Annotated in this window: 52 protein-coding genes, 1 pseudogene and 1 riboswitch (1 of these 54 running past the window's edge); of the genes and pseudogenes, 27 read left to right on the plus strand and 26 right to left on the minus strand. The window is 42.3% G+C overall.

Annotation, left to right across the window (positions count from 1 at the left end; genetic code table 11):
* Positions 1 to 145 precede the first annotated feature (145 nt).
* The 9 genes from R8N49_RS16940 to R8N49_RS16980 all read left to right on the plus strand — a co-directional run bounded on the left by R8N49_RS16940 (position 146) and on the right by R8N49_RS16980 (position 8,673).
* Positions 146 to 859, plus strand: coding sequence for a response regulator (locus R8N49_RS16940; RefSeq protein ID WP_005373673.1), 714 nt, complete (start codon positions 146 to 148; stop codon positions 857 to 859).
* Positions 859 to 2,157 (plus strand): ATP-binding protein, encoded by a 1,299-nt coding sequence (locus R8N49_RS16945; RefSeq protein ID WP_017819858.1) that lies wholly within the window; start codon positions 859 to 861, stop codon positions 2,155 to 2,157. Before R8N49_RS16940 ends, R8N49_RS16945 begins: the two co-directional genes overlap by 1 nt.
* Positions 2,158 to 2,276: 119 nt before the next feature.
* Positions 2,277 to 2,669: a hypothetical protein gene (locus tag R8N49_RS16950; protein WP_033906355.1), complete on the plus strand. Its 393-nt coding sequence runs from the start codon at positions 2,277 to 2,279 to the stop codon at positions 2,667 to 2,669.
* A 127-nt stretch (positions 2,670 to 2,796) separates the two neighbouring features.
* Complete coding sequence (locus R8N49_RS16955; RefSeq protein WP_017635149.1) at positions 2,797 to 3,153, plus strand: diacylglycerol kinase; 357 nt, start codon at positions 2,797 to 2,799, stop codon at positions 3,151 to 3,153.
* A 21-nt stretch (positions 3,154 to 3,174) separates the two neighbouring features.
* Positions 3,175 to 4,830 (plus strand): phosphoethanolamine transferase, encoded by a 1,656-nt coding sequence (locus R8N49_RS16960; protein ID WP_025767952.1) that lies wholly within the window; start codon positions 3,175 to 3,177, stop codon positions 4,828 to 4,830.
* Between the two features lie 123 nt (positions 4,831 to 4,953).
* Entirely contained in the window at positions 4,954 to 5,886 is a 933-nt protein-coding gene (locus tag R8N49_RS16965; RefSeq protein ID WP_186585464.1) for a Gfo/Idh/MocA family protein, read from the plus strand.
* A gap of 218 nt (positions 5,887 to 6,104) precedes the next feature.
* Positions 6,105 to 6,536 (plus strand): YccF domain-containing protein, encoded by a 432-nt coding sequence (locus R8N49_RS16970; protein WP_005373685.1) that lies wholly within the window; start codon positions 6,105 to 6,107, stop codon positions 6,534 to 6,536.
* Positions 6,537 to 7,228: 692 nt separating this feature from the next.
* Positions 7,229 to 7,567, plus strand: coding sequence for a hypothetical protein (locus tag R8N49_RS16975; RefSeq protein WP_017635147.1), 339 nt, complete (start codon positions 7,229 to 7,231; stop codon positions 7,565 to 7,567).
* A gap of 257 nt (positions 7,568 to 7,824) precedes the next feature.
* The gene (locus R8N49_RS16980; protein WP_005373688.1) at positions 7,825 to 8,673 is read left to right on the plus strand and encodes a patatin family protein; all 849 of its coding nucleotides are present in this window, start codon (positions 7,825 to 7,827) and stop codon (positions 8,671 to 8,673) included.
* Positions 8,674 to 8,815: 142 nt separating this feature from the next.
* Here the strand turns inward: R8N49_RS16980 and R8N49_RS16985 are convergent, their stop codons facing one another.
* A complete protein-coding gene (locus R8N49_RS16985; RefSeq protein ID WP_017635146.1) occupies positions 8,816 to 9,664 on the minus strand; it encodes a pirin family protein in 849 nt (282 codons plus the stop codon).
* 401 nt (positions 9,665 to 10,065) lie between these two features.
* Here R8N49_RS16985 and R8N49_RS16990 point away from each other — a divergent pair, with 401 nt between their 5' ends.
* The 5 genes from R8N49_RS16990 (at position 10,066) to R8N49_RS17010 (ending at position 12,959) form a co-directional block, all read left to right on the plus strand.
* The gene (locus tag R8N49_RS16990) at positions 10,066 to 10,275 is read left to right on the plus strand and encodes a cold-shock protein (protein WP_005373691.1); all 210 of its coding nucleotides are present in this window, start codon (positions 10,066 to 10,068) and stop codon (positions 10,273 to 10,275) included.
* 240 nt (positions 10,276 to 10,515) lie between these two features.
* Entirely contained in the window at positions 10,516 to 10,725 is a 210-nt protein-coding gene (locus R8N49_RS16995; protein ID WP_005373692.1) for a hypothetical protein, read from the plus strand.
* Positions 10,726 to 10,775: 50 nt separating this feature from the next.
* The gene (locus tag R8N49_RS17000) at positions 10,776 to 10,916 is read left to right on the plus strand and encodes a PA3496 family putative envelope integrity protein (protein ID WP_017633782.1); all 141 of its coding nucleotides are present in this window, start codon (positions 10,776 to 10,778) and stop codon (positions 10,914 to 10,916) included.
* 237 nt (positions 10,917 to 11,153) lie between these two features.
* A riboswitch (purine riboswitch) is annotated at positions 11,154 to 11,253 on the plus strand.
* A gap of 89 nt (positions 11,254 to 11,342) precedes the next feature.
* Positions 11,343 to 12,359 (plus strand): adenosine deaminase, encoded by a 1,017-nt coding sequence (locus R8N49_RS17005; protein WP_017819853.1) that lies wholly within the window; start codon positions 11,343 to 11,345, stop codon positions 12,357 to 12,359.
* 126 nt (positions 12,360 to 12,485) lie between these two features.
* A complete protein-coding gene (locus R8N49_RS17010) occupies positions 12,486 to 12,959 on the plus strand; it encodes a peroxiredoxin (protein ID WP_005373699.1) in 474 nt (157 codons plus the stop codon).
* A gap of 50 nt (positions 12,960 to 13,009) precedes the next feature.
* Here R8N49_RS17010 and R8N49_RS17015 read toward each other — a convergent pair whose 3' ends face one another.
* The 4 genes from R8N49_RS17015 to R8N49_RS17030 form a co-directional block, all read right to left on the minus strand.
* A complete protein-coding gene (locus R8N49_RS17015) occupies positions 13,010 to 13,417 on the minus strand; it encodes an SPOR domain-containing protein (RefSeq protein ID WP_005373701.1) in 408 nt (135 codons plus the stop codon).
* A 212-nt stretch (positions 13,418 to 13,629) separates the two neighbouring features.
* Positions 13,630 to 14,799, minus strand: a complete 1,170-nt coding sequence (locus R8N49_RS17020) for a D-alanyl-D-alanine carboxypeptidase family protein (RefSeq protein WP_017819852.1) — start codon at positions 14,797 to 14,799, stop codon at positions 13,630 to 13,632.
* Positions 14,800 to 15,982: 1,183 nt separating this feature from the next.
* Entirely contained in the window at positions 15,983 to 16,840 is an 858-nt protein-coding gene (yghU, locus tag R8N49_RS17025) for a glutathione-dependent disulfide-bond oxidoreductase (protein WP_005373705.1), read from the minus strand.
* 216 nt (positions 16,841 to 17,056) lie between these two features.
* Complete coding sequence (locus R8N49_RS17030) at positions 17,057 to 17,623, minus strand: TetR/AcrR family transcriptional regulator (protein ID WP_054576133.1); 567 nt, start codon at positions 17,621 to 17,623, stop codon at positions 17,057 to 17,059.
* Positions 17,624 to 17,722: 99 nt separating this feature from the next.
* Between R8N49_RS17030 and R8N49_RS17035 the strand changes: the two genes are divergently transcribed.
* Positions 17,723 to 18,265, plus strand: a complete 543-nt coding sequence (locus R8N49_RS17035) for a dihydrofolate reductase family protein (RefSeq protein WP_054576134.1) — start codon at positions 17,723 to 17,725, stop codon at positions 18,263 to 18,265.
* Between the two features lie 64 nt (positions 18,266 to 18,329).
* On the opposite strand, the gene R8N49_RS17040 is transcribed toward R8N49_RS17035, so the two are convergent.
* The 3 genes from R8N49_RS17040 to R8N49_RS17050 all read right to left on the minus strand — a co-directional run bounded on the left by R8N49_RS17040 (position 18,330) and on the right by R8N49_RS17050 (position 22,344).
* Positions 18,330 to 19,784, minus strand: a complete 1,455-nt coding sequence (locus R8N49_RS17040; protein ID WP_186585467.1) for a sucrose-6-phosphate hydrolase — start codon at positions 19,782 to 19,784, stop codon at positions 18,330 to 18,332.
* A gap of 31 nt (positions 19,785 to 19,815) precedes the next feature.
* A complete protein-coding gene (locus tag R8N49_RS17045; protein ID WP_017819849.1) occupies positions 19,816 to 20,739 on the minus strand; it encodes an aminoimidazole riboside kinase in 924 nt (307 codons plus the stop codon).
* A gap of 165 nt (positions 20,740 to 20,904) precedes the next feature.
* A complete protein-coding gene (locus R8N49_RS17050) occupies positions 20,905 to 22,344 on the minus strand; it encodes a sucrose-specific PTS transporter subunit IIBC (protein ID WP_025767958.1) in 1,440 nt (479 codons plus the stop codon).
* 235 nt (positions 22,345 to 22,579) lie between these two features.
* On the opposite strand from R8N49_RS17050, the gene R8N49_RS17055 reads away from it, so the two are divergent.
* A complete protein-coding gene (locus tag R8N49_RS17055; RefSeq protein WP_005373712.1) occupies positions 22,580 to 23,566 on the plus strand; it encodes a LacI family DNA-binding transcriptional regulator in 987 nt (328 codons plus the stop codon).
* 63 nt (positions 23,567 to 23,629) lie between these two features.
* Here the strand turns inward: R8N49_RS17055 and R8N49_RS17060 are convergent, their stop codons facing one another.
* From R8N49_RS17060 to R8N49_RS17105, 10 genes are all read right to left on the minus strand, one after another.
* Positions 23,630 to 25,003: a carbohydrate porin gene (locus R8N49_RS17060; RefSeq protein WP_186585612.1), complete on the minus strand. Its 1,374-nt coding sequence runs from the start codon at positions 25,001 to 25,003 to the stop codon at positions 23,630 to 23,632.
* Between the two features lie 696 nt (positions 25,004 to 25,699).
* Positions 25,700 to 28,927, minus strand: coding sequence for a type I restriction endonuclease subunit R (locus R8N49_RS17065; protein WP_237309913.1), 3,228 nt, complete (start codon positions 28,925 to 28,927; stop codon positions 25,700 to 25,702).
* Positions 28,924 to 30,105 (minus strand): PD-(D/E)XK nuclease family protein, encoded by a 1,182-nt coding sequence (locus tag R8N49_RS17070; RefSeq protein WP_237309911.1) that lies wholly within the window; start codon positions 30,103 to 30,105, stop codon positions 28,924 to 28,926. Before R8N49_RS17070 ends, R8N49_RS17065 begins: the two co-directional genes overlap by 4 nt.
* Before the next feature lie 295 nt (positions 30,106 to 30,400).
* Entirely contained in the window at positions 30,401 to 30,982 is a 582-nt protein-coding gene (locus tag R8N49_RS17075; RefSeq protein ID WP_237309909.1) for a cytochrome P450, read from the minus strand.
* Positions 30,979 to 32,205, minus strand: a complete 1,227-nt coding sequence (locus R8N49_RS17080) for an ankyrin repeat domain-containing protein (RefSeq protein ID WP_237309906.1) — start codon at positions 32,203 to 32,205, stop codon at positions 30,979 to 30,981. Before R8N49_RS17080 ends, R8N49_RS17075 begins: the two co-directional genes overlap by 4 nt.
* Positions 32,206 to 32,252: 47 nt before the next feature.
* Complete coding sequence (locus tag R8N49_RS17085; protein WP_318072097.1) at positions 32,253 to 33,677, minus strand: tetratricopeptide repeat protein; 1,425 nt, start codon at positions 33,675 to 33,677, stop codon at positions 32,253 to 32,255.
* Complete coding sequence (locus tag R8N49_RS17090; RefSeq protein WP_318190021.1) at positions 33,674 to 36,613, minus strand: AAA family ATPase; 2,940 nt, start codon at positions 36,611 to 36,613, stop codon at positions 33,674 to 33,676. The genes R8N49_RS17085 and R8N49_RS17090 overlap by 4 nt, the downstream gene beginning before the upstream one ends.
* Before the next feature lie 67 nt (positions 36,614 to 36,680).
* Positions 36,681 to 37,154, minus strand: a complete 474-nt coding sequence (locus tag R8N49_RS17095) for a hypothetical protein (RefSeq protein ID WP_318190022.1) — start codon at positions 37,152 to 37,154, stop codon at positions 36,681 to 36,683.
* The gene (locus R8N49_RS17100) at positions 37,147 to 38,421 is read right to left on the minus strand and encodes a restriction endonuclease subunit S (protein WP_318190023.1); all 1,275 of its coding nucleotides are present in this window, start codon (positions 38,419 to 38,421) and stop codon (positions 37,147 to 37,149) included. The genes R8N49_RS17095 and R8N49_RS17100 overlap by 8 nt, the downstream gene beginning before the upstream one ends.
* Positions 38,411 to 40,114, minus strand: coding sequence for a type I restriction-modification system subunit M (locus tag R8N49_RS17105; RefSeq protein ID WP_228084585.1), 1,704 nt, complete (start codon positions 40,112 to 40,114; stop codon positions 38,411 to 38,413). The genes R8N49_RS17100 and R8N49_RS17105 overlap by 11 nt, the downstream gene beginning before the upstream one ends.
* A 109-nt stretch (positions 40,115 to 40,223) precedes the next feature.
* On the opposite strand from R8N49_RS17105, the gene R8N49_RS17110 reads away from it, so the two are divergent.
* The 3 genes from R8N49_RS17110 to R8N49_RS31025 are packed head-to-tail and all read left to right on the plus strand — an operon-like array spanning position 40,224 to position 42,277.
* Positions 40,224 to 40,820, plus strand: a complete 597-nt coding sequence (locus tag R8N49_RS17110) for a tyrosine-type recombinase/integrase (protein ID WP_228084586.1) — start codon at positions 40,224 to 40,226, stop codon at positions 40,818 to 40,820.
* A 43-nt stretch (positions 40,821 to 40,863) separates the two neighbouring features.
* Positions 40,864 to 41,937 carry a type II toxin-antitoxin system RnlA family toxin gene (locus R8N49_RS17115; RefSeq protein WP_228084587.1) on the plus strand — a complete coding sequence of 358 codons (1,074 nt, stop codon included), beginning with the start codon at positions 40,864 to 40,866 and terminating at the stop codon, positions 41,935 to 41,937.
* 1 nt (position 41,938) lies between these two features.
* Complete coding sequence (locus R8N49_RS31025; RefSeq protein WP_409373628.1) at positions 41,939 to 42,277, plus strand: type II toxin-antitoxin system RnlB family antitoxin; 339 nt, start codon at positions 41,939 to 41,941, stop codon at positions 42,275 to 42,277.
* A gap of 152 nt (positions 42,278 to 42,429) precedes the next feature.
* Here R8N49_RS31025 and R8N49_RS17120 read toward each other — a convergent pair whose 3' ends face one another.
* Positions 42,430 to 42,840 carry a hypothetical protein gene (locus R8N49_RS17120; RefSeq protein ID WP_140316754.1) on the minus strand — a complete coding sequence of 137 codons (411 nt, stop codon included), beginning with the start codon at positions 42,838 to 42,840 and terminating at the stop codon, positions 42,430 to 42,432.
* Between the two features lie 310 nt (positions 42,841 to 43,150).
* Between R8N49_RS17120 and R8N49_RS17125 the strand changes: the two genes are divergently transcribed.
* Together R8N49_RS17125 and R8N49_RS17130 are read left to right on the plus strand one after the other, a co-directional pair.
* On the plus strand, positions 43,151 to 44,350 hold the full coding sequence (locus R8N49_RS17125) for a hypothetical protein (RefSeq protein ID WP_048626765.1): 1,200 nt from the start codon (positions 43,151 to 43,153) through the stop codon (positions 44,348 to 44,350).
* Between the two features lies 1 nt (position 44,351).
* Positions 44,352 to 44,726 carry a hypothetical protein gene (locus R8N49_RS17130; protein ID WP_048626766.1) on the plus strand — a complete coding sequence of 125 codons (375 nt, stop codon included), beginning with the start codon at positions 44,352 to 44,354 and terminating at the stop codon, positions 44,724 to 44,726.
* Between the two features lie 1,653 nt (positions 44,727 to 46,379).
* On the opposite strand, the gene R8N49_RS17135 is transcribed toward R8N49_RS17130, so the two are convergent.
* Positions 46,380 to 46,817 carry a hypothetical protein gene (locus tag R8N49_RS17135; RefSeq protein WP_048626767.1) on the minus strand — a complete coding sequence of 146 codons (438 nt, stop codon included), beginning with the start codon at positions 46,815 to 46,817 and terminating at the stop codon, positions 46,380 to 46,382.
* 277 nt (positions 46,818 to 47,094) lie between these two features.
* On the opposite strand from R8N49_RS17135, the gene R8N49_RS17140 reads away from it, so the two are divergent.
* From R8N49_RS17140 to R8N49_RS17150, 3 genes are all read left to right on the plus strand, one after another.
* Entirely contained in the window at positions 47,095 to 47,535 is a 441-nt protein-coding gene (locus R8N49_RS17140) for a hypothetical protein (protein ID WP_048626768.1), read from the plus strand.
* 200 nt (positions 47,536 to 47,735) lie between these two features.
* Positions 47,736 to 48,386: a hypothetical protein gene (locus R8N49_RS17145; protein WP_048626769.1), complete on the plus strand. Its 651-nt coding sequence runs from the start codon at positions 47,736 to 47,738 to the stop codon at positions 48,384 to 48,386.
* The gene (locus R8N49_RS17150; RefSeq protein WP_048626770.1) at positions 48,379 to 49,131 is read left to right on the plus strand and encodes a DUF3307 domain-containing protein; all 753 of its coding nucleotides are present in this window, start codon (positions 48,379 to 48,381) and stop codon (positions 49,129 to 49,131) included. Before R8N49_RS17145 ends, R8N49_RS17150 begins: the two co-directional genes overlap by 8 nt.
* 259 nt (positions 49,132 to 49,390) lie before the next feature.
* On the opposite strand, the gene R8N49_RS17155 is transcribed toward R8N49_RS17150, so the two are convergent.
* Positions 49,391 to 49,900: a hypothetical protein gene (locus tag R8N49_RS17155; RefSeq protein WP_140316750.1), complete on the minus strand. Its 510-nt coding sequence runs from the start codon at positions 49,898 to 49,900 to the stop codon at positions 49,391 to 49,393.
* 414 nt (positions 49,901 to 50,314) lie between these two features.
* Here R8N49_RS17155 and R8N49_RS17160 point away from each other — a divergent pair, with 414 nt between their 5' ends.
* Both R8N49_RS17160 and R8N49_RS17165 read left to right on the plus strand, forming a co-directional pair.
* A complete protein-coding gene (locus tag R8N49_RS17160; RefSeq protein WP_140316751.1) occupies positions 50,315 to 50,899 on the plus strand; it encodes a hypothetical protein in 585 nt (194 codons plus the stop codon).
* Positions 50,900 to 50,985: 86 nt separating this feature from the next.
* Positions 50,986 to 51,252: a hypothetical protein gene (locus R8N49_RS17165; RefSeq protein WP_315874179.1), complete on the plus strand. Its 267-nt coding sequence runs from the start codon at positions 50,986 to 50,988 to the stop codon at positions 51,250 to 51,252.
* Positions 51,253 to 51,326: 74 nt separating this feature from the next.
* On the opposite strand, the gene R8N49_RS17170 is transcribed toward R8N49_RS17165, so the two are convergent.
* The 3 genes and pseudogenes from R8N49_RS17170 to R8N49_RS17180 all read right to left on the minus strand — a co-directional run.
* The gene (locus tag R8N49_RS17170) at positions 51,327 to 51,953 is read right to left on the minus strand and encodes a hypothetical protein (RefSeq protein ID WP_140316752.1); all 627 of its coding nucleotides are present in this window, start codon (positions 51,951 to 51,953) and stop codon (positions 51,327 to 51,329) included.
* Between the two features lie 259 nt (positions 51,954 to 52,212).
* Complete coding sequence (locus R8N49_RS17175; protein ID WP_169608780.1) at positions 52,213 to 53,403, minus strand: hypothetical protein; 1,191 nt, start codon at positions 53,401 to 53,403, stop codon at positions 52,213 to 52,215.
* Between the two features lie 406 nt (positions 53,404 to 53,809).
* A pseudogene (locus tag R8N49_RS17180) lies at positions 53,810 to 54,133 on the minus strand (IS1-like element transposase); the annotation flags it as partial.
* Between the two features lie 394 nt (positions 54,134 to 54,527).
* Between R8N49_RS17180 and R8N49_RS17185 the strand changes: the two are divergent.
* Positions 54,528 to 56,132, plus strand: a complete 1,605-nt coding sequence (locus tag R8N49_RS17185) for a S8 family peptidase (RefSeq protein ID WP_132937018.1) — start codon at positions 54,528 to 54,530, stop codon at positions 56,130 to 56,132.
* A 279-nt stretch (positions 56,133 to 56,411) separates the two neighbouring features.
* Here the strand turns inward: R8N49_RS17185 and fabG are convergent, their stop codons facing one another.
* Positions 56,412 to 57,131 carry a 3-oxoacyl-ACP reductase FabG gene (fabG, locus tag R8N49_RS17190; RefSeq protein WP_017633598.1) on the minus strand — a complete coding sequence of 240 codons (720 nt, stop codon included), beginning with the start codon at positions 57,129 to 57,131 and terminating at the stop codon, positions 56,412 to 56,414.
* A 300-nt stretch (positions 57,132 to 57,431) separates the two neighbouring features.
* Positions 57,432 to 57,671, minus strand: partial view of a metal ABC transporter permease gene (locus R8N49_RS17195; RefSeq protein WP_167416166.1) — the 3' end only. The gene runs 555 nt beyond the window's last position; the window shows 240 of its 795 coding nt (coding positions 556-795); its start codon lies beyond the right edge, outside the window — the gene reads right to left on this strand; the stop codon is at positions 57,432 to 57,434.

The raw sequence follows: 57,671 nt of genomic DNA on the forward strand, positions 1-57,671 counted from the left end.
ACCAGCGATTGTCTTTAAAGAAATGGCACTGGCCGCTTGATATTGGCGAGTGTCGCACTTCGCAGTTGAATTCGGGGCTTTATTTGAAATAATTCGTAAATTTGTTTAAGTTCCATTGATATTAAATATTGTATACATCACTTAAATGAACGCACAACAAATCAAACCATCTCTAATCATTGTGGAAGACGATCCCAAATTACAAACTATGTTGGGTGAGTATTTTGTTGAACAAGGTTTTCAGGTCAAATGTATCGACAATGGGACGGACGCACCCAATGCGATTATTGACACACAACCAGACGTGGTGCTGTTAGATTTGATGCTACCCGGGCAAGATGGTCTGAGTGTATGTCGTCAAATCCGAGAATGCTACAAAGGCAAAGTGTTGATGCTGACAGCAAGTGATGATGACTTCGATCATGTCGCCGCATTAGAAATAGGCGCAGATGACTTTGTTACTAAACCCATCAAACCTCGCGTATTGCTGGCTCGTATTCGCATGCTATTAAGAAGAAAAGAGGCGGCGCCTACCGAGTCCGAAAACGGCCTACAAATTGGTGTTCTGTGTTTAAACCGGTTGCGTAAATCGTGCGTAATGAACCAAGAAGAAATTGCGCTGACAGACGGCGAGTTCGATTTGTTGTGGGTTCTTGCTACGCATGCTGAAAAAACACTATCACGTGAGTGGCTGACCAAAACACTGCGTGGTATTGAATACGATGGCACAGACCGAACCATTGATAATCGCATAGTGACACTGAGAAAGAAGCTAGGCGATGCTTCTTGCTCACCACAAAAAATCATTACCGTTCGCGGCAAAGGCTACCTATTTATGCCTGATGCATGGAATGAATAATGAGACGGATTTATCTGGAAAGCTTTGTTGGCCTTATCATTCTGTTTATGGCTAGCTTGTGGGGATACGAGTTCTTAGTTTATGAGATCAACACAGATTATGACTACCTATTACAAGAGCATGAGGGTCAAGCTTTTCACGATCTGATCTATCCTATCTATAAAGAACACGGATTAGAATATACTCAACAACAGTTGGAACAATTTGCCACATCAAGCCATCGTTTGTTGGTGCCTCATACGCTTGAAGAGCTTCCAACAGACATCAAAAAGGCGTTTGAAAGTGATACCTCCGTTAACGTCGCTTACGATGAAGAAAGGGATATCTGGTTCCGCCTAGATGCGAGCACGCCTATCTTTAAAATGAGCGATAATCCGAATAGCCCTGTGGTTAAAGCAGCCAACTTTGATGACAATATCGTTTGGTTGTTCTTTTTAGCTGGATTTGCTCTGTATTGCATATTGTTGATCTGGTTCTTAAGCCGTCGGATTCGAGAGCTAGAGAGAGTGACCGTTGAGTTTGCCTCAGGTAACTTCAAGGCTCGAGCTAGTACCTCAAGCGCTAAGTCTGTTGGGACGTTAAACAAAAGCTTTAACACGATGGCCGATAAAGTATCTCGCTTGATCACTAGCAATAAAATGCTAACTAACGCCGTTGCACATGAATTGCGTACCCCAATCTTCCGCTTACAATGGCAAGCAGATTTGTTATCGGATTCAACCTTAACTGAACAACAGAAAAAGTATGTTTACAGTATCGTCGAAGACATTGACGAGATGGAAGAAATGGTTGAAGAATTGCTTTACTACGCAAAGATGGAGCGTCCTGACACAGCATTACAAACTCAAGAAGAAGTCGTCCTATTCAACTTAGTCAAAGAATTACGACAGAGATGGCAAAAAGAGACTACGCTCGGTATTTCGCTTCAAGAAGTAAACTCAGAAAACGTTCTCGCGTTTGCTGACCCAAAATTGTTAAAGCGAGCCTTAGATAACTTGCTGCGCAATGCAATGCGGTACGCGGATAAGCAGATTTTAGTAGAGATAAAACACGATCAGCACCGCTGCTTCATCAATGTTCATGATGATGGCATAGGTATTGAAGAAAAGCATTGGCCTCATCTATTCGAACCATTTTACAGTGCGGATGAATCTCGCAACAAAAAGACGAGCGGGTTTGGGCTCGGCTTGGCGATTGTCAGACAGATAATGGAGCTTCAACGTGGAGAAGTTTCGATTTGCCATAGCCCACTTGGAGGAGCTTGCTTCACACTTAGCCTCAAAAAATCAGACAGTTAACTTAACCTTCCTACCCCGTTTACAGAAGACGACACTTCAATACACTCAAGCGACAGAGCCCAACAATAAAACAGTGTACATTTAATCCATAAGATTCACACACTAAATGGATAGTACTCATGTATAAATCTTTTATCCTGATTATGGCGCTTACTTCTACGCTTACAGCTTGCGCCTACAACCAAAAACCTGTCGTCGACATGACCAATGTCGACCCTAGTACATATGAACAAGACTTTCTTTACTGCCAAGGCTATGCAGAAAATGTCGACAAATCAGAGGCAGCGAAATCTGAAGCCACTAATGGGGCAGTTACAGGCGCATTGATCGGCGCAGCTGCTGGTGCGCTAGAAGACGGATTAGGTGGAGCGGCTGTCGGTGCTGCGGCCGGCGGTGCTGTAGGAGCTGGAGCTGGTGCTTTGAGTGCAACAAATGATTCAACCAAAACTCAATCTCTCGTATTGCGTAAATGCCTCCAGCACAAAGGCTATACCGTCTACGATCTTGATTAAATAAGCACTTTTCTTAAATTATCGCGCGATGGATTCTATTCACAAATGTTTCACGCTGTAACGATTAATCTCGTTACCTCTCTGGGATATGTGTTCCATCCCAATGCTTAAATAGTAAGGTCATATTTTGAAGCCAGGTAAAACAGGTATACGCCGTGTCATGGATGCGACCGGCTATTCATTTCAAGGATTGAAAGCCGCATGGACACACGAAGCCGCTTTTAGACAAGAATTGATTCTCGCCTTGGTGCTTTCCGTCTGTGCTTTTTTCCTTCCTGTCACCACATACGAAAGAGTGCTGATGATCAGTAGCCTGTTCTTGGTATTGATCGTAGAACTCATTAATTCCGCCGTAGAAGCGGTTGTCGACCGTGTTAGCGATGACTGGCACGAGCTCAGTGGTAGAGCCAAAGATATTGGCTCAGCAGCAGTATTTGTTGCGTTAACTCTTGCCCTTTTTATTTGGGCTTCGTTCTTGCTCTAATTTTTATTCAAGACACTCATTATGAAGACACATGATTTACAACAGAGAGGTATCTCTTACGTTACCTTTACTTTCCTGTTGGCGCTGTATTTCGCTCTCGTCGTAAATATCCCTATTTATAAAGAACTGATCGGCATCTTTACACACTTAGATAATGTCAAGATTGGATTTATTATCACAATACCAATTTTCTTTCTTGCCGCGCTCAATTTCCTTTTTAATTTATTTAGTTGGCCTTGGATCGGCAAGCCGTTCTTTATAATTTTAATCATTGTTTCAAGTATGGTGAGCTACGCAAGCTATAACTATGGCACACTTTTCGATTCTGGAATGATTGCCAATATTGTTGAAACCGATTCGAGCGAGGCGAGTTCTTACCTGAGTGCTCACTCTGTAATTTGGACGCTGATTATGGGAGTTATCCCAGCGATAATTGTCTTTAAGGTCAAGCTGCAATCTCAACGTCACCAATTACTGTACTTCTCTGTTACCAAATTAGTATCGATGCTGTCGTCGCTAGCTGTCATCGCCGTCATTGCCAGCGTGTACTATCAAGACTACGCATCTGTAGGGCGCAACAATAGCCACCTAAAAAAAATCATCATACCCACCCAGTTCGTTTACAGCGCGACCGGGTATGTGAAGGAGAAATATTTCACCACGCCAGAGCCATATCGAGAAATCGGCACAGATGCAAAGCAGTCAGATAGCGCCGTACAGCAAGCACAGCGCAAACCAACACTACTGGTTTTTGTCGTAGGAGAAACCGCTCGAACGCAGAACTACCAACTCAATGGCTATACACGAGAGACAAACCCTTATACTAGTAAATTGGATGTTATCTCATTTCAAGACGTCGCATCTTGTGGCACCGCGACTGCTGTATCTGTGCCTTGTATGTTTTCACAGCTCACGCGAAACGAGTTTGAACGCACCAAAGCGGATAACCAGGACAATGCTCTCGATATAATGCTGCGCGCTGGGGTTGACCTCATTTGGAAAGAAAATGACGGTGGGGATAAAGAAGTAGCCCACAAGATCAAGAAAATTGAAGTGGATCGAAAGCAAGTAAGCCCTATGTGTAATGGCCAAACTTGTTACGACATGGCGCTATTAGATCATTTTGATCAGGAAGTCGCGGATATGCACGGTAACCGAGTGGTCGCCATGCACCTTATAGGAAGCCACGGTCCGACCTATTTTCAGCGTTACCCAAGAGACAACGCCTTCTTTAAACCAGACTGTCCACGTGCAGATATCGAAAACTGTAGCATCGAACAAATAGTGAACACATATGACAATACCATACGCTACACCGATCTTGTATTGGCAGAAACCATCAAAAAACTTAAAGCGTTAGAGTCTGAGTATAATACCGCGCTAATTTATATATCGGATCACGGTGAGTCACTAGGCGAAAATGGATTGTTCTTACATGGTATGCCTTATGGCCTTGCACCAGATTTCCAAAAACGCGTTCCTTTGATCATGTGGCTGTCTTCGGGCTTTAAACAAGCGAAGCAGATCAATACCGACTGTTTGTATAAACAAGCACAGAATGCAGGCCAATACTCACATGATAACGTATTCCACTCTTTATTAGGCATTATGGATGTACAAACTCAAGCCTACGATAGCAAGTTAGATATATTCAAAGCCTGCCGAGCCGTTTCCTAAATCATTCAATAAAGCCTGGCTCAAAGTGTGAATCAGGCTTTTTCTAACAAGGTATTTAAACTCATCGCCGCGCCAAGCGTTATACTGACAGTCCGCGATCCATACATCGAGATAAGGACTAGGATGAAAATTGGTATTATTGGTCTAGGGGATATCGCTCAGAAAGCATACCTTCCTGTTATCACTCAGCTTCCAAATATCGAACTTGTATTTTGTACCCGCAACCCAAACACACTTGAGAGCCTGGCTAAGCAGTATCGAATCTCAGAGATCTGCCAAGACTACCAGCAACTTCTACACTTTGGCGTCGATGCCGTCATGATTCATGCGGCAACAAGCGTACACCCTCAAATAGCGGCATTTTTTCTGCAGCATGGAATTCCAACCTTTGTCGACAAACCATTAGCGAACAGTGCTGATGACGTGGAAAAGCTGTACGACATTGCCGAAAAAGAGAGACAGCCACTCTATGTGGGCTTTAACCGTCGTCACATTCCACTTTACAACCAACATATGCCACAAGTGCAGCAAGGCAACATATCTGACTTAAAGTCGCTACGCTGGGAAAAGAACCGTCACCAACTACCGGGGGATGTTCGTACCTTTATATTTGATGATTTTATTCACCCATTAGACAGCGTTAACGTCACAGCCAAAGCCGATCTAAGAGATGCTTATGTAACTCATCAACTTGAAGGTAGTCAGTTGGCGCGTTTAGATATTCAGTGGCAACATGGAGATACTTTGCTCCACGCCTCGATGAATCGCCACTTCGGTATCACTACAGAGCGCGTTCAAGCTTGTTATGCAAACAAGGCAGTTGAGTTCGACTCCTTCGTTGAAGGCAAACTATGGCAAGCTAACCAAGAGCAAAAAATCAATTTGAAAGACTGGACGCCAATGCTAACGAGTAAAGGTTTCCATTCGATGTTGCTCGACTGGTTTGGCGTCGTTGAGTCTGGAAATATTGCTAATGAAGTAGTAAAACGCAACATTGCCAGCCATCGATTGGCAGAGCAAATTTGTCAATATATCGAGAAAGTTGTCTCTAGATAATGCGATTCTTGGCTATATGCTTGATTGAGTATTACGCTCTATACTAAAAAGACTTGCCTTAGGGAAGGCATTCATTCTCTGTTAAGACTACAGCGATTATTCTATCAATCAGGTGAATGAGGGCACAAAAGCACACATCGACAAAACAGACGGTTTAGATTTGTTTTACGCTGCTCTCAGGTATCTGAATCATCACATTCAAGAATAAAGGAAATAGAATGAGAACACTTGGTAACATCATTTGGTTTGTATTTGGTGGCGTATTTATGGGGTTGCTATGGTGGTTTTTTGGTATTTTGGCCTTTATTAGCATCATCGGAATACCTTGGGGGCGTGCGTGTATCGTTATGGGTAATTTTTCCTTTTTCCCATTCGGTAAAGAGGCCATCTCACGCGATGAATTGACCAATGAAATGGACATTGGCACGAGTCCGCTCGGCGTTATTGGTAACGTCCTTTGGTTTGTATTTGCAGGCCTTTGGTTAGCTATCGGTCACGTACTTTCTGCAGCAGCATGCTTTGTCACCATAATCGGCATTCCGTTTGCGCTCCAACACCTCAAGCTAGCGGTTATTTCACTCGCACCAATTGGTAAAACGGTTGTATCGTCAGAAGAAGCTGCAATGGCTCGATACAACATCAATCGTTAGCAAAAAGCTAATGCGCTTTCTATCCTCTGGGCAGTCATGCTCAGAGGGTAACGCCCGTCAAAAGTAAGCCTATAATCGCTATCGCATATTCAATAATGGCTGATTGTATATTCATACCGTCACCTTTACGTTGAAGTTTATCCTAGCTCAGCACTGCTTTACTTTTATAATTAATCAATACACCCAAGTGAATTCAAGATGCTAGACTCATAGCGTCGTCACTGATTCAAACTCCAAGAACGACGTAACGAAAAAGCGAGCTATCCTATGCTCGAAATATGGGTTCTTTCCCCCTCGAAGTAGAGTTCAACAACAAAAAAGACGAACTATAAGCATAGCCAAAATTAATGCTTTTCGACCTAAAATATCTCACATCAATCAAAGAAAGCTTCTAAGATTTTCTCTTTTTGAGTAAATATAGACAGTTACAGTAGCGAAATTCTTCTCGGTAAAAATCCCCACTCAATCTCATGATCAGTTTTTAAAAAAAACAACAAAAATTCGTTGTTATCTAGAGTAATTATTTTATTTGTCGCAGAGCAATTCCATCAATATCATTTGCGACATCGGAGTGCTAGAGCATTGAAATTTTTAGCATTTATCACAGGTATAGAACGTAAAAAACCTTTTATTACTTATTTTTCTTTTTTACATATGTTCTAACTCAACGTCTATTCAGACAGGAATATACCGTGGATAAATATCAAGCAGCTTATGCTAAACGTCTAGAGAAACTAAATGGGGATCCATCTCCTAAAACGATAGCCCGCCTTTCGGCTTGGGATGCGTTTTTTAACAAGGAGTACGAGCTCCAAGACTTGGAATACCAGCTATCGGACGCTGCGCACCAGCACTATGAACAGTCGCATGCGAAGAGCGACATTAGCTTCAAAGAATTCAAACGAGCGTTCTATAATGAATCCATCAAAATTTACAATTTAACTGATGGCGCTTCTATCCAGAAAGTATTCACCCCATTACTTTTGCTTACAACGCTCTGGATAGTGTTTGTATGCCTATTTAACAAGTGATCATCAAACTATTCCAACAACGATCAGTATGGGACTACAGGTATGGCTCTATGTAAGGGGGCTAATTGGCTCGGTCTCCTTCACTAAATTAGCGACTCAATTACCCGCAATTCCATAGGCTAAAAGTGACAAGGGCATCCGTTGATGCCCTTTTTATTCAAAGGAACGCAACCTAGACCTTTGGCCCACTTGGGTATAAAACCATTATGCGTTAAGCTGCACGCTATTATCCGATTGATAAAGAGTGGAGCGAAGTGATGGAAAAAGTAGGCTCTCGAGCATTGATTGTCGAAGGTGGAGCCATGCGAGGCGTATTTTCATGCGGCATACTCGATCATTTTCTTGCTAGCGAGTTCTCTCCATTTGATAGCTTTTGGGGAGTGTCTGCGGGTGCTAGCAACTTGGCTGCCTACTTAGCTAAAATGCCCGGACGTAACTTAAAAATCTACCTCGATTACAGCTTAAGAAAAGAATTTATCTCTCCATCTCAACTTCTACGTGGTGGTGATATGATGAACTTAGACTGGATGTGGAATGTCACCCTCGAAGAACTTGGCATCGATAAATCTGCGCTCAAAGCTGATTCACGACCTTTCTTTTTAGGCGTGACGCGTCAAGACAATGGGCAAGCGGAGTACCACCTTCCTGATGTCGACGACTTGGCAGAAACAATGAAAGCCAGCAGCGCACTGCCTGTACTTTACCGAAATGGCGTATCACTGAACGGAATTCAATACGTTGATGGTGGCGTCTCAGACGCACTTCCTGTTGCAGAAGCAATAAAGCGAGGAGCCAAAAAAATTATGGTTTTACGCAGCCAACCCGCAAGCTATCAAAAGCCAAGAGGAAGATTCAGCGCCCTAACTAGGAGGATGTTGAAAGAAACGCCCGGATTAATTGAACCGATGTTGACACGTGAAGTTCGCTACAATCAGACCTTAGCGCTGATCAACAACCCACCACCTGGTATCGAAATCATTCAAGTGTGTCCTCCTGAAACATTCAAGTTGAAACGGCTGAGTCGATCGCCAGCACCACTGCGTCATGCTTATGAGTTAGGAATTGAAGCAGGAAAGGAAGCCATCATACGATGGAGTCAGAAGTAGAAAAAAGCCACGTGGATTAAACGTGGCTAACGCAAATTCGATGGCAGTGGATTATCGTATTTGCTTCTGGTCGAGCCCAATATTCAGGCTCAAAACTGTTTTAATTTGCTCGCTAACTGAAAAAGCGAGTAGGCAGTCCAAACTAGTAAGTTTCAAACAACCCAGAGTTGTAATCTTGGATGGCTTGTTCTATCTCTTCCATGCTATTCATGACAAAAGGGCCATAATGCACCACGGGTTCATTAATTGGCTCACCAATAAAGATCAGTGCACCACTCTCTTTTTCGGCCTGCAATTCAACCCATTCACCTTTCGATAAAATGGCCATTTCGCCTTGATTGATCTCACGACCTTTTAATTGAATACGACCTTTATAGACATAGAGCATCATGTTGTTGTCTTGATCCGTGTTCAAATTCAAAGCTTGCCCCCCCATCGCTCTCCAATCGGCTACCGTGGCAGCAACACCTGTCTCTGTTAGCGGCCCCTGAATTCGTTCGTTGTTTATAGTCATATGACCCGCAATCAAACGTACAACCCCCGTATTCGGAGTATCAAACTCAGTGATCGTTTCAGGTTGAAAGTCATGATATTGAGCTGGCTGCATCTTATTTTTCGCAGGCTGGTTAATCCAAATTTGGAAACCATGCAATTCGCCTTCCTTCATAATAGGCATTTCGCTATGGATGACGCCTCTTCCTGCCGCCATCCACTGTGCACCACCGGAACGAAGCTCACCAACATTATCCATATGATCACGATGCTGGAAATGACCTTTCAACATATAAGTGAGCGTCTCAATACCTCGGTGCGGATGCGGAGGGAAACCGCCGATATAGTCAGCGCGGTCTTCTGATTTGAGTTCATCCATCATCAAAAATGGAGAAAAACTAGCATGATTGAAACCCGCTACTCGGCGAATTTTCACTCCATCACCATCAGCAGTAGGTTGCGCAGGAATAAGCTGACGAATTTCTCTGAATGTACTCATACTAGTTCTCCTAGTTTATCTTTGTGACCGCTTGCAAATCGCATGTTTAATCTATGGCTATCTATAAGGTTCTATTTTAGGTTGATGAGCTAAAATTATGAGCCATACTATTCGTTCTACTTATTCAACTTTTTCGAACAATACAATTTATCGAGTTAATAATGAGCACATTTAATTTATCTAAAATAAATGTAGCTATTTTCTAAACAAGGTGTATAGTGTGCCTTGGCTCTTAGAAGAGAGCTGTTAATGCAACATTTAGTTTAAGTTTCCTCTCAGTAAAATCTTGAATCCCCAATTCAGACACCTGCGTACAACTTCCTCTTGATTGAACATTCAATAGCTTAGAAAAGATCCACAAAACAAATCATAATTTTAATGTTTAATTCAAAGGTATTTTTATGTCGAAAGTAACTGGTTCAGTAAAATGGTTTAACGAAACTAAAGGCTTCGGTTTTCTATCTCAAGACAACGGCGGCCAAGATGTATTCGTACACTTTAACGCTATCGTTTCTGACGGTTTCAAAACACTGACTGAAGGTCAGAAAGTAAGCTTCAATGTAGAGCAAGGTAAAAAAGGTCCTCAAGCGACTGAAGTAACTCCTCTATAAGACTGCTTTTCTTGGTGTAGCATGCCCATGCTGCACCAAACCTCTCTCCTTCAAAAATATTCTTTCATCAATCACTCAGCCTAATTTTAGGCATTGCTTTGTGCTATCTAAAATAAACTGAATAGTACTGCTTAATTTATTATTTATAGGAAAAATCATGTCCTCAAAAAGAACTGGCCGTCAAAGGCATTGGTATCAATTACTTAACAAAGAGAAAATCACTAAAAAACAGGAGAATAAATGTTAGAAATTGAATTTAATTTAGAACAACCTCAAACCTCTTGGAACGCTAAAATACATCAATTAAATGGTGATATTTTACGAAGGCACGTATTACCGAAACTTCTTTCTCATAGCTTCATGATCGATTTTGAATATTGTGAGAAAACGCAATCTGGAACTATTCTCTGTGATTCAGGTTCAAAGTTAGGAAGTTTTACTGTTAACTGATTCAGTTTTCATGCATTAATGGATAATGCAACTAATTTGGAAGGTATCCAATGGCTAGAAAAAGTAAGAAGCAGTCAGAAAAAGACAAAAAAGAGTCTGAACAAAACGCGGCGGCGGTAAAGCAGAAAACTCGACGCCGCATAGAAGACATTATGGAACAAAGAGAATTTGATAAGTTATTCGATCTATAAATGCTCTCTAGTGCTTTCTCTGCCTTTATCGTTGTGCAAGGTACCGCCACCTACCTTTGCTCAAACGAATCTCCACTCTTTTAGACTACTCTTCTAATTACACGTGCCTCTCACACACGCAAAAACAACTGGCTCCTCTATACTCAAGTGACTTGCAAATAGTCGTTTCGCTCACAGGAAAACCCGTGACTAATGACAGTTAGGTTATTTGCGTATAGCCAAAGCGATATTTTTGCGTATAATCCCTCTCGTTTGCTTCGTATAACCCCAATGATATGGTTTGGGGGTCTCTACCAGTTCCCGCAAAGTGCTGATTACGAAGAGTTGAGATCATCGTGGGTCTTACTCTTTGTGATAGCGTTCGATTTATTTCTATCTATACCTATTCTTAGAGTAACTGCATCCACAATACACATAAGGTGGAATATGAACGCATTTATTCAAGGTCTTCCAAAAGTAGAGCTGCACTTACATATCGAAGGTTCACTTGAGCCGGAACTCTTATTCAAATTAGCAAAACGAAACGGCATCGAGATCCCTTACTCTTCTCCGAGTGAACTACGCAGCGCATATCAGTTTACAGACTTACAATCATTTCTCGACCTCTATTACCAAGGAGCGGGAGTTCTGCGTACGGAGCAAGATTTTTACGATCTCACTTGGGAATACTTACTGCACTGTAAAGAAGACAACGTTATTCATACCGAAATCTTTTTTGACCCTCAAACACACACAGAACGCGGCATAGACTTTGACACTGTTATCAATGGAATCGCTCGTGCGCTAAAAGATGGTCACGAAAAACTTGGCATTACCTCGCAAATTATTGCGTGTTTTCTCCGTCACCTTTCAGAAGAGAGCGCCATAGAGACCCTACAGGCTATTCTGAAACACCGTGATAAGATCATTGGTGTTGGACTAGATTCTTCAGAACAAGGTCATCCGCCAGCTAAATTCAAGCGCGTATTTAAACAAGCAGTAGAAGAAGGCTTACTTACCGTTGCTCACGCAGGTGAAGAAGGCCCCGCACAAAATATTAGCGATGCAATTGAAATGCTTTACGTGAGCCGCGTGGATCACGGTGTTCGCTGTGTTGATGATGAAGCATTAGTTGAATCCTTAATCGAAAGCCAAATGCCACTGACAGTGTGTCCGTTATCGAATCTTAAGCTATGTGTATTCGACGATATGAAAGATCACAATATTGTGGATTTGCTACGAAAAGGTGTCGCTGTAACGATTAACTCAGACGATCCTGTGTACTTTGGTGGCTACATGACGGATAACTTTCTGGCCGTCAACAACGCACATCCAATGAGTAAGAGTGAACTTGCCCAATTTACAATGAACGCGATTGATGCCAGCTTTATCGATAACGAGTTAAAGGCGAAATATCGTCACCTTGTTAGCCAATACGTAAACCAGCACGAAGCTTTGCAATAAAGGCATCAGTGCCACGCCTTAGGCCAAACGCGTAGGTATTAAAACCCTACAAAAACTCTGTGGTTAACCGCATTTATAAACGCTAGACTGAGAAAGCTAAACTAGCACACAAAAAGGAATAGAATCATGATTCAACAAGGCCAAGCTCTACCAGTTGCAACTCTAAGTGAGTTGACTGCCGATGGTATGGTGAACCACGACGTTACAGAACTGTTTGCGAACAAGAAAGTCGTACTCTTTGCTGTACCTGGCGCATTCACCCCTACCTGTTCAGAAGCCCATCTACCAGGCTATGTGGTATTAGCTGATGAGCTAAAGGCAAAAGGTGTTGATTTAATTGCGTGCGTTTCTGTAAACGATGCATTTGTGATGCAAGCGTGGGGCGAAGCTCAAAACGCTTCTGAGATTTTGATGTTGGGTGATGGCGACGCTAGCTTTACTAAAGCATTAGGTCTTGAAATGGATACAGGCGGCTTTGGTGGTATTCGCTCACAACGTTACGCAATGATCATTGAAAACGGCACAGTGACTAAGCTAAACGTTGAAGAGCCAAAAGAGTTTGAAGCAAGCAAAGCAGAAACGATTTTAGCGGCGCTTTAAGCTTACTCCTAAATACAAAAACGGAAGCCATCGCTTCCGTTTTTTGTTGGTTAACGCATTCTCACAACACTCGTTTGTTGCTTACGCTGCATTTCCGCAAAAGTCAGCACAAACGGGGATGACTGCTTTACACGGCTTGGTAATGAAGAAAGCGCATTGTAGGCATCCTGCTTCGTTTTAAAATCACCAACAGTTACCGTATACCAACGCGTGCCTCGGCTGTTTTTCCAGTTAACCCAAACCGGATGCTTAGGATCGATATAGCGAATATAATCTTTCACATCTTTTTCTTGCTTTAGCGCGAGTACCTGCATCGTGTAATGGTTTGGGTTTAAATAACCATATGCATCCTGAGAGGTCATGACTCCAACACATTGGCCGCTATCGACCTCCTGCTGGTAAGGCATAGCGCAGCCCATGAGCGATAAAATCAATGTCAAAGATAAAATCTTGTGCACGTGTCACTCCATTCTTGTTCTAGTTTCTTTTCTCTCGCACCCAAAAACACAAAACGCTCTTGGTCAGGTAAAAACACACCCTTACAAGAGGGCCTGTGTTTTAACGCAACGAGTATTCCAAAAACGTAAGGCGACCACGTTGGTCGCCTTAGTAAATTGATTTAATAGAACATTAACAAGATAGAGTGATATAGACAGAAGTTCGCTACTGTTTAGAACCAGCTAGCGACCAATTGCTTAAACCAGTCTAAAATTCGCTTGAATAAACTGCCTTCCTCCACGGACTCCAATGCAACGAGCTCGGCTTCATTTACGACCTTACCGTCGACTTTGTAAAGCACTTTACCAACCACTTGTTGCTCAGAAATTGGCGCAACTAAATCACCGTTGTATTCAACTTCCGCTTGCAGATTTTTTACATCTCCTTTTGGCAAAGTGAGATAAACATCGTTAGCTACGCCGACAGTAAGCTCGTCTTTTTCGCCCATCCAAACTCGAGCTTTCGCAAGTTCCGCACCCGCCTCAGTCGGCATTACCGTATCGTAAAAGCGGAAGCCATAACTCAACAGCTGCTTGCTTTCTGATTCACGAACATTCTCACTCTTCGCTCCCATCACTACGGCAATCAAACGCATATCACCTTGTGTTGCAGAAGTCGCTAGACTATAACCCGCGCCGCTTGTATAACCAGTTTTCATGCCATCGACATTCATACTACGATCACGAAGCAAGCCATTACGGTTGTATTGAGTGATGCCATTGTAAGTAAACGAGGTTTCGCTATACAGCGGATAGATATCAGGTAAGTCACGAATAATCGCTTGGCCCAACTTGGCAATATCATAAGGTGTCGAATATAAACCGTCACTGTCTAGGCCGTGAGGGTTGGTGAATGCCGTGTTAGACAATTCAAGCTTGGCGGCCCAACTATTCATCAAACTCACAAACCCTGATTCACTTCCCGCAACATGCTCAGCAATAGCGACACTGGCATCGTTACCAGATTGAACAATCAGACCACGGTATAAGTCAGACAAAGAAACGGAAGTATTGACTTCAATAAACATTTTTGAAGAATCTGGGAAATTTTTTGCCCAAGCATTTCGGCTGATGACAACCTCATCATTCAACGTAATATTGCCTGTATTAATTTCTTGACCAGCTACATAAGCAGTCATCAACTTCGTTAAACTCGCGGGGTTTAAACGTTTGTGGGCATCACGTTCAACCAGTACTTTCCCCGTATGGAAGTCCATCAAAACATAACCACGAGAACTGAGTTCCGGCGCATTTGGCACAACTGAAGGCGCAGCATAAGCCAACGAGGATACAGCAGCGAACCCTGTAATTAACACTGTGTGTAATATAGTACTTTTTCTCATCATGACATCTTATCTTAGTAGCATTTAAGGCTTACAAACGGTACCCGAATGAATTCAAAGCGCGGGATTACCTAGTTAAAAAACGAGTATATTGAAACGGCGCTCAGTTACAGCCACCTTGTTACGATTGGTTACTTTTACTCAATGTTTGTCGAAAATAATGAGAGGTAGGTAGAGCTTTCGTCTTGAAGAATGAAACAGGAGCGAAAATAATTCCGTAACGCTATGTTTTTTTGAGAGGAGAGAAAAAGCGCGCAAGTCAATTCAGGGAGTAAGTTGGTATAGGAAAAGTAGTTGAGCTTTTATCCATATCTAAATAGGAAACAACAAAAACAATCAACAATAAGCCCAGCTAATTATTTACCAAGAAAACATATTGAAAACGCATCATAAAATCGTAATTAATTATCGATAAATTTAAAAACCTAATATTATAATTTATGCAAATTTCATTTATTATTAAACTGGAGAAAAATACAGCTTTCCTTTTTTAAAACTAAGAGACGATTTTTTCGATGTTTTTAGGTTTATCTCATCAGAGAACTTGGTATAACAGTGAGGAATAAGGCATCCGGACTTAGCGCGAAAGGATAACCCACTGTTATTTAAGTTCACACGCTGCTTTTTAATGACTAGAGACTTTAAACTGCGGTTACCTTCGGTTTGTTCGGCTATTCTTTGACGTATCCCAACCCAGTACGACTCAAACGACGACATCATACATATCCTCTTTCATGATATAAGCATTAATAATTAAACATCGCTAAAAGCTAAGCTTGTCTTAAATAAAAGTACTAGAAATTAATTTTATTTCTTCAAAACAAATCAACTCGCATATTCCACATAAATTTAGAGGTTATGTCAAATATTAATTATCATTAATTTTATTTATAATGGATATAAAATCAGTTTATAATTTTTAAATAATTTAATTATTAGAAAGCAGTATGACCAGTCCATATTTAACATGGAAATATGAGCTTTGTTTTGCATCATAATATATAAATACATTAAAGATTCATCTACGAACTAAATCTCTTCAAGAGGTGATATAAATTAGCATTTCGAGACTAAATGAGAATAAAAATAGCGCACCGTATATGGTGCGCTATAGATTTGATTAAGGTCACTGTATAAGCATAGATAAAACTAAACTCATTTGACGTAGCTAGGCCAAGATTGCTTATGGTTTAAGTTTCAATACTTTATCAATATCTTCTGCGCTGTGGCGCTCAGGTAACTGCTCCCATTCTTCACCCCATGAACGGTTCACAATTCGACCACGTTTTACCGCTTCACGCTCATCAATTACTTTTGCCCAACGCACAACGTTTTTGTAGCTTTCTACGTCTAAGAATTCAGCCGCATCGTAAGCACGACCCAACACAAGGTTGCCGTACCATGGCCATGTTGCGATATCAGCGATGCTGTACTCATCGCCACCTAGGAATTCATTGTTCGCAAGACGCTTGTCTAATACATCTAACTGACGTTTTGCTTCCATTGTAAAGCGGTTGATTGGGTACTCGAACTTCTCTGGTGCGTACGCGTAGAAGTGACCAAAACCACCGCCTAGATATGGCGCAGAACCTTGCAGCCAGAATAACCAGTTCATTACCTCAGCACGCTTAGCGCCTTCTTTTGGTAAGAAATGATCAAACTTCTCTGCTAGATAAAACAAGATGTTGCCAGATTCAAACACGTTCACTGGCTCAGAACCCGAACGGTCAACCAATGCCGGAATTTTAGAGTTTGGGTTAACAGCCACAAAGCCAGAGCCAAACTGGTCGCCATCGCCAATCTTAATCAGGTATGCATCGTATTCTGCTGCCGTTACGCCAGCCGCCAAAAGCTCTTCAAACATGATCGTCACTTTCTGACCATTTGGGGTACCCATTGAGTAAAGTTGGAATGGGTGCTCACCAACTGGAAGCTCTTGCTCATGACGTGCGCCAGAATCCGGACGGTTGATGCTCGCCCACTGACCGCCGTTTTCATTATCGTTTGTCCAAACTTTTGGTGGAATGTATTCGTTAGCCATTGTTTTCCCTTATTGTGTTTGAATGCATCTTCAAACTGACGGGTCTTACGCGCCAGCAAGCATTATTAACATCACCTCTTCGCCAACTGCGATTAGGCATACTCAAGATATTAGGTCGAATTCGCTAAATAAAAGTCCTGCAATCTCTTTTAGTTAGAACCTTTGGTTATGGGATTTTCTTTCACGCTATAAGTAAAAACGTCGCGATAATGTGAACTAGGTTCGAGATGCCAATAACGAAGAACAGATCAGATTCAACGGCCCATCCATCATCTCCGTCTGAATCAAACTCGTATCGTGGCAACAACTGATCGAGAAAGCGAACCCGTGTAGGTAATCTGCCAATAGATCCAAACTGTCTTTCTCCACTTGCGGAGACAGTGCCAAAGGCTGAACAATGATTTGATAGCGCTCGGTAAACACTTGAGCAGGGCCATACGATGTCATGCTCAGCATGGTTTGCAATAACCCGTTGTACTCACGCAGCAGTTCAATGTAGCTAATACACAAATTTTTGAGTTCGCCTTGCCAATCTTCATTCACTTTCGGTTGATAAATTTCCTCCACCAGCGATGTGGTCAACGCTTCAAGCAACGCATTCTTGTTTTTGAAGTAGTAATAGATCGCCATAGGATCCACATTTAATTGCGTCGCTAACGAGCGAATACTTGGTACCTTGCTATCCTTTTTCATCAATGACTTAGCTGTATCTAGGATGCTTTCTGCGCTTAACTGCGACTGCTTAGCGGCTGGTCTCCCGCGTTTCTTTTCGTTGACAGACATTTGATCTTCTCGATAAACTCATACTTATTCTACATTGTAGAATTAATTTTAAACCATACTTTAGCTTGGCTCAAGCATCACCATTTTGATGAGGTACTCATGGCAAATATCGTATTTATTGCAACCAGTCTGGACGGTTACATCGCAGATAAGCAGGGCAAACTCGACTGGCTACATTCAGTACCAAATCCAGACAACATTGATACTGGTTTCTTCTCACTGATGGAGCGTATTGATGGCTTGGTAATGGGGCGCAACACCCTAGATGTCGTACTGAGCTTTGATTGCGATTGGCCATACAGCAAACCTGTGTTTGTACTCAGCAATACCATGACAGAAGTGCCACAAGGCTACGAAGACAAAGTCTTTCTAGTAAAAGGCGAGCAAAAAGATGTGCTTGCGGAGCTAAACGCAAAAGGCTTTAACGATCTTTACATCGACGGCGGAGTGACGATTCAGAACTTCCTGAAAGAAGATCTTATCGATGAAATGGTGATCACGCGCTTCCCTATCCTACTTGGCGGCGGCGCACCTCTATTTGGGGATTTAGAACAACCGCTAAACTTCAAAGTCACCAAGAATGAAGTTGTTCTGGATACCTTAGTTCAAACAACTTACGTGCGTGATAGGCAGTTAAGTTAGATAGTTAGAAAGAAAAACGCCCTTCACTAAATCAATGAAGGGCGTTTTAATGTATTCGAAACCGTTACTTAGCTGATTCAAACAAACCAGTTATACCTTTCAAAGGGAAAAGCCTTGCTTGTTCCAAACCTATCAACGTTACTTTACTAAGGTCATCAATAAAGAAACGACTGGTCATCGTGTGTTTGCCACCATTAATGAAAATCTCGATGACAGAATTGTCGATATATATATCAATCGTCTGCTTAGCGTCCAATCTTGGTGCTTTTCGAATGCTACCAAATTCTTCTGCGTACAAATGAGACATGTGACGACGGTCCAGCATAAACTCGTGCTTTGTCGCACTAAAGACGATGTTGTCACCTTTGAGGTTACTCAGCTCAAGTTCAAAGCCATCGCCCTCAAGGTCTAATTGGATCAAACAACTTGTGCTTTCCAGTGTATGGGACTGTGCAAAGACTACCTCTTCTTTTCTTAAACTCTCCAATTCAGGGAGTGGAGTTTGAACAAGAAAACCATCTTTCAACGTTAGTTCTCTAGGAAGAGACAACATTCCTGCCCACTGGTGTGTGACCGATGGCGTGTCGATTTCTGGCAACCCTATCCATGCAATAAGAATGCGACGCCCATTCTCATCTAAATAGGTTTGTGGGGCGTAGAAATCAAACCCATAATCTGGCTGTAAAATATCTTGGTGGTTTTCTAAAGTCATCGACTCTAGGTTCAACTGATCACCCACGATATACGCGACAGAATAGATGTTTTTGAAATCATAAGGATTACTACTGCTCACGCCCTGTGGAGAAAACAGCATCACCGATTGACCATTAATCTCAAATAAATCAGGACACTCCCACATGTACCCAAGGTCAGAGAACTTGGTCTTGATAGGACCTTTATGCTGCCACGTTTTCAAATCTTTGCTTTGATAGAGCGCCATAGAACCATGCTCGGTTTTGGTTTGAGCACCCACCACCATCAAATAGTCGTCGCCTTTCTTCCAAACTTTTGGGTCACGAAAGTGCTCCGTGTAATGTTCGTTCTCAATGACTACACCGTGCTTTTCAATGCTACCGTCTGAATCCATGGTGGCAAAACACTGTGTTGGGATTCGATTCCAGTTTTGGTCACGCTTGTTGCCAGTAAAAAACAGCAAAGCCTTGTTGTTTTCCACCAAAGCGCCGCCCGAATAGACACCATGTGAATCGTAGTCTTGGTCGGGATGAAGACCCACGCCATGATCAGTAAAATGGATAAAGTCTTTAGTAGAAAGGTGATACCAATACTTCATTCCATGGACTGGTCCCACAGGCGTCCACTGGTAAAAGATGTGGTGCTCACCATTGAAATAGCACAACCCATTTGGGTCATTTAACAGCCCAAATCTAGGGGCGATATGAAAACTAGGAAAGCCTTTATCTTGCTGACGTGAAAGTGTCATTTCTTCGATATCACACTGAGGGATTTGCTCAAGTCGGCGATATCTTTGCTCTACAGTCCAACGGTTGTTTAAGCTCATAATTTTTCTCAACTGAAATTGGATCTGAAGATCATTGCCCAATAAATTGCAGCAACTCTGTCTGGGTCGGAAGCGCGGTCATTGCGCCTTTTTGCGTCGTCGCTAATGCACCACAGCCATTTGCCCATTGAATCGCAGAGCTAACAACAGGATGATTTTTCCAATCGTCATGCCGAGACAGGCATGCCAGTAGCCCTCCGACAAAAGCATCACCCGCACCTGTGGTGTCAATCGGACTAACGACTTGACCTGTGATCAGTTCACTCTGACTTTCAAAGACGCGCCAAACACCTTTCGCACCTTGTGTCACCAAGACCAAAGCAATATTCAAAGAGGCTATTTGTTGTAAACCTTGCGCCATCGACGTTGAGTCAGTTAAGAACAAAAGCTCTTCTTCAGAGAACTTAACCACATCGGCCATCGCTACAGCCTTCATCACGACAGCTTGGATTTCTGATTGATCTTGCCACACTTCATCACGCAAGTTAGGGTCAAAGCTAATGAAACCACCAGCGGCTTTTGCTCTTTTGATCGCCTCAAATGTGCTGCTTCTACTTGGCTCATTTGCCAGTGAAATTGAGCAAACGTGTAGCCAGTCACCTTGCTTAAAGTTTGGGATGTCTTCAACAGACATAAACTGATCAGCGCTCGGTTTTACCATAAACGTAAAGCTGCGCTCACCTTGCTCGTCTAAATCCACCACCACTGTTGATGTTCTTTGCTCAGGATCTTTAACGAGAAACTCCGTGCTCACGCCCTCTTGATCGAGCGTTGATTGCATGAAGCGACCAAATGGGTCATCACCTACACGTCCAAAAAACGCACTCTTACCAGATAGACGAGCAATTGCTACGGCGACATTCGCTGGTGCACCACCGGGACATTTGAGTAAAGAAGTCTCAGATTCCGGTATTAGATCGACAACAGCATCACCAGTTACCCACACTTGATTCATCTTGCTTACCTTGAAATTAAAGCCCTGATAGTCCAACGTGTTGAACACCTTCACTACCAAGTAAAAATTGAAAAAGGCTAGCCAAGCCATTAGTGCTTGGCTAGCACCCCAAACATTTAGGAAAAGAAGTGGATTTTGGGGGACTCCACCCCTAAGGAGTTCAGATTAAGCCGCTGCTTTTCTACCGACTTTAGCGCGGTCACGCATACCAAGAACAATGGTGAGAACAAATGCGGTCAAGAACGCGATCACCATACCCGCGATGTAGTACCCAATCTTCTCTGGCGTAATGGAAATGATGCCTGGAAGACCAGCTGCGCCCAATGCCTGAGCTTTCACATTAAACATTGTGATGAACGCACTTGATAACGCCGCAGCGCAAACTGCCGCAATAAATGGGTAACGTAGTTTTAAGTTAACACCAAACATAGCCGGTTCTGTAATACCTAGCAAACCCGTAACACCAGATGGAATCGCAATACCTTTCATCTTCTTATCTTTGCTCATCACGCCCACCGCCAACGCTGCCGCTCCTTGAGAAACGTTAGACATCGCCGCAATAGGAAAGATAAAGGTGCCGCCCGTCGTCGCAATATCCGCAAGAAGTTGAGTTTCAATCGCAATGAAGCTGTGATGCATACCAGTAATAACAAACGGAGCATAAATAAGACCAAATACCGCACCACCAACAAAGCCAGCAGTGTTGTATAGCCAGTTCAGACCATCACCCAATAGGAAACCAATATCACGCGTGAACGGACCGACGACAGTAAACGTCAGCAAACCCGCTATGAAAATCGCCAGTAATGGCGTTAAAAGGTTGTCTAAAACAGAAGGTATGACTTTACGTAAGCCTAGCTCAACCTTCGCAAGAATGAATGCCGATACCAAAACCGGTAACACCGAACCTTGGTAGCCCACTTTTTGGATTTCAAAGCCAAGAATATTCCAAACCGGAATGTTGCCAGACACAGATGCGCCGCCGAATCCCCAACCATTCAGCAAGTCAGGGTGAACCATCAACATACCTAGCGCCGCCCCTAAATATGGGTTACCGCCAAACTTCTTACTGGCTGAAAATGCCAGCAGAATAGGCAGGTAAACAAACGGCGCGTTCGCAAACGTGTTGATCATGTTCGCCAAGTCTGTCAGTCCTGGGTTGGCATCAATCAAAGATTTGCCATCAATGAACAAGCCTTGAGCAGTCAATAGGTTATAGATACCCATCAACAAACCACCAGCGACGATTGCTGGAATGATTGGAACGAAAATATCAGACAGCCCTTTCACCGCGCGCTGAACAATGTTTTGTTTCTCTGCGCCAGCAGACGCAACGTCGTTGGTGGACATTTCACTCATCCCCGTCAACTTCGCCATTTCTGCATAAACTTGGTTTACGATGCCAGATCCAAAAATGATTTGGTACTGACCCGCAACTTTGAACTGCCCTTTTACTCCTTCAAGGCTATCAATCGCTTGTTCATCTATTTTTTGCTCATCTGCAACGGCAAGGCGTAAGCGTGTCGCACAATGCGCAAGTGCGGTGATGTTGCTTTTACCACCTAATAGAGTTAACAACTCTTTTGCTACTGCCGGATAATTCATTTCATACCCCATTGGATTATTATCTGAGCTTGCGAAATTTTCGGGAACGTTTGCAAAACAGATTTTTGCTCAATAAAACCAAATGATCAAAGATAAAGCAGAGAGAATGTGAGAATGATCGTCAAATTCTCTCCCTAAGAGCAGTATAGGAGGTTAGAATCGCTACTTATCAAAGAGCTTTTCATCTTCTCTTTGCAAACAATCCCAAAAACGAAAAACAGAATGGATAGGAACAATGGCGAGTCTGCATGATGTCGCCCGTCTGGCTGGCGTATCAAAATCAACAGTGTCACGGGTTATAAACGATGAATATGGCGTAAAAGAAGCGACAAAACTGAAAGTCCGCCAAGCAGTAGCGGAGTGTGGCTATGTGCCAAACCAAGTCGCTAAAGATCTAAAATCTCAAAAGACCAATCTGGTTGGTGTCATTGTTCCTCGGGTTTCCTCTCATGCCACATCCCAAGGTGTCGATGGATTAACCGATGTCCTTGAAAAAGCAGGGAAACATGTCTTACTTGCTAGCACTCACCAAGCCCACGAAAAAGAACTGGAATACATTCAGATCTTTAACCAAAAACGGGTTGAAGGGATCATTCTTTACGCCACCCACCTCGATTCCAAGCTGGTAAAAGCAATTCAAAACTCAGCCGTTCCAGTTGTGCTCGTCGGTCAAGATGGTTCCATGTTTAATATTCCAAGCATCATTCATGATGACGCACGAGTAGGGTTTGAAGCGGGAAATAGACTGGTTGCAAAAGGTTGCCAAACCATGGGTTTTATTGGCGTGCAAGGTGACGATATCGCGGTAGATAAGCAACGCTCTGAAGGATTTGTTCAAGCGCTGCAACACCATGGTTTTGAGATCGCCTTCCATGCTCGTGGTGACTTTACCATCGATTCTGGCTATTCATTGGCAAAACAACACTTAACAAAGAACCCTAAGCTAGATGGCTTGTTCTGTGCGACAGACCGTATTGCTATCGGTGCGATGAGAGCGATTCAAGAGCTCGGGTTAACACCGGGTAAAGACGTTTTAGTGCTAGGAGTTGGTGATGATGAGCTCGCATCAGTGTGTACCCCAACCTTATCAACATTTAACTATGCATTTGATAAAGCGGGTGAAAATGGTGCGAAACTGCTACTAGATAGAATTGCCAACAGAAGTTTTGAAATGAGTAAGATGGTACTAACCTTCAAAACAATTGAGCGTCAGTCCTGTTAATGAAAAAGCGCCAACTGAAATCAGTTGGCGCTTTTCTTATTACTCTTTGTCGGTTAGATCCCTTTAGAACCAAGTTTCCATTTGCAGTGCAAACAGAACTTCACCACCATCACCCATCGTTGCAGCACCCGCATCCTGGCTAATCGAGTAGCTATTCAAGTCTTCGCTCCAATCAACGTAGCTAACTGCAAAACGTAGCTCCGGACGGTCAAAGAAACCTGCAGCGGTAGACATCTTAAGCGTTGGTGCGATTGTCGCTTTGTAAAAACTGCCACTTGCTTTATCAATCGCATTGTCTAGGTCCATGTATTGGTATGAGCCTTCATAAACCATCTCAAAGTTCTGCGTAAACTCTTGCGCTAAGCGGATGTTGAACGATGCCCACGTAAATTCATCATTTTTAGCAAAGCGATCTTGGCTGTGTTCTGCTAGCAACGCAGGTGCTACACGCCAGTTGTCGCCGATGCGTGTTACACCATAGCTGAACAAGCGTACGGCTTTTGCGTCTTCTAACAAATCTCCGTTTGAACCGATGCCTTTAAGTTCCGCACCCAGTCCATCACCCATCAAAATACCGGTTTTAGAGAAGCCTTCACTCATGCCAAAGAAGGTATCGCCATGGTAAGCAAACATCGCATGTAAACCTTTGTCCGCTGCTCCTTCTACGCGATCATTGTTATCAGCTGACGTCATGCCGCTCAGCATCAATTGCCAATTACCGAAGCGGTTGTTCATTGTCGCGATATAGTTTTCAACATCCGTTGACGAGCTATCAATCTCACCAAAATCACGACCATAGATCGAGAAGTTTGCTTTCCATGATTCGCTCATTTGGACGTCATACACACCAGCACCAGTGCCAGATAAGAAAACAATATCCGAGTCAAAGAAGTGAATGTCAAAGTTATCACGATCAAATCGTTTACCAGCCCAAAACGTCGCGTCAGCAAAAGCTCTTGATTCAGAGAACATACTCAACTTGTTTAGCTCAGCATATACCTGACGAACGTTTAATTGACTCTCGCTCGCCGTCCATTCGTTATTGGTTTCCGTACTATCTGCCAACATGATTCGGAACAATGCGCTGGAACCATCATCTGCAAAACGTTTGTGAATAAGGTTTGCTTCCACATAGTGATCATCCTCTACCCCTAATCGCCCAACTGGAGCGCCAATAGCACCAGCTGCCGTCATGTAAGGACCAGTACCCACTGCACCATTCAGATCGTCATTAATCAGTAGCCCGGAACGAGCGTAGCCGTGAAACTCAAAGCTTGAGGCTTTCTCATTTGCTTCTGTGGATGCTTTTTCTGTCTGTTCAAGTCTCTGTTCTAATTCATTAATTCGCTTTTCAAGAGCGTCAACATCTGTTGCTGCGAATACAGGTGCAGTAACCAGTCCAAGCGCTACTGCCATCGTCAAAGTGTGTAGTTTCATTTCCATAGTCTCACGTAAATTTATACTTAGGCATATTGCAAACGCTCCCAAGAAAAATCGCAAACTTATGGTGACTTTAAATGTCCATCTAAAGCCTGAATTTCAGAGCGCTCGTACTCAGAGCGTCTCTACTACTTATATCAATGAGGGCGATAATATATAAACTTTTCGGGAACGTTACCGCAAAGAGGTAATTTTGTTACTTCTATCACGTTCAATTGTGTTACTTACAGAAAAATCATTAACCAGCGCACATTTGAATTAATTGTTAGCGCTAGAGGAAGTAGTTTGAAGGTGACAGGCTACAAAGAAGGAGTTTAATGTTCATTTGAGAGAATACTCCCTCGCTTCCCTATGCTACTTGATGGTAACTCATCTCTATTTATTGATGAAAAGTAGCAGCTAAGGTTGAACGTAACTAAGAGCGAAGCGGATCTCGATACCTCATTTCAAACAACTTGAAAGGCTGTTAAGACGAGATAAACGACCTTCATTTTCTGTGAAGAGCGCTTTGTTGTTCTAATTCAAGCTAACGAAACACTTTTTTGGACAAAAATCATTTAGGGTCGATGCTCTAAATAACCCTATATTCATTACTTAATGTATTCTGACCGAGCCAAATACCCCACTAAAGTGGAAGTCAATGATAAATAAATATGCAAAAGGCAAGGTTTTCACACCTTGCCTCTATTAAAATCATGCTGCATACCACCCATCAGCTAGCACTTCAGCCTGATCGAGAACAAGCTTAATCGCCTCTTCAGCCGCATCAGGTGGGTACTTCCAACGACGCAGTAAACGACGTACAAGGTTGCGCATACGAGCACGGACACTCTCACGTTTCTGCCAATCTACCGTAGCGGACTTACGCAGTTGGTGAGTGAGTTCAATGGCGAGTTGACGAAGGTTGTCATCGCCTAGGGTTCGCACAGAAGCTTCGTTGGTGACCAATGCACGGTAAAACGCTATTTCATCAGTAGATAGGTTGAGCTTATCCATCATCTCAGCGTCAGCCTGCATCTCTTTAGCCCACTGGATCAGCTCTTCAATTACCTGCGCGGTTTCAATGTTGCGATTATGATATTTCTGCAAAGTCGACATAATACGGTCGGAATATTTCTTTTCCTGCACTACATCGTTTTTCATTCTTGCTTTTACTTCGTCGCGCAGCAGCTTTTCTAGCAGTTCTACGGCTAAATTCTTCTCTTTCATATTGGCGACATCTTCCAAAAACTCAGGAGAGAGCAAGCCAATATTGGGCTTATCTAAGCCAACGGTTTTGAAGATGTCATCGACTCCATCTGCCACAATTGCATTGTTGAGGATCTGGCGCAAAGCAGAATTGCGTAATTCGTCGCTGCGTTTCTTGTCAACAGTAGAATGTTTTAAGAAGGCGGTCTTAATCGCTCCATAAAAGGCAATCTCGCTCTTATAGCCGTCCACTTCATCCAAGGTATTACACAGTGAGAAGGCTTTCATCATCGCAGCCATAACATCAAGAAAACGGCGTTTACCATCACGAACTTCTTCACCTTTGCTGTTGCGGTGTGAGAGGCCAGATATATGGTTCACGGCTCCCGGAAGCAGTTGCAGTGGTTTGGTTTCAAAATCCGGACGATAATCGAAGACGGTACCATCGACGGGCGTGGCAAACATTCCGCGAATCACGTCTATTTTTTCCATGAAGACAGCGAAAGCTTCAGCGGTGTCGACGGTAGGCTGACCTTTCCCTTGACTGTTGGTATAGGTCTTAAGTGCGTTTTTAAGCTCATTGGCAATACCAATATAGTCAACAACTAAACCTCCGGGCTTATCCTTAAACACGCGATTCACACGCGCTATCGCCTGCATCAGGTTATGACCTTTCATTGGTTTGTCGATATACATGGTATGGCAGCAAGGCGCATCAAAACCTGTTAGCCACATATCACGGACAATTACTAATTGCAGTTCATCACTGGTGTCTTTATAACGTTTCTCGAAAAGCTTCTTAGTCTTCTTATCATGGATATGAGGCTGCATTTTAGCTTTGTCGGCGGCGCTGCCAGTCATGACGATTTTGATCGCGCCTTTATTTGGATCATCGCTATGCCATTCGGGTTTGATAGCCACAATTGCATCGTATAAATCCACACAAATCTCGCGACTCATGGCAACGATCATAGCCTTGCCCGGAAAGGTTTCACAGCGAGTCGTAAAGTGCTCAACCAGATCTTGCGCAACCTGCTGGATTCTTGGCTCTGCACCAACGAGTTTTTCGAGAGCTGACCACTGTGATTTTATTTTCTCACGACTCTCAGTTTCTTCGTCTTCGCCTATTTCCTCTTCGACCTGATCGTTAAGCGCTTCGATTTCACCTTGATTAATATCGAGCTTGGCTAAGCGAGATTCGTAGTAAATCGGCACAGTGGCGCCATCATCGACAGCATCTTGAATATCGTAAATAGAGACATAGTCACCAAAGACACCACGAGTATCTTTATCATCCATCGATATCGGTGTACCCGTGAAACCAATAAAGGCCGCATTTGGTAGCGCGTCACGCATATACTTTGAGTAGCCATACACATAACGCTGATCAATCACATTGCCGTTCTCGTCTTTGACATCAACAAGTCGAGCTTTGTTGCCATACTGACTGCGGTGCGCCTCATCGGAAACCACCACGATATTAGATCGTTCAGAAAGGATAGGATGTGCCATTTCTTCATCGAGCAGCGCAAACTTTTGTACGGTTGTGAAGATGATGCCACCGGACTGACGGTTAAGAAGTAAATCGCGTAATGAATCACGATCTTCAGCCTGTTGAGGGATTTGCTTCAACGTTTCTTGAGCCATGGTGAAGGTATTAAATAACTGACCATCTAAGTCATTACGGTCAGTCACCACCACTAAAGTTGGGTTATTCATCTCCGACTGTTGAAGTAACTTACTCGCGTAGCAGACCATCGAAATGCTTTTCCCGCTGCCTTGGGTATGCCAAACCACGCCTGCTTTTTTGCTTCCGGGCACCACCGTATTGGCATAGTTGGCTCGTGGTTCGGTGACTTGGTCAGAGGTTGTGGCCGCGATGACAGTTGCTTTCACCGCAGCACGCACGGCATGGAATTGGTGATAACCTGCGATTTTTTTGATGATCTTGTCGCCATCATTTTCGAACAATACAAAGTAGCGAATGTAATCGAGCAGCAATTCTGGCTTAAAGAAGCCACGCACCATGGTCTCTAATTGGAATTCGAGTAACGGCTTATCGTCTTCGTCCTCGATGGTTTTCCATGGCAAAAAGCGCTCTTTATTAGCCGTTAACGATCCGACTCGCGCCGTCCAACCATCAGAAATGACCAGCGCTTCATTGAATACAAAGAGATCAGCGATTTCTTCTTTGTAAGTTTGGATTTGATTGTAAGCATTCCAAATATCGGCGTGATCATCGGCTGGGTTTTTTAGCTCTATCACTGCCAAAGGCAAGCCATTGATAAATGCCACGACATCAGGCCTGCGATTGACCTTGGTGCCTGTAATGGTGAACTGATTGACCACTAAGAATTCGTTATTCTCACGGTTCTCAAAATCAATTAAGCGAACATGAGTATGTTTGCTCACCCATTGTTCTTGCTCCATCACAGAGTATTCAACGGGCACACCCTCGATTAAATATTGGTGAAAGAGTTTGTTGTTTTTAATAAGTACAGGCGTTTGCGGCGTGGCAACGGTTTTCGCTACTTCGATTAAGGTGTCACTGGGTACATTAGGGTTTAAGGTTTCCAAGGCAGACACTAAACGCGCCTGTAGAGTGACTTGCTGATAGTTTTCACGTTCAGGCGTATCACCATCCGGTGCTATGTCATAGCCATTTTGGTATTGGTAGCCTAGCTCTTTAAACCAATCGAGGCATTGTTGTTCTAGTTGGTCTTCTGTTATCACTTTGGTTCCTCGCTACTTAAGCGCTGCATCTCGGTGCAAAAGGAATTAAACGCGTCATTCTCAAGAAAAACGCTTTGTAACATTGCCATTTGAGTAAAATATACTTCCGTCTGCTCTTCTAACGTCTGAGCATCCTGAATAAAACTCGTAAGCTCGCGATATATAATCAAAGGATGCCACGGGTTTAATTTATGCCCTGCAATAGTTCTATCACTTAGCTTCCAATCTGTGGGTAATTTCGCCTTAATTTCATTGACCAGAAGGTCATAATACCCTTGAGATTTTAAACTAGACTGGATGCTTTTATTAACACTCAACACTAGCGATGCAATAGGCCCATTTCCCATCAAATCTTCGACTTGATGATCATACCCGTCCATAATAAACCCGCAGAATATTCCGGGTATCCAGCCACTTTCGTCATTGCCTGCATTGATTGAAGAAAACTCCAAACCAATTCGACCGAAAGCATCGTAGCGACCACGCGCGTTACGGTGTTTAGGCGGAATGTGAAATTTAACCTTATTACTTTCCTGATAAACAGGCCATGACCGATGCAGAGAGCGACGCGCTATTTCATAAAGCTGCTTATCTATATTTTTAACGTCATTGTAATAGGCGATCGCCAAAGGATTTAGCGGTGTTGAATTAACTAATCCATTGCTTTTTATTAAGTTAACGAACTCAGCGCGCAACCAGCTCTCTTTATTATCACCTTCACCTAGCGACTCAATAATTTTGGCGACTTCATACCAACACAAAGCGATATCCGGTGATTGGCGGTGTTGTCCAGAATGAGCAGTAACGAGAGCGATGAGGAATGACTTATTCAGATGCGCTTTAGCGAATTTTCGATAATTACTGAGTTGCTTATTGTGTAGTTCAGACCAAACCTTGTGCTCAAAAACAAGGCAAAAGTCCTCATCGGTGGAGTTCCACAACAGATCAGGATACTTTCCACCAAAATTGACTTGAGTATCTATATCTGTGGAAGTGGATAGATTTAAGATCTCCGCTCTATACTGTGGTGATTTTTCAGCAAGTAGCTGAGCATATGCTTTTCTGACCACTTCATCATACTTAAGTAGCCAAGCAAACGCTTCGGTAATAAAGTTTTCTGTAGGGGATGTTTGATGACTTGATGCATATTTGCTGACGTTAACAAGTAAACTTTCCATATCAATGATTCCATGATGCCTCAGTACTTTTAGCTAAGTCTGAGGCTATTATATGTTTATTATTAGTTCTGTTAGCCTAACTCGATTTAGATTATCACCAAGTTGCTATTTTTATCTAATACCAACAGGTCTGGGCGAACTCAGGTATCATCAAAGCCACACCCCCCTTTCTGAATGATTACCATCCCTTCACCGATTGCATGTGGTTGATGATCAGGCCATTCTTGTAAATGTTCTCGCTCTCGAAAACCTAACTTATTAAACGTGAAGCGAACTTGAATACATAACTATTTACTTACAAAAAAGGGAGTCCAAACAAAGCACCAATAATCCCAATAGGGCTAATAGGTAAAGCTACATCACCGACAAGATCTGCTAGTCCTTCACTTACAACGTCACTTGCTACGGATTCACCAACATTGTTAAAAACTTCACCTGTTAATACCTCTGACACGGTATCATCCAATACAACATTGTCGATCCCCGAATCAATCACCAACGTGCTATCCAAGCTATCGGCGACCTCACTAGTGACAATAATTGGGATGTCTGAGTTTTCAGCAAGCGTCTCATTGATATAACTGACGCTGTCTGTCGCTTTAAGCTGAACTTCTGCGGCAATATCACCATCACTCATCAGAGCAATATCCGAAACGGGGTGATTAGTTGCTTCAAATAACAAAGTATCCATACCTTGATCGTTGAGTGCAGTGACAACCTCTTGCTCAAACACAATGCCTTTGATATTGCTGATATGTCCCGACATCGCATCGGGGTCGACATCAGAGAAATAATCAAGAATGTCGTCGTTACTTGCGAGTTCTAACTCGTTATAACCACGACGGACTGCATCAAAAACTGAGCTTTGAGCAATCATTGCTGACGCGATCCTGACAAGTAGTCAACAATTTGCTTGAAGCTAGTATTAAGCATTGGATAAATACGGTGCCCATTTACGTTGCTCAAATTTCCATGCGTCGGTGCATTTAATTTCGCAATATCTTGGGCAGAATTACCCTTTTTAGTTTCAAATTCAGTATTAGCTCCAAGTCCAACCAGTTTCATGACGGATTCAAGGTAGCCACTACTAGCTGCAACCATTAAAGGTGACCATCCATCCTCATTTCGCAAATCAAGATTGGCACCTTTACTATGGATAAGTTCCAATGTTGATGCTTGGTTATAACTTGCTGCCCAATAAGCGGCAGTTCTTCCAGACTTACTCTGAAGATTTACATCCGCACCTTTATCTATCAGCAACGAAATGAGTTCATTTTTGCCATTTTGAGCCAATAAAGATAACGCTGGATGCGAGTCTTTGTTTCTTGCGTTAGGATTCGCACCAGCAGTAACGAGCGCTTTGATCATTTCATCATCACCTTTAGTAACGGCGATAATCAGCATCGTTTCATTATCTTCGTTTTCCACATCTGGATTAACGCCATTAGCTAGTAGCTTCTTAGCGATGTTGACATGCCCATTTTGATACGCTGACAACATAGCGGCTTCTGAGTACTTGGCGCTGAATACCGCACCTTGAGCAAGGAGCTTATCGACGACTTCTAAACGTTGTTTGAAATAAGCGCCAGTAACCGCATTCCAGCCATCGTTATTGCAAACATCGACGGCAGCTCCGTGCTTAAGCAGAAATTCAACCGCTTTGACTCGGCCTTTCATTGAGGCCCAAATTAAAGGTGTCCAGCCCTTGTCGTTTCGGATGTTAACTTCAGCGCCTTTTTCTACCATCAACTCTGCGAGTTCAAAGTATTCATTGTCTAAACAAAGCAACAATGCGCTGCTCATTTGTTGTGGTCGATAGTTAGGGTTTGCGCCTTTGTGTAACAGTGTTTGAGCAATATTCAAAAAACCAAGTTCAATCGCCAACCGAAGTGGGTTATGACCTGCATGATTGATATCAAAACCGACGCTGTTAATGATGTTCTGGGAGAGTGTCGAAAACCCATTTTTCAAAGCAAGCTCAAATGGCGTTGCTTCTAATTCTTCAAAGACGGTGTTAACTAACTCTGGCTGATGTTCAAGTACATCATTCAATAACGCCAAATTACCAGACTCAATGGCAGTCAATAGTTGCTCAGTCATTAGCATTAACCCTTTCGACGTCTAACTCGATTTCGCCGGAAAGCGACTTAGCATTCATTAAAATTTAGTTCCGTTAACTTAATAGCTTTCCAGTTGTGGCGAGCTTTAGATTTGTCCCAACTCATGATACGGAGTGCTCTGACTTTTGATTCATTTTTTAAATTACCTATAACAAAGGGAGGAACAAAAGTATCCTCGACAAATCCAAAGCCTTTGGGTGCTATTCGAAGCGTACCCTCTACATACGAAACATCAGCCATATCTACTTGCTTGGACGATGAGGAAGCTACTACTTCTTTGTTTCCATCAACACTCGCTACGGATAGCTCAACATAGTCACCAGCCTGAGGTTTCTGCTTACCTTTATGAACCCCCATGCGAACTGATAGTGATGTCGACTTATTTACGAATACTTGAAAGCCTTTACCGGATTTATGGATATTCTCTACGATAGCAACAACCTTCTCCATCGGCCCATGCAAGTAATTTAAAGCGTCGTGAGAAATAGAGTTTAAAAAAGGACTCAGTTGCTTTTCATCGACACCAGAATCATACCAAGGCTGCATAGATAGCTGTTCTAACTCTTGCTTTAGCTTCCACCCATGAGTTTGATAAGCCGCAATAGCCGTTTTTAGGCACATTGAGGCTTCAGCTTGCTGTTGATTTGCAAGTAATAAAGGAATAATTCCCTGTAATAAACGCAAACTAAAAGTAACGTCATGTGCGGATACTATTCCCCTAGCAAAAAACTTCATTGCTAAACTCTGATCTTGTTTTGAATAAGTAGCCGCCAACGCTCCCCAAGCCCAAGACTCTTTTTGCTTCTTTCTTAAAATGGGTAGAATGAGTTCGCGAGCCTGATCGTATTGGCCCGCAACAACTAGGCACTTCGCTTGGTCGTAATCAAGCCACATCATATGTTTAGTGTCAGAGGCTTGCTCGCGTGTTTGGTTAATAAATGCCATCACTTGGTTAAGATCTAGATGCCAATACTCTCGTGCTCTAAGCCATGCACTCGCCACTTGGCGTGCTGTTGAGAGCATCAAACTTGGCACTTCACCTTTTTCAGCTTGAAAAGGCGTTTTAGCCTCACCATCAAACAGCGCAGTTTGATGTCGAAGCACAAGGTGAATCAAGGTTGGAAACCATTCCAAACTCTTCTTAAACTGAACCAGCAGCATTTTGTACTCTAGGCCGCCAGTAGCAATATCTAAATTTACTATGGTTTGCAGCAAGTTCTCTATTTGCTCAAATTCAAAATCAGTAGGACGGTAGTTGTTTGAAGAACTCGCTCGCTTATTTAGATTTTCAAGCTGGTGCTTGAGAAACTCATAACACACCCAAAATAAAGCACCTTTCAAGTAAGTATCTTGGGGAGCTGCCTGCAACGCTTGAAAACCAAACTCCCAAGCTCCTTGCAGGTCTCCGCTTTTTCTCAAATTATTTACTGTACGATTAGCTGGCTCATTCATAGAAGCACACCTATTTGACATATTATTTCGTCAATAAGCCTTGTGGAATTACTAAGCTGAGGCATAGGTTGAACTTTAGTAAATTGGCTAGACTTGTTGTACCAAAACTCAATCACCGCCAACTCATTGCCTTTAACAAATGCATATCTTTCACAAAATGAACGAGATTCAATTTTGCTTATATCAGCTCCAACACTGCTGATTTGACCCAGTACATTTAGATAAAACTCTTCTAAGAATGGCTCTGAAAAGTGGAACTGAGTATCCTTTGAAGACTCAGGGACATCAAGCAAAGTACCTTCTAATTGACCAAGCAAAGCCATGAGTTCAACATCGAACCCATCTTGAGCAATGCTCTTTACGCCAGACACTTTCCAGTTACCCTTGTAATTAAAACTTATCGAAGCCTGCTCGTTCCCTCGCTGCAAGATGTAACGATCTTGATAGTTATAATGAAGGACATCCACTACAGTAATCCCTGTACCTTCAATACATGCATGAACAAGTTGGTATAACTTTTTAAGTTGCGGGATGTCAGTCTGAAAATCAAACTTCACTGTGGTTACTGAGTTTGTTGCTTCGGTACTTGGTCGCACAACCTCAACGCCTTGCGGAACAGAATTGTTGAGGTCTACTGCTTTTGGTTGATAGACTCCTGCTATTTTCATTCCATCTCCTAAGCGCAACTGAGGTGGATTCATTACATACAGGATGCCAGAAGTTCTCGTTATAGCGGTGTATAACCAGCGGAAGTAATCTTTAGTTAAGGCTTTTTGGTGTGTTTGACACTGTAAGAAAACAGTTTTCCATTCGCTACCCTGTGCTTTGTGTCCAGTAATGGAATAACCAAACTTAATTTTAAAAGCATTGAAATAAGGATCTTGCAATAATGCAATTCTAAGCTTTTGTTCATTACCTTTACGTCTCAGTTCTGGGTGTCGATTTAAAAAGTGAACATAGAGTGCTTTGTGCTCATCTGACGATAAGGTCGGCTGATCATTGTAAAGTAGGTTTTCTACAATTTTGGCTTCAAAGAAGAATGGTTCACCATAGTCGTTGCGAAAGCCTAGAATCACATCCCTAAAACTCAGATTTACTTTTCGCTTAACCATGTCACCAGTGTCACCTTTGACGCTAATGACAACACTAATCAACTCAGAATGAGGAGATAGTACTTCCTTGATCATGCCAAATTCACCATTGGTAATACAAGCGTCTGCTCGATAGTGATTTGCTACCGAAATGACTTTATCTCCCGCGACCATTTGCTGTTGACCAGTAAAGAAGTACTCTCTAACCAAACGGTTATACTCAGCTACTTGTCGGTTTGAAGAAGCAATAATAATACTTTCTCCTGTACGACTAACTTTTCTATCACATGAGTCTAGATAAGTGCTAAGTAGATTTTCCGAGGACAAATTAAATACATCATGATCATTAACTTCAAATTTCAGTTTATTGAAAAGATTTTGCTCTAAACCGTCACGCAACATGGCAGCATTGTTCAAAACACCACTATCACCTTTTTGACGAACAACTTCAGTCAAGTACCCTGAAGCCACAGCGACTTGATAATTTTCTTTAAGGTAACTGGCATCTAGCGCTGGTGACGTATTCATTCCAACAGGTGGCAACTGTGCATTATCACCAATAAAAATAACTTTCTTATTATGATCGTTGTGGTCAATATTTATGTACTTGAGCAAGTCTTTTAATAGATATCCACTCCCAAAACGAAAAAACTCACCATCGGAATATCTGTCAGAAACCATTGACGCTTCATCAATTATATAAACAGCTTCCGCGGTATCTACATTGACTTTAAGGTCAGCATAGCAACGATAAGTTTCAGACCCTTCCACACCGTCAACTTTGTACTCTTTCACGTTGTCATAATTGTATATCACGCGGTGAATAGTGCTGGCAGGTTGCATTGTTTTGTCTGATATCACTTTCGCGGCTTTCCCCGTCGGGGCCATAATAGCGAATTCACGACCAATTCTTTCTAGGTACTGAGTAAATCCTTTAGTTATAAATGTCTTACCTGTACCTGCATAACCATTAAGTAAAAATACGTTTTGTTTGGTATCGGTTAGAAACTCATTTATTTGCTTAACTATTTGGTTTTGACCTTTAGTTAAACTTACTCCTTCAAAGCAATCAAATATATCAATATTTCGGCGCGTCACTTCCATATCAAGATCAAAGCTTGAAGCTGATGAAATACTAGCTTGTTTAAACTCTTCACGCGTCCTGTAATCAAAGAAGGCTTGTTGTGAAGCGACTAGATCTTTTTGTTTTTGTTCAAGTTCAATCTGTAATAGTGCTTGCTCTTTTTTTACATTGGAAAGTGTGTCGTTTTTTTCGTCTAGTTGAGCTATTAGCTCATTCGTCTGTTGTTGATATTTATCACTATTATCAGCAAGTTGGGTCTTTAATTCAGCTTCTCGTTTATTGAGTTCTTGACGTTGGCGCTCTAACTCTGCTTCTAAGCGAGATGTCTGGTCGATAGGTTTTACCGGATCAACAAACTCTGGCGGAGTGATAGGCTGATTGAGAATGGCTTGAGCATACCAACGGGCGACTAAATAAGCTTCTTTGATTAACCAGAGTGTTTCATTGAGGGAAATGTCGTCTGAACCATTGCTAGAGTGGGCAGCCTTGTTACCTTTATGTCGCAATACATCTAACTTGGCCCAAATTCCCTTGTCACTGACAACATCCTTGAATTCGTAGCTGCGCAGTCGATTATATAAATCATCACGAACAGGTGGGGTTAGAGATAAACGTGAATAAATCTCCCCAACGACTAATTCAGTAAAACACCTAAGTTTCACTAATACTACCTGCTTATCATCATAGCAATACAACTCTGCACTTTTACCAAATTGAGCGAGTTCAGGGCTGATGTCTGTTAGAAAATTGAAATTACTCATAACTCTTAATCCCTCCAGATTAAACTATTGGGCCACTTAATTTCTCCGGAAAGCAATGTAGGAAACATCATTTCTTTTTCCTATTTTTCTGCGCATCACTCCGCCTTTTTTTACTCAAAAAATCTTCTCTAGTTGGTAAATTTGAAGAGAGAATATTGATAACGAAGTTAGCGTGTTTAACAAAATGGTTTACTTCATCTTCAGAAATATATTTTCCCGTGTGTGCTATCACATCCCGCTGCTTCCAAAGAGATTTTTGACCAACAAAAATTGCATTGTACGCATCCACATCAAGCCCTTTGATGTGCTTCAGTGGCCCCCAATTAGCTCTTATGAAGACTAATTTATCCGGCCAACCATCCTGAATTTTATGATGGTATTTATGCAACCGAAGAAGCACTTCGATATTACACCACAACAGAAGTACAGCTAAGCTAGGCTCTTGGGTGAATAGCCTAGAAGCCCTAGCCTGATACCGCTGCTCATCAAGGAGCTTAAGCGATGAATACGCTCTCTGGTGTAATCCACTTTGCTTACTCACTGATAGTCACCGCTCCTGATAACAGTTTGGGAAGTAAGGTGTCACGAAGAGTTGAAAGCTGCTCACTTTGGCGAACATTAGATGTAATGGCATCATAGAGTGGCTTCACCAATTTTTTATATGCAATTAGCACTTCTTCATTCGGAACAACAACAGAAATAGGCTTGAAGTTTTTCTTACTAATCTCGGCAAAGGTACTGCCACTCGCTCGTTGCTTAATTTCATCCATACGATGTACACACCATTGAAGTACGAACTCTGGCGGTAGTACCTTTTCGCATTTCATTGCAATGTAGCCTTGGTTAACAGCGAGTGGAACCTTGGCAAGAGCGAGATATCCAACTGGCGCTCTAGATGATAAAAGAACAGTATCCACAGGCAGTAAGCCTGAACTAACTTTCTTTAAGCCAGCCTCAGTTAGCTTGCTTGCAGTGTCCAACAATACCTTCTCTTGAACGCCTGAAAGGTCTTTTGGTGATGTCCAGTGAATGTGACCATCGACCCAGAAATCATCGTTCTTTTTAGAGGGGGTACCACCACCTACAACAGTAACCTCATCTCCAATCTCTGATAAATTCCACCCCTCAGGTATCAAACCTAGCTCAGACTCAACGAGCTTTTCGGGGAATAGCGAGGCAGTAGCCGCATCCATCCCCTCTGGTTGCTCGCCATTTATCTTGGCTTTCACTGGATCGAAGTCGACAAACCATGACTTAAAGATGGCTTGCGCCATTTGTTCTAGGGTTTGGTTGGTTTGTGTATTTAAAGATATTTTATCGTCGATAGCTCGAAAAAAGTTACCAGCCAGTTTTCTCTGCTCTTTGCTAGGCAGAGGATATTCAAATTCCGCTAGTGACTGCCAAGGAACACGCTGACGACCTGAGGTTCCTTCCATTCGAGCCTTTGCATAAGCCCGAAACTCGGGCAATCGAGCTAAATAATATACATAATCTTCGTCGTGCTCTTGGTCTTTCGCAGACATAACGATGAACTCTGTTGAGCCAAAACCATTTTGATTTTTATCTAGACCAGAAACCTTTGCTGTCTTACCATTTTCCAAGCAAGGAGTAATGCGAGCAAAAAGAGTATCTCCATTGCAAAATTTTGCACCACCACTTTTAAATTCCTTCTCGGTAATCTCATCAACATCTCGACTCGATACAGGGAGCGCTGCCATGTCAATAAATGGTGCGACAGAGCCTTTCTTTATTGCCCTTTTAGGGTTGAAATCAACTATTTCAGTTATAGGTTTCTTCTCAAAGCTCATAACCCAACCCCGCTAGGTTCTTCTTGATCTCAGCTTCTAGCGTTGCTGACTCAGCAAACTGCTCACTCAACTTAGCGGTTAGTGCAGCCATCTTCTCACTAAATGGAATACCATCGTCTAGCTCTTCAGTCGCGCCAACATAACGTCCCGGAGTCAGTACAAAATCATGCTTGGTAATTTCTTCAAGGGTTGCTGATTTACAGAAACCTGCTTGGTCTTCATAAGCGATACCATTCACTTCTGTGCCTGTTTTCCATGCATGGTAAAGATCAGCGACTTTCTGAATATCATCACGGGTGAAATCACGTAGAACACGGTCTTTCATGTAGCCAAGGTTACGAGCATCAATAAACAGCACTTCACCTTTACGAGCACGCAGCTTACGACCTGCTTTATCAGTACGAGCCTTTTTGTTTTTGGTTAAGAACCAGATACAAGCAGGGATTTGGGTGTTGGTAAACAGTTGTCCCGGAAGCGCAACCATACACTCGACAAAATCGTTCTCGACTAAGGCCGCACGAATTTCACCTTCGTTGTTAGTAGTTGAACTCATCGAACCATTGGCAAGTAGCAACGCTTGAGAACCATCAGGTGCAAGGTGGTAAAGCATATGCTGCATCCAAGCAAAGTTAGCGTTGCCTGAAGGGGGTGTGCCATATACCCAGCGCGGATCATTATCATCGACACCTGTATTCCACTCTTTCATGTTGAAAGGTGGGTTAGCCATAATGTAGTCAGCTCGTAAATCAGGGTGTTGGTCGTTGGTATAGGTACTGGCAGGCTCCTTACCAAAATCATAATCCAAGCCACGGATTGCCATGTTCATCGCAGCAAGCTGCCATGTTGTGTAGTTGTATTCTTGACCATAAATCGAGATTCTTTGTTTTTGCGTAAGCGGGTCAATCTCTTTTTGGTTAGCGCGGCGCTCAATGAACTTTTCAGATTGCACAAAGAAGCCGCCGGAACCCATTGCTGGGTCATACACACGGCCTTCAAACGGTTCAATCATCTCAACAATCAGCGAAACGATTGATGCAGGCGTGTAGAACTGACCACCTTTCTTACCTTCAGCAAGCGCAAATTGGCCTAAGAAGTATTCGTAAATATGACCAAGAATATCTTTGCTGTTAAGCGACTTATGATTGAATGGAATGGTCGCGATTAGGTTAATCAGCTCATTAAGTTTTGCCTGATCAATTTTTAGCGATGCGTAGTGCTTGTTGAGAACACCTTTTAGTTTCTGGTTGTCGCGCTCAATCCCTTCCAATGCATTATCAATTAGATGCCCAACAGAAGTGATTTTCTTCGTCTTACCATCAATGACCAAATCGGCACCACCAATGACCATCGGGCCATTGTCTTGCAGAAACTTCCAACGAGATTCAGTAGGCAACCAAAACACGTTTTTCTCTTTGTAGTAATCGCGTTGTTCCAGCTCAATTGCGATTTCTTGTTCAAGTTCTTCAGCCGAGTAACCCTCAGGATCGAGGAAATACTCGTGGTCAGGGTTGGCAAAGTCTTGTTTTAGCTCTTCTTGGCGCAGCATGAAGGCGTCAGACACGTATTTAACGAATATTAAGCCAAGCACCGCATGTTTGTATTGAGAGGCATCGAGTGACGCACGGAGTTTGTCTGCGGCAGTCCAGAGCTTGCTTTCCAGCTCTTTCAGGAATAGTTGTTCTTGTTCGTTCATTACGGGTTTCTTGAGTTCGAAAAATTGGCCTTATGATACCAGTAACTACGCAAATTTCCTTGAGTTCTGCCTTACTTAACAGTGATTTTTATGAAGTAAGGAGCACATTATGGCTGCTTGGAATAAAGGTAAAAGAGTTGGGCAGAAGAAAGCGTTTAAATTGGAAGACATTTGGCGAATTCGAATTCGGTTGGAGCTTGAAGAACGACTGTTCGAGCTAGCGCTTTTCAACCTTGCCATAGATAGCAAACTCAGAGCGTGTGACTTGCGTAACCTAAAGGTACAAGACGTAAGCCGCAGTGGCTGCGTGATGTCACGAGCTATTGTGAAGCAACAGAAAACCCATCAAGAAGTGCACTTCGAGATCACGCCTAAGACCCAACAAACCTTGTCTCAATGGATTATCCTGAATGGTCTGACACCAACCGACTACGTCTTCCCAAGCCCACGTCGTCAAGGTCAACCAATCTCTTACCATTACTACACAACTATGGTTAACCGATGGGTAACGGATATCGGTTTAGATAAAACTCAATACGGCACGCACTCGCTACGACGAACTAAAGCTTCTTTGATCTACGCCAAAACCAAGAACTTACGTGCTATCCAGTTGCTTCTGGGTCATGCTAAGTTAGAAAGCACGATTGAATACCTTGGTGTCGAGATTGAAGATGCGCTAAGGATTTCGGAGAGTTGTGAGACATAACAAAGCAAACCTTTAACCCAACACCTAAAAGAATAGCTGAGCAATGGAAGAAAGAAACTATCAAAGAATTAACCTGAATCGAGAGGTTATTGAAGCTACGATTCAGCAGTTTGCGGTGACAAACGCTTTTGAGGTAAGAAGCCTAGAACAACGCCCCGGAGGGAATGGACTTAGAGCCGTTGTAGGCAAAGTCGGCATAGAAGACTCGATGCTGGATATTCATTTTAACCAGTGCGGCACTTGTACACTCCAGTATATGATTGGCAAGAATCGAGAATTGGGCAAAGCAATAGCTGACACACTATACGAAACCATCCATCCTGATGAGTTTAATACTGTTAACTTAGTCCTTATAGGGATCTACGAACAAGATATTGAGCCAGTATTTGAAGAACTACTTGAGCAATCGGAGCATGTTGAAAGGATCGTCGAGGAAGAAACCCCTTCACGAAAAGTGTCAAAGCTCACTTCCAAGACCTATCAAGATTCAATCACTGTGACTCATCATAAAGGGACTCACAAGCTTCAAATTCAGGGAAAGCCCCTATCATGCTATAGAGAGTTTGTTTACTTTTTGACAGAACTTCTCGACTTATCATGTTTAGACAAAGTATTAATTCGTCAGGATGATAGCAGTGCAGAAATTGTTCGTGTAGAAATGGCCGTGCAATTTCTTGAAAGTGAGTTTGGTGAAGTTAGCGAAAAGCTTCCCCAAGCAATACGAAAGTTACTTTTGTCTAGCATATGTGTTAAGCTCGCAACCCCTGTGCTACCTGACTACTCCTTACTCCTCTATCCAGATCTTCGCTCCTTAGAGGGTGCAGTGAAAGATAAACTTACTAGTTGCGGTATTGAGATTGACGGACGTCAATTGGGAGATTTCTTTAGCTACTTGTCTCCGGGGAGCTATGCTTTAAGCAAGGAGTACTCTCAGTTAGTCGCTGATGCCGCGGTGCGTTCAAAACTAGGAGATGCCTATAGTTGGTATCACAAGCATCGTCATGGGTTATTTCACATGGCCGATATAACTGATGGTAGCCGCCTATTGGGGAACTTCGAACAATTAATCGCATTGTCTAAAAATGCGCACGAATTAATAAAAGAGATGTATAAATAACATGATATCAATCAGACAGCTACGACTAAAAAATGAGGCATTGGCTTTAGCTACAGCTACAAGCTTCGAAAGCCCATTGTCCAACCTGTCTGAGATATCTTCGGTATTGGTAAACAAACTTGGCTCTAATCCTCAACTAGTGATTTTTGATCTTCTCTGCTCCAACGGCGACGAATGGAATCGATTTATTTCAATGGAGTTTGACGGGGGGAAGCTAGTCAGAAATACGTATAGAATAGTAGAAATTAACAACTCAACCCTGTACGAAGATCTAAAACATCTACAAGCCGCATACTTCAAACAAAATCCTAATTATTTAGAGGCATCGATCCTCTCCTAGCTGAAACTGTAGCGTTTCGCTTCACTGCTCGTAAGTCGCTTTTGTCCCAGAGCAAGACTGAATGCTAGTGCTCACAAGTGTGTTCACAAGATATAGTTATTTTACTGAACATTATTTGTTCTCCTTAATGCTTGTAAAAATATACAAATGGTTTACTTACCAATTTTCTTTTCTATCGCGTCAAGAAGGTAATCAAACTGTTCAATAGCGACATTTTTCATAGGAACATCTTTTTGATCAACGCAAAAATCGACCGTCATTTCAAATGCATTTCCAATAACAAATGATTTCATTTTTTCGTTTTTAAGAACAAATTGTAGAGCATTGTTGCGTTTGGATAATGGCTCGTGAGCCACAATACGCCCTGCATAATCTGCAATCACGTCTCTGAAAAGATTGAACTGTTCGGCTGTAGACTTCGACTTCTTGTAGTCTTCATGAGTCGAAACACCAGATAGCGCAGCAAAATCTCTACAGTTAATGTCGGTAGCTTTGGCTGAAGACAAGCTTGGTACGCTTCCTAAAAAGACAAGTAGGCTTAGACTGTACATTAATTTTATCATTTATTTCCTTTCGGCTTAAAACCATCTAGGTAGAGCGCCCCATTAATTAGTATAGATGGAATGAAAAATGCCTAGTGTTGGGAATTACTCTTAAGTGCTTGTAACCTTAAATATATAGCTCAAATCGGGACTGTGTATGTACATTGACACTCTAACCCGCCTAAACTAGAAGCTGATGCTTTAGAAAGTTTGGAGTCTAGGGTTTTCGCTGAGGCTTTAGTAGGTTATAACCGCTCTATTAAAAATCAATGCGCTTTTACCTATCGAGCTTAGAAAGCTTGGACTCCAACATTAGAATATACAATAAGTTATGAACAACTGGCGTACTTGGAAAATAAAATACAAAAAACAAATTGATCATGTTGTAGGGTATGAGGAGGCATTTGTTGACAAGATTCTATCTCAAATACCAGAGATTAGCCCCGCAGATGTAGTACCTCAATTTCATTTTATCGATGACAACGGTGGTAACCGTTATATCGATTTCATGATTGTGAATGAAAGTAAAGGTTACTTCCTGCCAATTGAGCTAGATGGGACATATAAAGATATTAATCATCAACGCTGGAAAGATTTTCTTGTTCGTCAAAATTCACTGATAACTAAATTTGGCATGGTGCTTCGTTTTAGCAACAAACAAATGATCTGGGAGTCTTCTGAAGTTGTGGCTAAGATTAGACAAACCCTTCACCTTCAATCGACCAATAAGATCACTGAAGAAAGTAAGGTTCGAGAACGAGAACGTTTGATGGAATGGTACGAGAAGAAAATCAATGAACTGGAGCGTTCAAGCCATAATCATAAATCGATTGAAGATGAAATTAACCAACTCAGAACATTGGTTGAAGAAATAAGAGCGCCACAACAACAAGCCCCCACAAAAGAGTTGGTGACCAACCAAAAGGTTTCCGGGTCTAAATCTAGTTTTTGGTTAGGTATAAGTGTTGCGTTATCTACCGTATTAGTTGGAGTTATCTTTCTGTGGACAAAATCTGAAGTGCCAGATTTCAATGAATTGAAGCAGCCCATAGATGACCGTGGAGCTGCTATAAGCATTATGAATGCTTCCGGTAAGTCAATGATAGAAATTGACAACTTAACAAGCTCTAATGGTAATGATGTCAAAACCGATGATAAAAAAAGTATCCATGAATGGGTAGAAGTTAACGTTGATGAAGCGGTACCAACTCGGGCGGGGGAGTTACACAAGCAAGGGGCTATTGCAACCAGCCAAGCAAAAAGCTTGGTTGGGACATATCAGGTCGTGTGCGGAGTTGCCAAAGAGGTTAAAGCCTTTTCTAAAGGGACTTACCTTAATTTTGAATACCCATCCCCGAACACAACGTTTAGGGCTGTTGTTTGGGACTCAGATGCAGACAATGTGTTAAGATACGGTGAGCAGTTCCAACACTTTTTAAATCAAAGACTCTGTATCTCAGGTGATATCACTTCATTTAATGGCCAGCCTCAGATAATCGTAAAATACAATAATCAAATTGAGATATTCTAAAATGAAAAACTTAGCATTAGTCGGAACCTTATGTCTTTCTTTAATGGCACTACCAACTCAAGTCAGGGCCAATGAACAAAGGATTGAATCATACCGTGCCGCTTTTCATGTTGGTGAGACAGTAATGGCTTGTGGAGTCGTGGCCCAAGTGCACAAGGGTAGAAAGGCGACTTACCTAAATCTAGATAAGCCATACCCGAACCAATCGTTAGCAATTTTAATTTGGGATGATAACCTGAAAGGCTTTGAGAACCGCTTTGGTCAACTGACTAGATTTAATGAGCAAAAAGTCTGTGTGCGAGGAAAAATCACGGAATACAAAAATAGCTTGCAGATGCAGGTTTCTAATCCTCAATTTCTTCGTTTAATGAAGTAAAATGTAAAAATACACACTCCAGTCAGAATGCCGTTTCAAACTGGCAGCGAATGTTGCCAGTCTCTTTCTACTTGTCGACTAAGTAGATCACAATTCGAGTTTAAAACTAAGGCGCTTTTATCCCAAGAATAGTCGGCGCTCCTTGTTATATTCCTCAAAGAGCACTAACTCAGCAACTGTCTTTATCAGTAACAAGTAGTGTTACCATAATCGTCCGTATATGACGAGGTACCATCACTGTAAGTAATGTTTCCATAATCGTCGCTATATGCTGACAATCCATTTGAGCATGATGTATTACCGTAATCATCACTGTAACAGGAAGTCGCATTGACCTGCATAGACGCTGCTTTCCAACTCTCGTACCTTTTTGTCACAGCGTATTAACCACTTCCGCTGTTTCATCGTATAACGCATCTTACATGGATTCACTTTCATTCATCATGCTGACACCCTAGCACTTACCCAAATCGTGGTTTTCAGGAGGAACATCTTCTCGCGATTCTTTTCCCGTTCAGTGGTTCACTGAACTTCGTTACATTGTCAGGCTCACTGCTTTATTCAGAGCCTTAGGGTCATCTGGTGATAAAGATGGTTCACTCATATAGCGGTGAACAGCGCTTCATACGACTTCAGGTCGCACGGACAAAAACGATTTAGGTGTTGTTCTAAGCCGCTCCGATCAGATTAGAAAAACTTTCATTAATCATTACAAAAGATCTCACCTGACTCACTAACTGTAGCTCTAGACCAATCAACACACTCTGGGCTGCTTGAATAATATGCGCTAGTTGTTGTAGGAGCCTCAATTTGCTGGATAGGCCTATTTGATACCGTATACCCCTTCGCTCTCATACACATAGTAAAGAGATTTAGATCGGGAGAACTACCCGATGAAGAGTACCCGCTTCCGCTAAAGCTATTTACAGATGCACTAGAATAGCTAGAGTAAGTCATTGATTCTTGAGTGCAAATATAGGCGTCACGATCTACTTCTTGTTGAGAGACTCCCATCTTGGCGTAATAGACGTTTGTTGAACATCCTGAAATTGTTACTAGCAAAATAGTTAAGATTATTTTTTTACTTAAGAACATATTTGACTCTTACAACGATTTAATAAATAACTGCCAAATTCTAAAGTAACATACTTACTATAAAAAAGATTAATCACAGTTCAGTTTTTTAAAGATCAATCAATTGAGAACCAATGAGTTAATTAAAATAAGTTGAGATTGGATTGCATAATGACGCATCATTTTAGAAAGGCTGACTTCTAGACTCCATCGGATAACTTTGGATAGATCAAACTCGCATTGATTAGATGTAAACAACTTTCAGCACGGAATCACAATGGGGCACAAACGTTTTAGGTCAATTATACTAAGGCGCTTCTGTCCCAAGGTTATTCGCATCAAAAAATGATGCGAATAAATGAAGTGATCAAATCACACTCTAGCTTGGTTATCGTTTGTATGCTTAGCTAACAATTCTGTTGATAGCGTTTCAGAACATCTAGCCCCTCGTCTATTAGACTTGAGTGGTTAAGGCAAATAAAGCGAGTTATTGACCTCAGAGCCTGACTCGTTTTTGTCCCTGAACAGAACTACACACCCATTAATAGAAAAGAGGAAACGTCTTCATCCCCTCTAAGCTTATCCATAGTACGTATCGTCCATACCGTAACCGCCAAGTTTTGATAGAGCTTCGCTTTCTTCTTCTGTAAGTGGGGTATTTAACATTCTGAAATACTCACCCATTTTCATTTGAAATGCTGCACTTTCGATAACCTCTCTAGGCACAGCAGGAAGCTTTGAAGAAAAAATGTCAATAATCGCAGTTTGAAGCTGGTCATCATCACAGAACAAATATAACTCTTCAGAAGTATCTGAGTCTCGACAAGACTTTGCGAAAAAGGTGAGGTCACTATGGCCTTTATGGCCTAACGCCTGAGAAAGCCAATCATTTCTCTTGAAAGCTGAAATTGGAGAAGTTTCTGATTCATCAGAAATCAGATCTGCAAATTGTTTGGCTGATTCTTTAAACTGCTTAAGCTGTGAAAGGTAAACTGGATATTTGGGTTTGTTAGACATGTATCAATCCTCGTTTATTGGGCTAAAGACATGCAATGTGACTCTCACACACTATTCCCAATGAGCATTGATTCATTAGTTAAGTAGAAAGCGCCTTGACCACGAGTCAGGTCTAGGTGGCGTCAAACCTAACCTTTAAAATATCAGGTGGATAATAAGCTTGTCAATGGCCTTAAAGTATCCTCCTCATCTTGCTCTTGTCCCCTTGTAATTGACCAGTCATATTAGATGCCCGTACTATGAGTTCATAATCGACATTACGTATTGGTAGCCATAAGTGGAACCATCAAAGCAACTAACTTGGGTCAAAGGCTTAAAGACAGCGTACCAGTGCCTTGGTGCTACTCAACGAGACCAATACTCTTGGGTAGCTAAAACCGATCAAATCTATGTATTCTCGGCGGAAACAGACCACATAGATCCTGAAAACAACAAATACAGCCACAAGATAGGTACGTTTTTCAAAAGAGTTCCAGCAATGACCACAGGGCTTGGTCATAAACCTCTAAGTATTAGCCATTCAAAAGAACTATTTGAAGCTGTCACAGATGCATTTTCTCGATCTATCGAATGCTATGTGATACTGGTAAAAGGCACTAAATTTGGAACTTCCAAAGGAGGTGTTAAAGCTGGTTATGACAGTCATTTGTGGATAGTCAAGGAACTCAATGGTTCGGTTGAGAACGGTTATGAATTCAAGCTCTGCCGGACACGATAAGCTTTAGTAGTACAACACGGTGAACTCAAACTCGCTTCTGTCCCAAATACGCTATGCACTCGTAGTGTAACCCTCCCCAAAAGTGAATAGTTCTTTAGCCCTAAACGGCTAAATCCCGAATATTAGCCATAAACGGCTAAATTTGCATTATTAGCCATAAATGGCTAAATTAATATCTGCACGCAACAAGGAGTCTTAATGTGGAGTCTGCCTCTAAGCCTATCGCAGTAATCAGCGGCGATATTGTCAACTCAACCAAGCTAACGTCTGATCAGTTTGATCAACTACTTAAACGAATTAAAGATATTCAGGGATTGATCACCAAAGGAAATTCATCAAATGCGCATAGTATTGAGCGTGGAGATGAGTTTCAGACTGTGGTGCATGATATTGAAAACGCTCTGAGATACACCATCATTTATCGTGTTGGCATCAAAGCGCTTGGAAAAGAATTTGATTGTCGCATTAGCTTTGCTATTGCCTCTAATACCGATTTACGTGTGTTGGTCTCTGAGTCGATGGGTGAGGCATTTGTTCTTTCCGGGCGTGGGCTAAAAGCCTTGAAAAGCGAAAGATTGTTATTTAGCTCTGATCGGTTCGAACTCACGGAGCACTTTGACTTGCTGTTTAAATACCTCGATAGACAACTAACAGAATTAACGTCCCGCCAATGTGAAGTTATGCTACCGATGCTTCAAACCAATGAAGGTTTGTCTATTAGTGAGTTAGCTGAAAAGCTCGATGTCGCTACTGCCACTGCCAGTAAGTCACTTAAAGCATCAGGTTGGCAGCTAATCAGTGAGCTAAATTGGCGATTCATAAATCAAGTTGCGGGACTCAAGTATGTTTGATTTTTTTAGTGCTCTAATACCGTTCTTGATGGTTCACATCATCTTTGATTTTTACCTCCAACCAAACAAATGGGTAAAAGCAAAGAAGAAATACACTTACCGTTCAACTGAGCTGTACTTTCATTCACTGCTACACGGCGTCGCATTATTAGCTCCTGCTATAGTGTTAGGTATTGATTGGCGCTCAACAGCTTGTTTGGTAACTATCGTAGCGGTAAGTCATTTTATTATCGATTTGTGGAAGGTAAGAGCAACAAATGGTGATAAGTTTTCCTATTTTATTATTGACCAGACTTTGCATGTATCGGTGCTCGCAGCCATTGCCTTTCACATGACAGATGGTCTTACGATTGATGCCGTGCTTAAACATGATAAGTTCTCAGATGGTGTTGTGGTCGCCTTCGCTTACTTGCTAATCCTCAAGCCGACCTCGATTGTGATTAGCGGCGTATTAAAAAAATACCCAATATCTAGCAAAGATACCGATAACAATGGTCTGATAGCAGGTGGCGAGTTGATCGGATACTTAGAGCGCCTGTTAATACTGACCTTTACGCTTGTGGGGAGCTATTCTGCGGTGGGTTTTGTATTGGCGGCCAAGTCAATATTTAGATTTGGTGAGTTGAATAAATCAGCCGACCGAAGCATGACCGAGTATGTGCTGATCGGTTCATTGGTATCGGTTGTGATCACAATATTGATAGGTACTTTAGTGTCAGTTGGTTTGGATGCGAAAATAAAGTAATTGGCTGAAATTGTCCCCTCGAAATACGGAAAGGGGGGACAAGCATTTTAGATTAGGTGCACTAAGGCGCTTTTGTCCCCCGAACGAGTCTGATACCCTCAGAATCGTAATACGGATCTAGATGATTCGGAGTTACGATTCTCAGAACACATTAGCCTTTCGGGTTATTTTTCGTATGAAAAGTCGCTTCATTCAGTAATCAGTATTGATGATACAGATCACCATGCGTTGGGGAGCACTCCAAGGCGTCCTGTTACACTCACCCTTTTCCAGCCTCCTCAATGACTCTTTCGATTTTTTTAAACGACATAGCGAAAACATCGTCTGCTATTTCCTGCAACTCCGTCACACCTTCTTTATCGAGAATAGATTGAAGTAATTTCCACCAATCAAATACACCTGAACTTCGCCCATTCATTTGATTTAGCATCTCAGATGCTACTAGAACATCAGAGGCTTCTTGTAGTCTTTGGTGAACCTCCTCTCTTTTAGCATTCAACTTCTTACGCTTTTTTGAGCTTCCCTTCACCATGATTAAGGAGATAATTTCACATGAAAGATCTATGTATGAAGTACTGAGTTCAATAATGTCAAATAAACTCTTCTCTTCAACATCAGTCAGTTCAATTCTGCTCATTTTATCCCATGCAGAGAGGCTAGCTTTAGATTTATTCGGAGACTGACGATATTGAGCGGAAGCCTTACTTAACTCACGTCTAATATTATCAACGTAGCGAAGATAAGGTCTTGAGTGATTAATTTTAGCCACTACTGCACTCCTGTGCGTATGATCGGTTATTAGACGGAGTAGTTCCGCTTTGATTCTCCGTCTATCTTGCTCAAACCTTATGAACAACTCAATGTGAATCAACGATTCATGTGAAGCATGAGCAAGTATTTATGGATAAAGACGCCGTATTAACTAGGAGCCAATCATTGGCAGTGCTTTTGCTATCAGAACGCAAACACGCGTGATAGGTTGACACCTCAAAGAAAGTTCATACAAAAACAGGTTAGGCAGCTAGGGGTATATGCCGCTTGGGTGTCATTACGTAATGAAACTCAGTCCGTTTAAAGCTTTACGCTACATCAACTTGGGTAGATACTATCTCATCCAGTTACATACACCTAAGTCACTTTTGTCCCTTTCATCCATACAGCATCAACAAACCCATAAGACGCTATGAAAAATAAAATTCAAACAAAAATTCAAAAAAGATGGAATGATGCGCTTGATAACGGCTCCATTACTGCTACGAATGAGATCGTTGACTTTGGGTTTAGCTCTCAGGGCCAAGAGTACTATGATGCAGCGAAGGCCCTGCGAAAAACCAGTGTAAGCGGTACTCCTTATTATGTTCTGTTATCATTATCAATAGAGTGCTACCTAAAGAGCATAAGAACCCGAACATATTGGAACGGCGGTAGAGGTGTAGGTGTTATGCATGAAAAAGGGCATGACTTATTACAACTATTTTCGAATTTGAGCAGTAAATACCCCGATGATGCTCTCTACTTAATCGACCAGTACCAGATTCGCTATAAAAGAGATTTACGTGATGACCTAACGAGAAACGCGAACGTATTTACGCATCAGCGATACCCTTACCAAGCAGATCATTCAATACCGCAACCTGATAGAGGATTTCTGTATCCTAAACAGACCAAAGAAGCAAAGCTAGACAACTACACATGCGTTGATATCACGGCTTTGGAAACCGTGGCGGCTTTTCTGAATGAAGAACTAACTTTTGCTACTAACAACTGAATATGTAACTGGGTTGCTTTTGTCCCATTGACACTTATAGCTGATAAACTGGGTGATTCAAAATAAGACTGATATAGGAATAAACAATGGAAGTGATAATTGTTGAGGGGCGAGAATCAGGTTCATTTATCACTAGTACTGCGAGAACAAATGTGTCTCAAAGAAAAAAGCTTGAGAGCATAATGAAAAACCTTTGTGCTTGTTTAGGTATTGGCATCATCTATTGGAAGCTTAGCTCTCGCGGCACTACGTTTTATTGTCCTGATGGATTCACATACCAAAGTGCGACAAATACCATTCTTGAATTAACAGAAAAATTGGCAGAGCAAGCCGCTGCCGAGACCAGAACTTGAGGCGCTTTTGTCCCCAAGTAGACCGGAAGGTCACAATGAAGAATGTGGCGCGTAGCACACCTTTGCTGCAATACTTACTCAATCAACCCTAAGAATCGCAATGCTGCCGAACTTCCTCTAGTTGAAAGGTTTACCGTTTCAATACGGTTTTCCTTCGCGTAAAGCAATGTTACTCGGTCGTCAGCATTTGCGAAACTATCAAGAAGTTCCCCACTATCGTAAGTTTTGTAATCATAATTGAACAACTGACCATCTATTTCTAGCAAAGCTGTATTATCAACTTCATGCATTCCGTCCATTACTGTAATGGTGTAATCCTCAATACACCCATTGCTAGAAACCATAGCCACAGGGTTAACTCCGTTCATTGCAACTGCGTAATAATTTCCGCAATAAACGCTACCGCCACCCGCCAATTCAAACCAAATCCAATCACCATGTTGTTTGGAAAGTTTACAAAATAACTTATCTTCCTCCTGTCGATATTGCGGTCTGGTTGTTTCCGATATAAAGCTACAAACATTGAAGGCGAGACCACTGCTCTCTTTGACTGCCTCTGCCTTTTCTTTGATAGCAACATATCCTTGCCAAGATGCAGTTCTTGCCGCGATATATTCCGGATCAGGTTCTGACTCAGCAAGCGGTGAAAGTAATACCGTAGTGCTTGCACCAATTAAAATTATATTTTTACTTGCTTTCATTTGAAGTTCACGTCCGGATAGTAGTTCTTACTTAAAGTAACAGTAAATTGGCTATGTTGCAGAAATCGAATGACCAATTGTGATTAGACAATCCGATCCAAGACCTCATTCCTCTTTGCCCTAACTGTCACGCAATGGTTCATACCCAAAAGCCTGCAATGTCGATTGAGAAACTGAGATCAACATATAAAGCTCACCAAAAACGTGTTTAGCTTAGGCTAGTGATAAATTGCTTTTGTCCCAAATCGTAGCTTAAACATCACTTATAGAAAACAAAGGACGCACCATCTAGCAACGTGCCTCCAATTCTTAGCAAGTGGGTCTCGCCATGCCTCTCAAGGGCTATGAGGTTCTGCTCCAAAAATAGCTTGTCCAAAGAGGTTCGTTTCAATAGTTCCATAATATCGAGGGAAATAGATAACGTTTTTTCTGCCTGTTTTCCAATAATGGTGATTTGGCTCGAATTGTCAGCTCGCTCTATTTTTTTAACTTCTACATAGCCCAGATGCTTGATGATTAGCGATGAGGCACTGACTTCTTCTCTGCCATGTGGTTTGAAGGATTGTGACTTTTGATAGTTTATTGATGTGTTGACAATGGTTATGTAGTAATTTTTTGAACTTTTAGCAATTCTATACCAAGCAGAGGTAGTATCCTGTTCAGCCTTGCATAATTTATTAACAAGCTTGGCACTATCTTCGATGAGTTTATATTCTTGACCATCAATATTCATGGTGAATATCCATCGGCTTTCTTCTTTTTGGGTGGAAAAACTTATATTCTTGTTTTTTTGGCTTATTAGACGTTGTATTGGCTCTTTTACATCTAACTCTCGAGGTGCTGGCTTAATGTATTGCTGGCGAGTATCCCGCTTCACTCTACCGAACATTATCCAGTCAAATAGACCACATGTAATTGCTATTTCTGCTTTGCTCTCCCCTACAGGGCGGCCATACAACAATAAAGATTCTATACTTTTGCGTTTAAACTGTTTTTGCCTCATCAACGCTGGCTTAATATCAATTTCAAATGTATCACGGCTATCATCAGCTTCAGCCAGTACTGTATATCCTTCTTGAACATCAGAGCTTACTATGTTTTTGATGAGAAGAGGTTTCCAGCCGCCATTCTCTAATATCGGTTTTGTATTTTTCTTTGACTGTAGAGATGTCATCGAAACCGTGCATGGATGTTTCGGCCAAGGTGGCCCTAGAGAGTCAAAAAACACTCGTGCACCATTTGGGTGTTCGTAGTAGTAGACGCTAGCACCGCACTTTGGACAATTCGCGTTAGGTATAGTAAATGCTTTAGATGCACCGTAATAAGCATTAGTAGAAACAAAGCCTTTAGGCCGTTTGGGTTTAACTACGTTGGCTTTGTTAACATCAATTTGCTTTCCATTCTTAATCGGCACTATACGACCATCAATTGTTCTGAATACAGTGGACATTGTTATCTTAAGCCTATGACATTCTAGTAAAAACAGAGTAACTAAGATTCCGCGAGCAATTTTTATCTTAAATCACAGTTAATAAAAAAATCTTTGAAGGGGCACTTGCTACCTTTCCGACAGTCTGAACTAGTGATTTAAAACTTTAAGACTAACTCGCTTCTGTCCCCGAAGTGACTCAAAATCATCGTCAGCATATCTCCGGGCAACCGATTTTTAACTACTCACCTTTAATGAATAATTTTGCAAAACCATATGTTTCTCTCACATGAATTTTATTGAGGAAAATTTTGAAGCAGGACGACAAGAAATTTAAAGAGCGAAAATGACAATGGGGCAAAAGTGTGTTTCAGTTCTTAAATGGGGAAGTGTTTTCCTCATATACCTCAACCAATACAGCTAGCCTTTCAAGTTTACAAATTAGTCTTATATTTGCTTTATCGAAAGGCATTGAGGTTACTTACCTTGGCGAGATTTTTTAAAGTACTCAATACTGTGTTGTATACGACATTCAACACTTGTACTGTTTCCCTAACGCCAGAGCTATTCATTGACATATCAACAGTTTTTTCTTTTACATCTGGCTTGCGGGCTTCGTAAACGTAATCGAGTTAAAGCTCTTTCGACACTCGATACATCTGGAGCGAGGAGAGCCAGAATGCCCTTTTCCATGTTCACGAACGGGCTCTGTTTTATTACAGAAACGATATTGAACTTGGATAGTAACCATGAGTTAAAAACATCAGAAATCAGGTGGCTATATTAACATCTATCAACCGATTTGAGTTATGACCAATAAAAGGATAGTTAGGTTTTTATTGCGTAAATTATCGGTAAGATGAAGTCATATAACAGGCAATATGTCAGGTGTGTAGAATTATTCTATTTTAGGGATTTTGCTCTAAGTCTAAATGAATCTTTGCATTTCAATTTCAATAAAGCTTGGTTATTGATCATGTTTCTGAGTATGCGAATTATTATCAGTTATGCATATGATTGCTCATTGTCTAGTTTGACTTGTGTAACGTCACTTCAGCACGCACTACGCTGATTGTCTGTGTTTTCGTGTTGACAGTTTGGTACTAGGTAAAAATCAACAAGACTATGATTTCGAGGAACATTTTATGTTAAAGAAACTACTAAGTTGTTGTATCACCTCCGCACTCTGTTTTCATTCTTCTCTCGCTTTTTCGCAACCCAATGAGATTGCGGACAGTGCAGAGTTACAACAAGCTCCCGACACATTGCCTGCCACTTTGATGCTTGCACCGGACGACATCGCCATTGCAGATCGCTATATTGTGGTATTTCAACAGCCGCAAATGATGGTGAGCAATTCAACGGAATTCGAGCAATTCACGCAACAATCCGTAGACCGCATGTCTGGTTTGTATTCGATACAAGTGGAGTCGGTTTTTGACCACTCGATAAGTGGATTTGTCGCTAACTTGAGTCCTGAGCAACTAAAAGATCTGCGTTCTGATCCTCGTGTGGACTACATTGAGCAAGACAGAATCCTATCGCTTGACCCAATAGTCTCGGCAGACGCAAATCAAACCAATGCCATTTGGGGACTAGACCGAATCGACCAACGAAACTTGCCACTCGATAACAACTACAGTGCCAACTTTGATGGGACTGGGGTAACGGCTTATGTCATCGATACTGGTGTGAATAACGCGCATGTTGAGTTCGGTGGTCGCTCAGTTTCAGGGTATGACTTTGTCGATAACGATGCAGATGCAAGTGACTGTAATGGACACGGCACACACGTAGCTGGCACCATTGGCGGCAGCTTGTATGGTGTTGCGAAAAACGTCAACCTTGTCGGCGTGAGAGTATTGAGCTGTACCGGATCGGGTTCTACTTCTGGTGTTATTGCCGGTGTGGACTGGGTGGCTGCGAACGCTTCCGGACCTTCAGTCGCCAACATGAGTTTAGGCGGTGGTCAATCCGTCGCTCTGGATAGTGCGGTGCAAAGTGCGGTTCAGTCAGGTGTCAGCTTTATGCTAGCAGCAGGTAACTCCAACGCCGATGCGTGTAACTATTCTCCAGCACGCGTTGCTTCCGGAGTAACTGTCGGCTCGACCACCAGCACGGATGCACGTTCGAGTTTTTCAAACTGGGGCAGTTGTGTGGATGTGTTTGCGCCAGGCTCGCAAATCAAATCTGCGTGGTATGACGGTGGTTACAAAACCATTAGTGGTACTTCGATGGCGACGCCACATGTAGCGGGTGTAGCAGCACTGTATCTTCAAGAAAACAGTTCGTTGTCACCAAGCCAAGTGGAAGCCTTGATCGTTAGTCGCGCAACAAGCGGAAAGGTGACGGACACAAGAGGCAGCGTGAACAAGCTACTTTATAGCTTAACCGATGCTGATTGTGGTCAAGACTGTGGTGGTCCAGATCCAACACCGGACCCAGAAGGCAAGTTAACCTCGGGCGTGCCAGTGAGCGGTTTAAGTGGTTCAACTGGTCAAGTCGCGTATTACTATGTTGATGTAGAGGCGGGGCAGCGCTTAACCGTACAGATGTATGGCGGTACTGGCGATGCTGACTTGTATCTCCGTTTTGGTGCAAAACCAGCACTGAATGTATGGGAGTGCCGACCTTTCAAATACGGTAACAATGAAACATGTACGGTAAGCGCAACACAAAATGGACGCTACCACGTCATGATTCAAGGTTACTCAAACTATAGTGGTGTCAGCATTCAAGCAAGCTACTAGTTATTATTCTCGTTATTGAAAGAGAACAAAGCCCACTTTTCGGTGGGCTTTTCTTTTGGGAATACTGTGCTTAAGGATTACTGAGTTTCATAGGACACGTTCGATGCTATTCAAACGCATCAGTTTTTTGCTTCAAGAACTCAATGAGAGTGCGAACTCGAAGCGGCATCAAGGCTTTCTATTAGTAGTTAGTAGTACTCACATAAGTCGGGTTCCTCAAACAAAAACGCCCTTCATATAAGTAAAGGGCGTTTGGTATTTGACGTTTTGATTAGCGAGCTATAATACCAACCCACCGTCAATCTTGAGCACTTGGCCTGTGATGTAGGCGCTCTTGTCTGAGGTTAGGAAAGAGACGCCATTGGCGATATCTTGAACTGAGCCCATGCGCCCTAATGGGGTTTTGCCTTCCATCATTTGAATGACTTTCTCTGGCAGGTTCTTGGTCATGTCGGTGGCGATAAAGCCTGGCGCGACACAGTTGACGCGTATCTGTGCACCCTTTCTTGAAAGTTCTTTCGCCCAGCCTTTGCTCATTGAGATGACGCCGCCTTTACTTGCGCCGTAGTTGCTCTGGCCGATATTACCATCCGTTCCCACTATAGAAGAAATGCTAACAATACTGCCTGTGCCCTGCTCTAGCATGACAGGAGCAACACGTTGGGTGAGTAAGAACACCGCTTTTAGGTTCACGTCGATCACGCTGTCCCAGTCTTGCTCTAACATATCTGGCAACAATGCATCTCGAGTGATGCCCGCGTTGTTAACCAGAGCATCGATTCTTCCGTGCTGCTCTACAACACTTTCTACTACTTCACTGACGGCTTCGGCATCACACAAGTTGACTTGATAACTGCTTAGCTGCGCCGACTGACTCCATTCCACGGGAGATATGTCTAGCCCGATTACGTGGAATCCATCCTCCAGTAATTGCTCACAAATCGCTTGGCCAATACCACGAGCCGCACCAGTGACTACTGCTACTTTTTCCGGTTTCATCTTGGTCTTCCTTAAATGTTGAGATTACAAATTCGCTTGTATCCCTAGCGTTTTTTGTTTTTATGCCTAGTCGCGTTACAGCTGCGCTTCTCATACGCAGGGTCTTTTATATCTTATAAAAACTATAGAAACAGTCTGGGAGTCGGATGTGAACTAATCGAGGCAACTTGATGACTATGGCAAGATCAACGTAAGAAAGTGTGTTGGAAGGCGCAAAGTTACACGATTGGAGGACTTGGATAGAAAAGTATTGGTCTGATTAATCAAATACTACTTCATCAGACCAATATTACTTGTCTCTTAATCTCTTACAAAAGCTGGTTTTGTTATTTTCACCAGAAAAGGCTGAAGCAAGAGATTAAACAACATGCCAGCAATAAACAGGGTGATCACAATACTCGCACCACTCGGTAAGTCATAGCGAGCCGATGCGGCAATACCCGTTAATATCCCAACAATACCGATGCTGATACTGGCGACAAAGAATCGAGTTCCCTTCAATGCTGCCGCACATAAAGCTGGAATCACCAACAAAGCAAA

The organism is Vibrio sp. 1978 (assembly GCF_033344345.1).

What these genes read in the sequence shown, in the direction of transcription:
- R8N49_RS17005 (WP_017819853.1), top strand. Translation starts at nt 11,343, where the DNA reads ATGAACGCATTTATTCAAGGTCTTCCAAAAGTAGAGCTGCACTTACAT.
- R8N49_RS17050 (WP_025767958.1), bottom strand. Translation starts at nt 22,344, where the DNA reads ATGAATTATCCGGCAGTAGCAAAAGAGTTGTTAACTCTATTAGGTGGT.
- R8N49_RS17135 (WP_048626767.1), bottom strand. Translation starts at nt 46,817, where the DNA reads ATGTCTAACAAACCCAAATATCCAGTTTACCTTTCACAGCTTAAGCAG.
- R8N49_RS16985 (WP_017635146.1), bottom strand. Translation starts at nt 9,664, where the DNA reads ATGAGTACATTCAGAGAAATTCGTCAGCTTATTCCTGCGCAACCTACT.
- R8N49_RS17055 (WP_005373712.1), top strand. Translation starts at nt 22,580, where the DNA reads ATGGCGAGTCTGCATGATGTCGCCCGTCTGGCTGGCGTATCAAAATCA.
- R8N49_RS17170 (WP_140316752.1), bottom strand. Translation starts at nt 51,953, where the DNA reads ATGAAAGCAAGTAAAAATATAATTTTAATTGGTGCAAGCACTACGGTA.
- R8N49_RS31025 (WP_409373628.1), top strand. Translation starts at nt 41,939, where the DNA reads ATGATATCAATCAGACAGCTACGACTAAAAAATGAGGCATTGGCTTTA.
- R8N49_RS16990 (WP_005373691.1), top strand. Translation starts at nt 10,066, where the DNA reads ATGTCGAAAGTAACTGGTTCAGTAAAATGGTTTAACGAAACTAAAGGC.
- R8N49_RS16945 (WP_017819858.1), top strand. Translation starts at nt 859, where the DNA reads ATGAGACGGATTTATCTGGAAAGCTTTGTTGGCCTTATCATTCTGTTT.
- R8N49_RS17115 (WP_228084587.1), top strand. Translation starts at nt 40,864, where the DNA reads ATGGAAGAAAGAAACTATCAAAGAATTAACCTGAATCGAGAGGTTATT.
- R8N49_RS17125 (WP_048626765.1), top strand. Translation starts at nt 43,151, where the DNA reads ATGAACAACTGGCGTACTTGGAAAATAAAATACAAAAAACAAATTGAT.
- R8N49_RS17060 (WP_186585612.1), bottom strand. Translation starts at nt 25,003, where the DNA reads ATGAAACTACACACTTTGACGATGGCAGTAGCGCTTGGACTGGTTACT.
- R8N49_RS17100 (WP_318190023.1), bottom strand. Translation starts at nt 38,421, where the DNA reads ATGAGCTTTGAGAAGAAACCTATAACTGAAATAGTTGATTTCAACCCT.
- R8N49_RS16950 (WP_033906355.1), top strand. Translation starts at nt 2,277, where the DNA reads ATGTATAAATCTTTTATCCTGATTATGGCGCTTACTTCTACGCTTACA.
- R8N49_RS17035 (WP_054576134.1), top strand. Translation starts at nt 17,723, where the DNA reads ATGGCAAATATCGTATTTATTGCAACCAGTCTGGACGGTTACATCGCA.
- R8N49_RS17185 (WP_132937018.1), top strand. Translation starts at nt 54,528, where the DNA reads ATGTTAAAGAAACTACTAAGTTGTTGTATCACCTCCGCACTCTGTTTT.
- R8N49_RS16965 (WP_186585464.1), top strand. Translation starts at nt 4,954, where the DNA reads ATGAAAATTGGTATTATTGGTCTAGGGGATATCGCTCAGAAAGCATAC.
- R8N49_RS16940 (WP_005373673.1), top strand. Translation starts at nt 146, where the DNA reads ATGAACGCACAACAAATCAAACCATCTCTAATCATTGTGGAAGACGAT.
- R8N49_RS17105 (WP_228084585.1), bottom strand. Translation starts at nt 40,114, where the DNA reads ATGAACGAACAAGAACAACTATTCCTGAAAGAGCTGGAAAGCAAGCTC.
- R8N49_RS17080 (WP_237309906.1), bottom strand. Translation starts at nt 32,205, where the DNA reads ATGACTGAGCAACTATTGACTGCCATTGAGTCTGGTAATTTGGCGTTA.
- R8N49_RS16970 (WP_005373685.1), top strand. Translation starts at nt 6,105, where the DNA reads ATGAGAACACTTGGTAACATCATTTGGTTTGTATTTGGTGGCGTATTT.
- R8N49_RS17130 (WP_048626766.1), top strand. Translation starts at nt 44,352, where the DNA reads ATGAAAAACTTAGCATTAGTCGGAACCTTATGTCTTTCTTTAATGGCA.
- R8N49_RS17010 (WP_005373699.1), top strand. Translation starts at nt 12,486, where the DNA reads ATGATTCAACAAGGCCAAGCTCTACCAGTTGCAACTCTAAGTGAGTTG.
- R8N49_RS17150 (WP_048626770.1), top strand. Translation starts at nt 48,379, where the DNA reads ATGTTTGATTTTTTTAGTGCTCTAATACCGTTCTTGATGGTTCACATC.
- R8N49_RS17030 (WP_054576133.1), bottom strand. Translation starts at nt 17,623, where the DNA reads ATGTCTGTCAACGAAAAGAAACGCGGGAGACCAGCCGCTAAGCAGTCG.
- R8N49_RS17045 (WP_017819849.1), bottom strand. Translation starts at nt 20,739, where the DNA reads ATGAATCAAGTGTGGGTAACTGGTGATGCTGTTGTCGATCTAATACCG.
- R8N49_RS17020 (WP_017819852.1), bottom strand. Translation starts at nt 14,799, where the DNA reads ATGAGAAAAAGTACTATATTACACACAGTGTTAATTACAGGGTTCGCT.
- R8N49_RS17165 (WP_315874179.1), top strand. Translation starts at nt 50,986, where the DNA reads ATGGAAGTGATAATTGTTGAGGGGCGAGAATCAGGTTCATTTATCACT.
- R8N49_RS17175 (WP_169608780.1), bottom strand. Translation starts at nt 53,403, where the DNA reads ATGTCCACTGTATTCAGAACAATTGATGGTCGTATAGTGCCGATTAAG.
- R8N49_RS17040 (WP_186585467.1), bottom strand. Translation starts at nt 19,784, where the DNA reads ATGAGCTTAAACAACCGTTGGACTGTAGAGCAAAGATATCGCCGACTT.
- R8N49_RS16960 (WP_025767952.1), top strand. Translation starts at nt 3,175, where the DNA reads ATGAAGACACATGATTTACAACAGAGAGGTATCTCTTACGTTACCTTT.
- R8N49_RS16980 (WP_005373688.1), top strand. Translation starts at nt 7,825, where the DNA reads ATGGAAAAAGTAGGCTCTCGAGCATTGATTGTCGAAGGTGGAGCCATG.
- yghU (WP_005373705.1), bottom strand. Translation starts at nt 16,840, where the DNA reads ATGGCTAACGAATACATTCCACCAAAAGTTTGGACAAACGATAATGAA.
- R8N49_RS17120 (WP_140316754.1), bottom strand. Translation starts at nt 42,840, where the DNA reads ATGATAAAATTAATGTACAGTCTAAGCCTACTTGTCTTTTTAGGAAGC.
- R8N49_RS17070 (WP_237309911.1), bottom strand. Translation starts at nt 30,105, where the DNA reads ATGGAAAGTTTACTTGTTAACGTCAGCAAATATGCATCAAGTCATCAA.
- R8N49_RS17000 (WP_017633782.1), top strand. Translation starts at nt 10,776, where the DNA reads ATGGCTAGAAAAAGTAAGAAGCAGTCAGAAAAAGACAAAAAAGAGTCT.
- R8N49_RS17090 (WP_318190021.1), bottom strand. Translation starts at nt 36,613, where the DNA reads ATGAGTAATTTCAATTTTCTAACAGACATCAGCCCTGAACTCGCTCAA.
- R8N49_RS16995 (WP_005373692.1), top strand. Translation starts at nt 10,516, where the DNA reads ATGTTAGAAATTGAATTTAATTTAGAACAACCTCAAACCTCTTGGAAC.
- R8N49_RS17085 (WP_318072097.1), bottom strand. Translation starts at nt 33,677, where the DNA reads ATGAATGAGCCAGCTAATCGTACAGTAAATAATTTGAGAAAAAGCGGA.
- R8N49_RS17075 (WP_237309909.1), bottom strand. Translation starts at nt 30,982, where the DNA reads ATGATTGCTCAAAGCTCAGTTTTTGATGCAGTCCGTCGTGGTTATAAC.
- R8N49_RS17110 (WP_228084586.1), top strand. Translation starts at nt 40,224, where the DNA reads ATGGCTGCTTGGAATAAAGGTAAAAGAGTTGGGCAGAAGAAAGCGTTT.
- R8N49_RS17160 (WP_140316751.1), top strand. Translation starts at nt 50,315, where the DNA reads ATGAAAAATAAAATTCAAACAAAAATTCAAAAAAGATGGAATGATGCG.
- fabG (WP_017633598.1), bottom strand. Translation starts at nt 57,131, where the DNA reads ATGAAACCGGAAAAAGTAGCAGTAGTCACTGGTGCGGCTCGTGGTATT.